The organism is Pseudomonas helmanticensis (assembly GCF_900182985.1).
Taxonomy (GTDB): Bacteria; Pseudomonadota; Gammaproteobacteria; order Pseudomonadales; family Pseudomonadaceae; genus Aquipseudomonas; species Aquipseudomonas helmanticensis.
The window spans coordinates 4,396,394-4,454,064 of sequence record NZ_FXUY01000001.1; the positions used below are offsets into that span (position 1 = coordinate 4,396,394).

A 57,671-nucleotide genomic window follows, 5' to 3' on the forward strand; every position below is an offset into this window, starting at 1 on the left:
TTCATCGAGCATCTGCCTGTCGATAAAGTCCGCCAGTTGCACCTCGCCGGGCACAGCGACTATGGCGACTACGTGATCGACACCCATGACCATCCGGTGAGCGATCCGGTCTGGGCGCTGTATCGACGCACCTTAGAACACTTCGGCCCGGTGGCCACGTTGCTCGAGCGCGATGATCATTTTCCGCCCTTCGAAGAATTGCTCGATGAATTGCACACCGCGCGTGAACTGGGCGACCAGGTCCTGGCCAGGAGGCAACAATGCGCCTGAAAGAATGGCAACTGGCGTTCGAAGCGTTTCTGCTCGATGACGGTGCCAATGCCAATATGGCGTTGAGTGACAGCCTGATCGGTGGCCCGACACTGGATATCGACACTGGGCTGGCGATCTATCACAACGCCTACAAGGCGCGGTTGCTGGAAGTGCTGCGTGATGACTTTCCGAGCATCCTGCACTGGATGGGCGATGAAGAATTCGAGCGGCTCGCCACCGCGTACATCCGCGAAAACCCTTCAACTCATTACAGCCTGCGCTGGCTGGGTAGAGGCTTCGAAAGTTTTATCCGCGAGCATTTGATCCCGCAGCAGAGTGCCCCCTTGGCCGAATTGGCAGCGATGGAATGGGCATTCACCCTGGCCTTTGATGCGCCCGCCGGTGAACCGCTGACGATTGCAACAATGGCGACACTCGCCCCTGAAGAGTGGCCCGAGCTACAAGTCAAACCGAGCCCATCGTTGCAGTGGCAGATGTGCCGCTTCAATAGCCTTTCTCTGTGGCGGTCGCTGAAAGAGCAATCTGAATTTCCTGGCAGTACCACGCTGGAAATCCCTCAGGTCTGCCTGATCTGGCGTAACAACCTGATCTGCAACTACCGAAGCCTTGAACCTGCGGAAGCCGACGCGCTGAGTGGCTTGTTGCACGACGGCTGGAAATTCTCCGAACTGTGCGCTGCGCTGGCAGTCATTTATGGTGAGGGCGCACCACTTCAAGCTGTTACCTGGCTGAAACAGTGGGTTGAGGAAGGCTTGCTGGAGCGTCTGCAACGATAGATTTGGCTAATTAAATCGATAGCCTGCTATTTTTCAAGGATGGTCTACCCTCAGATCTGACGGTCTGAAACAAGGGGGATTTTCCATGCTCGCGCAACTTCCACCGGCCTTACAGAATCTGCAGCTACCGCTTCGACTGCGGCTCTGGGACGGCCATGAGTTCAATCTGGGGCCGGCGCCCAGCGTCACCATCGTGGTCAAGGACCCGCTGATGGTTACCCAGTTCACCCACCCAAGCCTTGATGCGCTGGGAGCGGCATTCGTTGAAGGCAAGCTCGAACTGGAGGGCTCGATCAGCGAGGTCATCCGGGTCTGCGACGAATTGAGTAATGCGTTGCTCGGCGACGATGACGACAGTCATCCTGTGCGCACCTTGCACGACAAGGAAACCGACGCCAAAGCCATCTCCTACCACTACGACCTGTCCAACGCGTTTTACCAGCTCTGGCTGGACAGCGACATGGCGTATTCCTGCGCGTATTTCGAAACGGGTAGCGAAACCCTGGAGCAGGCGCAGCAAGCCAAATTCCGCCATTTATGCCGCAAGCTGCGTTTGCAGCCGGGCGAATACTTGCTGGATGTCGGCTGCGGCTGGGGTGGTCTGGCACGTTTTGCCGCACGCGAATTCGGCGCGAAAGTCTTTGGCATCACGCTGAGCAAAGAACAACTGGAACTGGCGCGCGAGCGCGTGAAGGCCGAGGGCTTGGAGCATCAGATCGAACTGCAACTGCTCGACTACCGCGATCTGCCCCAGGACGGGCGTTTCGACAAAGTGGTCAGCGTTGGCATGTTCGAGCACGTCGGCCACGCCAATCTGGCCGAGTACTGCAAAACCCTGTTCGGCGCGGTGAAGGAGGGCGGTCTGGTGATGAACCACGGCATCACCGCCAAACACACCGATGGCCGTCCGGTGGGACGCGGTGCTGGCGACTTTATCGAAAAGTACGTGTTCCCCAATGGCGAGTTGCCGCACCTGGCGATGATCTCCGCCGAGATCAGCGAAGCAGGGCTGGAGGTTGTCGACGTCGAAAGCCTGCGCCTGCATTACGCTCGCACGCTCGATCACTGGAGCGAGCGGCTTGAGGACAACCTTGAGGCGGCGGGCAAGCTGGTCCCGGATCAAGCGCTGCGTATCTGGCGTCTGTATCTGGCCGGTTGTGCTTATGCGTTTGCGCGCGGCTGGATCAATCTGCACCAGATTCTTGCTGTGAAAACGCATCCGGATGGCAGTCATGAACTGCCATGGACGCGCGACGACATCTATAACCCTTGAACCTATTCCCTCTCCTTTGAGAGAGGGATTCATAGGATCGGCGAAATCAGCCGGGCGATCCGCATGCCGACTTGTTGCAGGCGGTGGATCTCCCGGCTTTCTTCTTTGGCGACTTCGTCGGCCAGCGCAAAGTCATCGTTGAGCATCTGTTCCACGGTAGCGGCAAAGGCACTGTCGACGGTCAGCAACATCACTTCGAAATTCAGCCGGAACGAGCGGTTGTCCAGATTGGCGCTGCCGATCGCGCTGATCTCGCTGTCGATCAACACGACTTTCTGATGCAGGAAACCGGGCCGGTAGCGGAACACCCGCACGCCGGCGCGGACGGCTTCAAAGGCATACAGGCTGGAAGCGGCGTAGACGATGCGGTGATCGGGGCGCGAAGGCAGCAGCAAACGCACATCGACACCGCGCAACACCGCTAGTCTTAACGCTGCGAAAACCGCTTCATCGGGAATGAAATACGGACTGGTGATCCACACCCGTTCGGTCGCCGCATGGATCGCTTCGACGAAGAACAGCGAGCAGGTTTCGTAGGCATCGGCCGGGCCGCTGGCGAGCAGTTGGCAGAGCACGCCGTCTTCGGGGTATTCATCCGGCAGGATCAGCGGCGGCAGGGTGCGTGCGGCCCAGAACCAGTCTTCGGCAAAGGATTCCTGCATGCACGCCACCACCGGGCCGCGTACTTTGACGTGGGTATCGCGCCACGGCGCCAGGGGTGGTTTTTCGCCCATGTATTCATCGCCAACGTTGTGCCCGCCGACGAACCCGACCACGCCATCGACAACAACGATTTTGCGGTGGTTACGGAAGTTGACCTGAAAGCGATTGAGCCAGCCGCTGCGCGTGGCGAAGGCTTTGACCTCGACACCAGCATCGCGCAGCGCCTGTACGTAACTATGGGGCAGGGCGTGGCTACCAATGCGATCGTAAAGCAGGTGAATCGCCACGCCTTCGGCGGCTTTCTTTAGCAGCAGATCGCGCAGGCGCTGGCCGAGCCGGTCATCGTGGATGATGAAAAACTGGATCAGCACGGCCTCTTTGGCCTGATCGATAGCATCAAAGATCGAGTCGAAAGTGGCTGTACCGTTTACCAGCAACTGCACTTCATTGTTCGCCAGGCACGGCATGCGACCGAGTTTGGGCATCGCCCGCAATGACGCGTAGGCGTTCGACGCCCGTGCCGTCAGTGCTTCTTCCACCCATGGGCGCCAGTTCAGTTCGGAGATCGCCTGGCGCATCTGTTCGTTGGCCTGACGCCGCGCCTTGATGTAACCATCGAAGGTGCTGCGGCCGAACACCAGATACGGAATAAGCGTGAGGTAGGGAATGAAGATCAGCGACAATGCCCAGGCGATCGAGCCTTGAGCCGTGCGCACGGTGAGCACCGCGTGAATCGCGGCGATCAAACCGAGGGTGTGTATCAAGGCGATCAGATAACCGAAAATGTGCGGTCCAAAATAATCCATGGGGCAGCCTTGCTCCGGAAGATTCAATGCTTAAAAGACCATGTTCTGTGGTGAATGTCGCTATTTAATTGGTGCATGAACCGAAGCAATCGGCCGACGTCTAACGGCCACTACTGATCAGGAGTTTTTCGATGAACGTTCGTCTGCTGGGTTTGGCGCTGGGCCTGGGTTTGGCATTGCCGGTGGTTGCGCAGGCGCAGATGCTGCAGCCGGGGCTGTGGGAAATGACATCGAGCAACGTCAAGGTCGATGACCAGCCGATGGATGTGCAATCGATCCTCGGCCAGCTGCAAGGGCAGATGACGCCGCAACAGCGCGCAGCGCTGGAGAAGAACGGGATCAACATCGGCGGCAAAGGCATTCGTGCCTGCCTGACCCCGGAGCAGGTCGCGACCAATGATATTCCGCTGGCTGACCCGCAGTCGGGCTGCAAGCAGCAGATCACCGACCGCACTGGCAACCAGTGGAAATTCCGCTTCAGTTGCCCGAAAGCGCAGGGCACCGGTGTGGCGACGTTCCTCAGTGATCGCGAGTTCACCACGGTGGCCAACGGCACATTCAACGCGATCGGGATCAACCAGAAGGGCAGCCTGGAAACCCGCGCGGTGTGGCTGGGCCAGGATTGCGGCGCTGTGAAACCCCGCGCTTAATGCGACCCCTGTAGGAGCTGCGGCACGCTGCGATCCTTTGATCTTGATTGTCAAAAACAAGATCAAAAGATCGCAGCCTCGTTTCACTCGTCGGCTCCTACAGGGTTTTTGAATCAGCGCATGAATCGTAGCGCCAGACCCCGACATCCCTCGTTCACCCGTCCCTCGCGCCAGGCAATCTGCCCCGAGACAATCGTCGTACTCACTTGATGGCGAAAGCTGCGCCCGGCAAACGGCGTCCATCCGCACTGCGACAGAATCGGTTGCCGATTTACTGCCAGTGCCTGCGGCTTAACCAATACCAGATCCGCCCAATACCCCTCTCGTAAATACCCACGATCCGGAATCGCGAACAGATCCGCGACGCGATGGCTGGTCTTCGCCACCAGCGTGGATATCGGCAGAACGCCATCCGCGACCAGTTCCATCAATGCCGGAAACGCATGCTGCACCAATGGCAATCCCGAAGGAGCCCGCGCGTAAGGCTGCTGTTTTTCTGCCCACGTGTGCGGCGCGTGATCGCTGCCGATCACGTCGAGCCGATTGCTGTTCACTGCTTCGCGTAACGCATCGCGATCGGCCTGGGTCTTGATCGCCGGGTTGCACTTGATCAGGTTGCCGAGGCTTGGGTAATCCTGATCATCGAACAACAAATGATGCAGACAGACTTCAGCGGTGATGCGTTTCTGCGCTAACAGTTTGTCCTCGAACAACGCCAGTTCACGCGCCGTGGTCAGGTGCAAAACATGCAGACGTGTACCGTGACGTTTCGCCAGTTCCACCGCCAGTGAAGAGGATCGATAACACGCCTCGGCATTGCGAATAAGGGGGTGAGCGGCGGGCGGGATTTGCTCCCCGAACAGTTCACGCAAGTTGGCCGCATTGGCGTCGATACTTGGCGTGTGTTCGCAGTGGGCCAACAGGATCGTCGGCACCTCGGCGAACAGTCGCTCGAGGATCAGCGGATCATCGACCAGCATGTTGCCGGTGGACGCGCCCATGAACACTTTCACTCCTGCCACTTCAGACGGATTGAGTGCGGCGACCGTGTCGAGATTGTCCCGGCTCACGCCAAAGTGAAAACCATAATTGGCCACCGAGGTGAGCGCCGCCCGACGCTTTTTATCTGCCAGCGCTTCGAGGGTGAGGGTGGCCGGATTGGTGTTGGGCATGTCCATGAAGCTGGTGATGCCGCCGGCGACAGCCGCGCGAGACTCGGTATAGAGACTGCCCTTGGTCGGCGCACCGGGTTCACGGAAGTGCACCTGATCATCGATCATTCCCGGTAGCAGCCACTGGCCGTTCGCGTCGATTTCTACCGTGGCGTTTTCGTCGTCGATGCTGCGCGCAATCTTGACGATGCGGCCGTTGCCGACCAACAGATCAGCATCAAACTCACGTCCCTCGTTAACCAGTCTGGCGTTGCGAATCAGCACGCTGCTCATGGTTCAGAACTCGTTCTGCAAGGCTTTGTAGCCGCGCACCAGATCGACGTTGGTGCGCGCCACATCCTCGGAAAACTCCGAGGCGCTGACGCTCACTGGCGGAAATAACGAGAGGTCGGTATTCGGGCCGATGCGCGTGGTGGAGGGCACGTAGAAGGCGTCGGGCAAATCCCGCCCATCGACCACCGAGTTGTGCCGCACCACGCAGCCGTTGCCGACCACGCAGTTAAACAACACGCTGTTGAAACCGATGAATACGCGGTCGCCAACCATGCACGGGCCATGCACGATCGAGCGGTGGGCGATGGAACTGAATTCGCCGATGGTCACCGCCGCGCCGGATTTCGAGTGGATCACCACGCCGTCCTGGATGTTCGAATTGGCGCCGATGGTGATCGGCTCCATCTCACCCGAGGCGTCCACTTCGTCGGCACGGATCACCGCATAAGGACCAACGAAGACGTTCTCGCCGATCACCACTTTGCCGCAGATGATTGCCGTTTTATCGACGTAGGCCGACTCGGCGATCTGCGGTAAATCACCTGAAGGATTTTTGCGGATCATGGTCGGCTCAGCGCGTCGTAAAGGGTGTTGAGGTTGTATTCGAACAGGCCGGTGAAAGTGCTGGCCGGGCCGCTCGCAGCGAGGGCATCGGAGTACAACGTGCCACCGATGTGCGCGCCGCTTTCGTCGGCGATCTGCTTGAGCAAGCGCGCATCCTTGATGTTTTCCATGAACACCGCTTTGACCTTGGCCTGACGGATCTGGGTAATCAGCGCGGCAACTTCGGCGGCCGACGGCTCGCGCTCAGTGGACAAACCCTGTGGCGCCATAAAGTCGATGCCGTAGGCCTGACCGAGATAACCGAAAGCATCGTGGCTGGTAACGATCTTGCGATTGCCCGGTGGCAGTGAACCGAGTTTGGTTTTGGCTTCGGTGAGCAGGGCGTAGATCTGCTTCAAATAGGTTTTGCTGTTGCGTTCGTAGTCGGTTTTGTTCGCCGGGTCGGCAGCGATCAACGCCTTGGTGATGTTGGCGATGTACAACTCGGTGTTCGCCAGATTGTGCCAGGCGTGCGGATCGGGAACGGTTTCGCCGTCTTCATCCAGCGAGCGCGGAATCACGCCGTGACTGGCACTGATGACGGTCGCTTTGGTCTCGGTGCTGGTCACCAGTCGATCCAGCCACGGCTCGAAACCGAGGCCGTTCTTGATGATCAACTTGGCGTTGAGTAGCGCTTTGGCGTCATCCGGTGTCGGCTCGTAGGTGTGTGCATCGGCGTCGGGGCCGACCATGTTGGTGATCTGGATATGCTCGCCACCGACCTGATGGACCATGTCGGCGAGGATGCTGAAACTGGTCACCACCGGCAATTTCTCCGCTGCCGATAACGACATCGACAGCAGCAAGCTGAACAACACGAGTAGAGCGCGCATCGGGAGACACCTCATTGGGATGTGAGCAAAGGCGGGCGGCGTAGCAGACCGTGAACCGGCCCGAACACCACCGACAACAGGTAACCGACGCCTGCGACCAGCACGATGGCCGGGCCGCTTGGCAGCGAGTAATAGAACGACAGCAACAAACCGAACCACACCGAGAGGCAGCCGATCACGGCGGCGGTGGCAATCAGGATCGGCAGACGGCGACTCCAGAATCGCGACGCTGCGGCGGGGAGCATCATCAGTCCGACCACCATCAGCGCACCGATGGCCTGAAAGCCGATCACCAGGTTGAGCACCACCAGGGTCAGGAATACGCCGTGGGCGAGTGGTCCGAGACGACTGACGGTTCTCAGGAACAGCGGGTCGAGGGTGTCGAGCAACAGCGGTTGGTAGATCAACGCCATGGCGATCAGGCTGAATCCAGAGACCCACAACATGCCGGTGAGGGTCGGGCCGTCGACCGCCAAAGCCGAGCCGAACAACAGGTGAAGCAAATCGAGGCGTTTGCCGGCGACGCCGAGAATCAGCACGCCACTGGCGAGCGAGATTGGATAAATCGCGGCGAGGCTGGCGTCCTCGCGCAGGCCGGTACGACGGGTAATCCAGGCCGCGAGGCCGGCCATGCTCAGACCCGCGCCCAAACCTCCCAGTGTCAGTGCGGGCAAACTCAGCCCAGCAAACCAGAAGCCTAAAGCCGCGCCGGGGAGGATGCCGTGGGCCACCGCGTCACCGATCAGACTCATCCGTCGCAGGATCAAAAACACACCGAGTGGTGCTGTGCTGCAGGCCAATACCAGACCGCCGAGCAAGGCCCTGCGCATGAACACGAACTCATTGAACGGTTGCCATAAGTGGGCGACGGTGAGCATCAGGCCACCTGTGTATGAGGTGTTTGCTGGATCAGCTCAGCGCTGGTGCCGAATACGCACTGGCTGTTTTTGATCAGCAAAGTCTGCGGGATGTGCTGGCGTACGGCGGCGAGGTCATGGCAAACCACGACCAGCGTTCGACCTTCGCCATGCCAGGCATGCAGGTGTTGCCAAAGTAGCTGTTGACCCAGTTCATCGAGCGCGGCGTGGGGTTCGTCGAGGAGTAGGACGGGGGCGTCGGTCAGGCTCAATCGGGCGAGTAGGGCGCGCTGTAATTCACCGCCAGAGAGGGCCATGAGTGGACGCTTTTCCAGTCCGCTCAGGTGCCAGTTTTCCAGTGCATCTTTGAGGCGTTGCGCGCGCAGCTGGGTTGAAAGTCGGCGGCCCCAAAATCCTGCCGCGATCAGTTCTTCCAGGCTGATGGGGAACTGACGGTCGAGGTGCTGTTGTTGGGGGAGGAAGGACAGTCCGCTTTGACGTGGAACACTGAGGGCGACGTTACCCGCCAAAGGCTTCTGCAATCCGGCAATGACTTTTAGCAGGCTGCTCTTGCCACAGCCGTTGGCACCGATGATCGCTGTCAGGCTGCCGTTATCAAGTTCTAGATTCAGCGGTGCGGTCAGCGGTTGGCCGGGAGCGCCCCAACTCAGGGATTGGCAGCGGATCATGCTTGCTCACGCTGCCAGTGGCTTTCGGCGACGGCGTCATGGGCATGCAAACTTTCAGCGTGAATCACGCGGAGGTGGAACTGGTTAACGCCAGGTGTTCGGCGAAGAGCGAGATTCAGTCGGCGCGCGGCGTCTTCACAAAACATCAGGTTTTGGCCGTTGGCGAGGGCAAAGGCTTGTTCGTCTGCACGTTTTACTGCGGTTTGCACGGCGGTACCGAGGGCGGTTTCGGCGTCGTTGATGATGACACTAAGGGGCAATTCATCAACGAACTCGTCGAGGTGAAGATGCAGTTGTGCCGTGCTGCGTTGGCTGTGCGGTGTGGCGACGATGCCTTGGCTGGAGCCGAGCCATGCCAAAACGTCTGCGTGCTGGAGGGCTTTGTTGGCGAAGTCGTCGATGAATTGTTGCTGGATCAACTGTCGTGCTAACGCTGCGGAGCAGGGGCATGTTGAGGAGTAGGGCACTTCAATTTTAAGTTCCACGTGGAACATCTTGTTCTTCAGGCTTGCTGAAATCGTTGCCGGATAGGACTTCCAACCGGCCAATGGACTGATCAGCGCGGGACGTTTCAACAGCAAATCGGTGTGGATATTCAGATAGGCCCGGTTGGACAACCCTTCGTGGCTTTGCAGAAAACGCGTTAGAACCTGGTGCATCAGGGCAGGAGAAAGGCTCTCTTGTTCGAGCGCTTCCAGAGCCAGATAGAGCCGCGACATATGAATCCCACGAGCCTCGCCGTCATCAAGACTCACCCCGGCATCCGCCTTCGCACTCAAGCGTTGACCTTCCAACAAGATTGGTAAAGCGATGCCGCGCATCCCCACCCATTCGAGTGGCAAGGCTTGGCGAGCCGACTGCGCGGCGATATCCGGAAGTGTCAGCGAATTCATGTTCGGAACCATCGTGTTGATTAAATTAGATGTTACATTATAACAATACAAATCACGACGCCTTTTTCATGAACAGGCTTTCATATGCACAGACGCCATCTGCTTAATCTGATTCTGGCCAGCGCGGCCTTCGCCCTTCCTTTCAGTGCTTCGGCCACGCAGATTCGCAGCGCGCGACTCTGGCGGTCTGATGAGAAGCTGCGATTGGTCTTCGATTTAAGTGGGCCGGTGCGCTACAAAACCTTCGCTCTCAGTGCTCCAGATCGACTGATTATTGATGTGGCGGGTGCAGATTTGAGCGGTGACTTCAGCCAATTGGCGTTGAGTGGAACGGTGATCCGTTCGATTCGATCCGGACTTTTTGGTCGAGGTGATACGCGTATCGTTCTCGATCTGAACGGCCCGGTACTGCTGAACAGCTTTCTTTTAGCGCCTCAAGATGGCCAGAGTCATCGTCTGGTGATGGATTTGGTCAGTGCGAAAACGGCGTCAATGGTGCCAATGGTTCCACGTGAAACACCCAAAATTAGCACGCATCCGAAACGCGACATCATCGTAGTAGTGGATCCAGGGCATGGTGGAAAGGATCCCGGAGCAGTCGGCGCCAAGGGTGAGCGTGAAAAAGATGTGGTGCTGTCCATCGCTCAATTACTCGCCAAACGCCTGAAAAAAGAGAACGGCTTTGATGTGAAGCTGGTGCGTAACGACGATTTTTTCGTTCCATTACGCAAGCGCGTAGAGATCGCCCGTCAGCACAAAGCCGACATGTTTATCTCGGTGCATGCCGATGCGGCACCACGGCTGACGGCTTCTGGCGCCTCGGTGTATTGCCTGTCTGAAGGTGGTGCAACCTCGGCGACGGCTCGTTTCATGGCGCAGCGAGAGAATGGTGCGGATCTGCTCGGCGCCACCAGTCTGCTTAATCTGAAGGATAAGGATCCGATGCTCGCCGGGGTGATTCTCGACATGTCGATGAATGCGACGATTGCCGCCAGTTTGCAGCTCGGCAGCACGGTGCTGGGCAGCCTTGCCGGCATCACCACGCTGCATCAGAAGCGCGTGGAACAGGCGGGTTTTGCAGTGCTGAAATCGCCAGATGTGCCCTCGATCCTGGTGGAAACAGGCTTCATTTCCAATGCGCGCGACAGTCAGCGGCTAGTGACGGCGCGACATCAACAAGCGGTAGCGAACGGTTTATTCGAAGGTTTACAGCGCTACTTTGAAAAGAATCCGCCGATCGACAGCTACCTTGCCTGGCAGCAAGAACAGCGCAAAGCGCAGGTCTAGCAGCCAGTAATCCGGCTGCAAGTGAACTTTGCACTGCTTCCACCAGAGCTGGAGAAGCGATTGATGGTCGTCCAGCCGACACGCCGGGTGTATCCCACCCAGGCTTCTCCATCAGAAGCGATGCCAGTGAAAAACGTCAGCTGCCCGAAACGGCTGTTGGTCTGTGCCCAATAACGCTGGCCATTTCTTTCAAATCCACGCAGATACAGCGTGCTGCCGACAGTGTTGACGCTGTAAGCGTTGCCATCGGCATCGACGCACGCCAGCAGATTCGCACTACGAGTGCAGCTCGCGAGCGCTGGTAACTGCGCTGAGGCATGCCCGACGACCAAAAAACCAAGGCTCAACAACGTGCATTTCAACGCGTTTCTCATGGGGTTTTCCAAGTATTGCAGAAAGTCAGCTTCCTGCTCTTTGTCGCTCAGGACAAGAGTGGGGCTGGTCTATTTATATTGTTATACTATAACATAAATAGAAACTGAGCCTAAGCGGGCCGATTTCAAGCGTTTATCTTCAGCGAACCCCTCGCATGAAGCACCAAAACGCCATGCGCTGACAAAAGCGTCAATCGGCTGCGTTCCATGAGGATTATCCAATGTCAGCCGAATTGCCCGTCACCGTACTTTCAGGATTTCTTGGTGCTGGAAAAAGTACGCTTTTAAATTACGTACTACGTAATCGCAAGGGTTTGCGCGTAGCAGTCATCATCAATGATATGAGCGAGATCAACATCGATGGCAGCGAAGTCCAGCGTGATGTCAGCCTTAATCGCGCAGAAGAAAAAATTGTCGAGATGAGCAACGGCTGTATCTGCTGTACGTTACGTGAAGACTTGCTTGAGGAAGTCAGCAAACTCGCTCGAGAGGGCCGCTTCGATTATTTGCTGATCGAGTCCACCGGAATCTCCGAGCCGCTACCGGTCGCAGAAACCTTCACCTTCCGCGATGAGCACGGGCAGAGTCTCTCTGACATCGCTCGGCTCGACACCATGGTCACTGTGGTCGACGGGGTGAATTTTCTACCGGACTACCAGGCGGCCGAAAGCCTCGCGTCCCGTGGCGAAATCCTCGGCGAGGAAGACGAACGTTCGATCACCGATCTGTTGATCGAACAAATCGAGTTCGCTGACGTACTGTTGATCAGCAAGATCGACCTGATTAGCCAGCCCGAACGTGAGGAGTTGATCGCCATCCTCAAACGCCTTAATGCCCACGCCGAAATCATCCCGATGGTGATGGGCGAGGTGCCATTGGAGAAGATCCTTAACACCGGGCGATTCGACTTCGATAAAGCCGCCCAGGCACCGGGCTGGCTGCAAGAGTTACGCGGTGAACATGTGCCGGAAACCGACGAATACGGCATCGCATCGACGGCCTATCGCGCGCGCCGACCGTTTCACCCGCAACGCTTCTTCAACTTCATCGACCGTCCGTGGCTGAACGGCAAATTGCTCCGCTCCAAAGGTTTTTTCTGGTTGGCGAGCAAACCTACAGACGCCGGTAGCTGGTCGCAGGCCGGCGGTTTGATGCGTCACGGTTTTGCTGGTCGCTGGTGGCGTTTCGTGCCGAAAAACCAGTGGCCAGAGGATCAGGAAAGCACCGCGGCCATCATGGAAAACTGGGCGCCGAGCGTAGGAGATTGTCGTCAGGAGTTGGTATTCATCGGGCAGAACATCGATTTCCTACAACTTTCCAATGAACTCGATGCCTGCCTGCTCACCGATGACGAAATGACCCAGGGTGTCGAGGGCTGGCGATCGCTGCCGGATCCGTTCGGCCCTTGGCATGAAGAGGCTGCCTGATGCTCGCCCTCAAACTGCAGCAAAACCGCACCCGTCATCAGCATCAAGGCCCTACGCCGAAAGCGCTGACACGAATTCTGCATGACGACACCAACCTGGCTGTCTGGCAGCGTCAACTGCCATTGCACATCAGCGATTTCGCCAAGTTGCTGCTGTCGCTGAACGAGCCTTTGGCAGAATCATTGTGTCTGGAGTTGCCGGAGGAAGACGCCGAGCCTGATCTGACCGGGTTGGCTTGCGGGTTCAGAGATCTCGCGGGTTATGAAGGTTTTATCGCCGACTTGAAATGGCTGGTCAGCGCCTTCGCCTGCTTACTCGGAGCCAAGCAAATCGGCCTGCGTCTGCGAGTGCTCGATAAGGCCATGTGCCCGCGTTTTCACGTCGATCATGTGCCGGTGCGGCTGATCACCACGTACGCCGGCGTCGGCAGCCAATGGCTCAAGGAAGGTGCGATGGACCGCCAGCAATTGGGGCAGGCCAACGCCGAGCCGTATGCGAAAATCGAGCAACTCGACAGTGGCGACGTCGCTCTATTGAAAGGCGAGAAATGGCATGGTAATGAAGGCTTCGGTCTGATCCATCGCTCGCCGCAACCGGCGGCAGGCGAACGTCGACTGATACTCACCCTGGACTGGCTCGGCTAACGCCTATAGACGTCTCAAGGCTTGAGCCACGAACCCTGGCTCTGGCCTTCGCAATACGGCTTCAAATACGCCGCGTCGGTGGCGACGCCGTAATAGTGGATGTCCTGGCGATAAGGCATATTGGCGACTTGCGCGTTGCTGCACACGCCAAATGCACCGCTCGGGCACTGATCGACGTACTGCACCTCAACTTTTTGTCCGGCCAGGGTCGGCTGGCAGAAACCGTCGCTGAACAGTTTCTGCGGGATATTGCGGTTCTGCTGGCAGACTTTTACGTCGAGCCGTTCACCCTGACTGTGCACCACGCAGGCCTGAGCCCACACTTCACTCGACAGCGAAGCCAACAGCAACGACCATCCCAACCAACGCATCTTTGAATCTCCCAAGAAAGCTCCTGGCCATGTTGCAGAACATTCCTACCCATGTCATTGCTGGCCCTTTGGGCGCCGGCAAGACCAGCCTGATTCGCCAGCTCATGGCGCAGCGACCGGACGGCGAGCGCTGGGCGGTGCTGATCAACGAGTTCGGTCAGATCGGCCTCGACGCCGCGCTGCTGACCAGCGATGCCGATGGTATCGCACTGGGCGAAGTGGCCGGCGGCTGTTTGTGCTGCGTCAATGGCGCACCGTTTCAGATTGGCCTCGGGCGTTTGTTGCGCAAGGCCAGGCCTGATCGGCTGTTCATCGAGCCGTCCGGGCTTGGGCACCCGGCGCAATTGCTGAAACAGTTGAATGAGGCGCCGTGGTTGGGTGTGTTAGCAGTGCAGCCGTGTGTGCTGGTGCTGGATGCTCAGGCTCTTGCAGCGGGGAAAGCGTTGCCGGCAGCGCAGCAGGAAGCGTTGCTCAGTGCAGGTTTGCTGCTGCTGAACAAGGCGGAACACCTTGACGAAGAGGCTCGACAAAACATCACCAGTCGGTTGCCTCCAGTCCGACTGATCTGGACGCAGCAGGCGCAACTACCCCTGAGCGAACTCCCGGGTCTGGCTGCCAAAGCGCTCAACGGTGTGGATAACCTGGTTGTGCCCAAAGGGTTGGGACAAATGCCAGCCGTCTGGAGTGATCCGACGTTGCCGATTTGCTTGAATCAGGCGCAGGAGGGTGGCTGGAGCATTGGTTGGCGTTGGCATCCGGGGCAAAGGTTCGACAAGCAGCGCATTGCTGACTGGCTGAGCAGCCTCACTTGGCAGCGGGCGAAGCTGGTTATACACAGCGTGGATGGCTGGGTTTCGGCGAATGCGCTGGATAGTGCGGAGTTGGTTTGGCTGGCCAGTGAATGGCGAAAGGATTCTCGGATCGAGCTGATCTTTGTCGATGCGCAAAACATCGATGAGTTGCAGCGGGGGTTGTCGGGGTGTCGGGAGGATTAGATCAAAAGATCGCAGCCTGCGGCAGCTCCTACATGGGATTCCCTGTGGGAGCTGCCGAAGGCTGCGATCTTTTGCTTTTTCAGGGCTTCCACTTCGTATGTTCCTGCCGCCACTGACTCAACTCGATGACTTCCGCCCGTGGCCTGTGCACCTCAACCACCGGTGGCGTATCGTCGAACGGCGCCGGGTAGGGCGCCAGCTCGATCTGCGCACTGTGTGCGCCGAACTGGGTGATGGTGCCGTTATGCCGGGTTTCGCCGGTCACGGTGAATTCGAAGTTGTACACCCGTGCCAGTCGTCGGCGCCCGTTGGCGTCCTTGATGAAACCGATCTTCTTCAGTGCAACGTTGCCATCGAGCAGCTCGACACGCACGTTCAGGCAATGCTGTTTGACCCGCTCCAGCGCTCGCTCGCGCAAGCCGTGGTTGTGCCATAGCCACGCCCCGGCAGCGGCGAACAGCATCAGCACGAAGATGTTTTCGAGGGTCAGCATCAACATCAAACTCCAAAAGATAGTGCCAGCTTAACTGCGTCGCCGGTCTGTCGTACAGGCTGCGTTTCGTCGCATACTGCGCGGCTTGAATTTCAATCGTTTTACGGAATGTCCCGAATGAAACGTACGCCTCATCTGCTCGCCATTCAGTCCCACGTCGTGTTCGGCCACGCCGGCAACAGCGCTGCGGTTTTTCCGATGCAGCGGGTCGGGGTCAACGTCTGGCCGCTGAACACCGTGCAGTTTTCCAATCACACGCAGTACGGTCAGTGGGCCGGCGAAGTGTTGGCGCCCCAGCAGATTCCCGAACTGGTCGAAGGCATCGCGGCGATTGGCGAGCTGGGCAACTGCGATGCGGTGCTGTCCGGTTACCTCGGCAGCGCGGCGCAGGGCCGGGCGATTCTCAGTGGCGTCGCGCGCATCAAGTCGGTCAATCCGAAAGCCTTGTATCTGTGTGATCCGGTGATGGGCCATCCGGAGAAGGGTTGCAGCGTGCCGACCGAGGTCAGCGATTTCCTCCTGGAAGAGGCAGCAGCCGTGGCGGACATCATGTGTCCGAACCAGTTGGAGCTGGACAGCTTTTCCGGGCGCAAGCCGCAGTCGTTGTTCGATTGCCTGGCCATGGCGCGGGCGTTACTGGCGCGTGGGCCGAAAGCGGTGTTGGTCAAACATCTGGATTACCCGGGCAAACCGGCGGATGGCTTCGAGATGTTGTTGGTGACGGCTGAAGGCAGCTGGCATCTGCGCCGTCCGCTGCTGGCATTTCCGCGTCAGCCGGTGGGCGTGGGCGATCTGACGTCCGGCCTGTTCCTGGCGCGGGTGTTGCTGGGCGATAGCCTGGTGGCGGCGTTCGAATTCACCGCGGCGGCGGTGCATGAAGTGCTGCTGGAGACTCAGGCGTGCGCCAGTTATGAGTTGCAGCTGGTGCGCGCGCAGGACCGGATTGCGCATCCGCGGGTGAAGTTCGAGGCTACAGCGATAAGTCTGTAATCGCGTTATCGTTCAAAAAAGATCGCAGCCTGCGGCAGCTCCTGCATGGGAATGCAAAATCCTGTAGGAGCTGCCGAAGGCTGCGATCTTTCGCTTTTGATCTCAGGCGTCGCCCTTGATCTCCTGATAGCGCTTCTCCAGCTCTTGGCGAATCTGCCGACGTTGCTGCGCCTGCATATAGCGACGCTTGTCCTCACTGTTCTGCGGCTGCAGCGGCGGCACGGCGGCCGGCTTGCGCTGGTCATCTACCGCCACCATCGTGAAGAAACAGCTGTTGGTGTGGCGCACCGAGCGTTCGCGGATATTTTCGGTGACGACTTTGATGCCGACTTCCATTGAGGTATTGCCGGTGTAGTTGACCGACGCGAGGAAAGTCACCAGTTCGCCGACATGGATCGGCTCGCGGAAAATCACCTGATCCACCGACAGGGTTACCACGTAACGGCCGGCATAACGGCTCGCGCAGGCGTAGGCCACTTCGTCGAGGTATTTGAGCAGGGTGCCGCCGTGGACATTGCCAGAGAAGTTGGCCATGTCGGGGGTCATCAGTACCGTCATCGACAGCTGGGCGTTTCCGGGTTCCATAACGTTCTCACGGATCAAGGCTGATTTCTGGAAGCACCTCTGCGGGTGCCTGGTCACTTTTCAAAAGTACCGTTATCGGGACGCCGGGCGACTGGCCGCCGTCACGCCTCGATCGATCTGTTTCCATATATTGCACCGCCTTCCAGCCACAAGTCGCGGTGTTAACCTGCAAAAGCCCCTCCCAAGGGCAATTCCCACACGAAAAGCGGATTTTTACTTCGCTCGCTCAGACTTTTCTGACGTCTGACTGCGAGCCTCGTCATTCAAGGAGCCCACGCCATGCATGCCATCAGTTTTATTCAGGACCTGGCAGTGATCATGTTGGTCGCAGGCGTGGTGACCGTGTTGTTTCACCGTTTCAAGCAGCCAGTAGTGCTCGGCTATATCGTCGCCGGCTTCATCATCGGCCCGCACACACCGCCGTTCGGCTTGATCCACGACGAAGAAACCATCAAGACCCTCGCCGAGCTGGGGGTGATTTTCCTGATGTTCTGCCTGGGCCTTGAGTTCAGCCTGCGCAAGCTGTTCAAAGTCGGCGCCACGGCGTTTATCGCGGCGTTCCTCGAGATCGTCCTGATGATCTGGATCGGCTACGAAATTGGCCGCTGGTTCGACTGGAACACCATGGACTCGCTGTTCCTCGGCGCGATTCTGGCGATCTCCTCGACCACCATCATCGTCAAAGCACTCAATGACCTGAAGATGAAAAATGAGCGCTTTGCGCAGTTGATCTTCGGCGTGCTGATCGTCGAAGACATCCTCGGCATCGGCATCATCGCGCTACTCTCGAGCATCGCCGTCAGCGGCACGGTCAGCTCCGGCGAGGTATTTTCCACGGTCGGCAAGCTGTCGCTGTTCATGATCGTCGCGCTGGTCATCGGCATTCTGCTGGTGCCGCGCTTGTTGGCTTACGTGGCCAAATTCGAAAGTAACGAAATGCTGCTGATCACCGTGCTCGGCCTGTGTTTCGGCTTCTGCCTGCTGGTGGTCAAACTCGAATACAGCATGGTTCTCGGTGCCTTCCTGATCGGCGCGATCATGGCCGAGTCGCGGCAGTTGCTGAAAATCGAGCGGCTGATCGAGCCGGTTCGCGACCTGTTCAGTGCGATCTTCTTCGTGGCCATCGGCCTGATGCTCGACCCGATGATTCTTCTTGAATACGCGTGGCCGATCGCGGTGATCACCGTCGCCGTGGTGCTCGGCAAGATGTTGTCCTGCGGCCTCGGGGCCTTTATCGCCGGCAATGACGGACGCACCTCACTGCGCGTGGGGATGGGGCTGTCACAGATTGGCGAATTTTCCTTCATCATCGCCGCGTTGGGCATGACCCTGCAGGTCACCAGCAACTTTCTTTATCCGGTCGCCGTGGCCGTGTCGGTGATCACCACGCTGCTGACGCCGTACCTGATTCGCGCGGCGGATCCGCTGTCGATCAGGTTGTCAGCGGCCGTGCCCAAGCCTCTCGGTCGCGTGTTCGGCATGTATGGCGAATGGCTGCGCAGCATTCAGCCGCAAGGCGAGGGTGCGATGCTCGCGTCGATCATCCGCAAGATCTTGTTGCAGGTCGGGGTCAACCTGGCGCTGGTGATCGCGATCTTCTTCGCCGGGGCCTATTTCGCTGAACGCATCTCGCTGTGGCTGCAGGACTGGATCAGCGATCCGAGCTGGCAGAAGGCGTTGATCTGGGGCGGGGCGTTGCTGTTGTCGTTGCCGTTCCTGATTGCCGCTTATCGAAAGCTCAAGGCGCTGTCGATGCTCTTGGCAGAGATGGGCGTGAAGCCGGAGATGGCCGGGCGGCACACGCAGCGAGTGCGTCGGGTGATCTCCGAAGTGATCCCGATTCTCTCGCTGCTGGTGATTTTCCTGCTGCTGGCAGCCTTGTCGGCCAGTATTCTGCCGACCAACAAGTTGCTGGTGCTGATCGCCGTGGTGGCGGCCGCCGTGGCGGCGCTGCTCTGGCGCTGGTTCATCCGCGTGCACACGCGGATGCAGGTGGCGCTGCTGGAAACCCTCGACAACCACAAGGAGTCGTCGGGGCATTGACCGGCCGGGGCGGCTGGCTGATCAGCTTTCCAGCCAGACGTCCCGCGCCCAGTGCCAGACCGATTCCCAGGATTCTTCGGTGATCAGCTCTTCTTCGCCCGACCACAGCACCACGGTGCCGTCTTCTTCGACGCAGTAGTAATTCTCGCCGTCCTGACAGATCGGAATCAGATCACGCGGTACACCGATGTCCCAGGCATTGGCCGCGACATCGGGCAGATAGGTGTGCGATTGCGGGTCGGTGACGGTCACCGGCTCCAGGCTGCCGTAAACCACGTCGCTGACGGTCAGCAAAAACTCTTTGAAGACGAACGGGATGTTGATGAAGAGTTCTTCTTCGACTTCCACCAGTTGGTCTTCGTCAGGCAATTCCAAAGGAACCGGCACGGGTTCGTTGGCTTCACGCAGTTGTTCGATGATTTCTTCCACGTCCGGGATCCTCTTGCTTGAATGGCGCGGTTTATATGGGCCGGTTTATACAGTAGCTCGCTATAGATGCAACCGCGAAATAGAAAACCCCAGCCGAGGCTGGGGTTTTTATTACAGCAAGTTAAGCGCGCGAGGGGATCAGCCGTTCTGGCGGATACCGGCGACCAGCCAAGGCTGGTTCTCGCCCTGCGGACGTTCCATGTTCCAGCTTTCGCTGAACGCTTCGCCCTGGTCGAAGCGCGAGGACTTCGACACACCGTTGAAGGTCAGGGTGGCAATGGTCTTGTCGGCACGGTCATCGACGCCATCCAGTTGCACCTGGAGGTTGTCGATGTAGGTCGATTGGAACGCGTCGCCCAGATCCGCACGCTCACGCTTGAGGAACTCGAGCATTTGCGGGGTGACGAACTCGGCGATCTTGTCCATTTCGTTGGCGTCCCAGTGCTGCTGCAGCGACTGGAAGTGGCTGCGTGCGGCTTCAAGGAAGCTCTGCTCGTTGAACCAGGCCGGTGCGTTGATCACCGGACGGGCGGCAACAGGTGCCGCCGAACCACCGAAGATCGAACCCATGGCCGCAGGCTTCTGCTCGAACACTTCACGCTGCATCGGCGCGCCGGCCGGAGCGAACTGCTCCTGCTGCTTGCGTCGACGAGCGGCGATGAAGCGGAAGATCACGAACGCGATCACGGCCATGATCAGGATGTCGAAGATCTGCATGCCCTGGAAGCCGCCGCCCATGAACATTGAAGCAAGCAGGCCACCAGCGGCGATGCCGGCCAGAGGGCCGAGCCATTTCGAAGCACCGCCGGCCTTGGCCGCAGCGCCTGCGGCACCGGCAGCACCAGCGGTCGCAGCAGCGCCGCCCATGCCTGGAGAAGAAGGAGCCATCTGGCTGGTCTGGTGCGTCGGCGCAGCGCCGGCGCTTTTGCCACCACCAAAGCGCTTGGCGTTGGCGTCGAGGCTCATCGTCAGGCCGATGCACAACGCCATGGCGATGCTAAGAAAACGTTTCATAAAGGGAATTCCCGTTTGTGGAGACACGCGCGCCATGTTGCACAGCTGAAGTGTTACTGGCTAGCGAGAGAGTGTTTCGGGCTTTTGCCTGACAGGTTGCGTTCAGCTTCGTCGAGGCAATAAGGCTGTGTACTTTTGGCTGTAGGAAAGTGGGACAGGTTCAGTGCGAATTCGCCTTAGCGACGAAACGCCAGCATCACCACACCGGCCGTGATCAGGCCGATGCCGCCCCATTGGCGCAGGTCGAGTTTCTCACCCAGCAGGATCACGCCAAGCACCGCCACCAGCACCACGCTGAGCTTGTCTACCGGTGCGACCAGCGAAGCAGGGCCGACTTTCAGCGCGCGGAAATAGCACAGCCACGACGCGCCCGTGCCCAGTCCGGACAACAACAGGAACAGGTAGCTCTTGGCGGAGATCGATCCCAATGACTGATATTGGCCCGTGGCGTACAAAATCAAGGCCAGGCTGACCAGTACCACGATGGTGCGCAACAGCGTGGCGAAGTCGGAATTGACGTTTTCGATGCCGACTTTGGCGAAGATCGCCGTCAATGCGGCGAAAGTGGCCGAGAGCAAGGCCCAGAATGTCCAGGAGGAAAAGAAGCCTGAGCCCATTTGCACTGCCCTGTTCCGGGTGGGTTTAGATCAAGAGATCGCGGCCTTCGGCAGCTCCTGCAGATACACACAATCCCCTGTAGGAGTTGCCGAAGGCTGCGATCTTTTTTCGCTTTTAGATAGCTTCCAGCTTGGCGTAACCGAGCATCAGCCACTTGCTGCCTTCGCTGAAATTCACCTGCACCCGCGCCTGCGCACCCGCACCCTCGAAGTTGAGGATCACGCCATCACCAAAGATCGAATGGCGTACCGCCTGACCAAGACTGAAACCCGTTTCCGGAATTTCGCTGCCGCTGAACAGGTTGCTGCCGCTCATCGACTGGTTACCGCCGAACGGACGGCTGACGCTGTTCGACAAACGCACTTCCTGAATCAGGCCTTTCGGTACCTCGCGTACGAAACGCGAGACCTTGTTGTAGGTTTCGCTGCCATAAAGGCGACGGGTTTCAGCGTAGGTCATCACCAGATTCTGCATCGCCCGGGTGATGCCGACGTAGGCCAGACGCCGCTCTTCCTCAAGACGGCCCGGTTCTTCCAGGCTCATCTTGTGCGGGAACAAGCCTTCTTCCATGCCCACGAGGAACACGTAAGGGAATTCCAGACCTTTGGCGCTGTGCAGGGTCATCAACTGAATGCTGTCTTCGTGCTCGTCGGCCTGGGTGTCGCCGGCCTCCAGTGAAGCGTGGCCGAGGAATGCCGCCAGTGGCGTCAGCTCTTCGTCTTCTTCGTTGTTCTCGAAGTTGCGCGCAGCGCTGACCAGTTCCTCAAGGTTTTCTACCCGAGCCTGGCCTTTCTCGCCTTTTTCCGCTTCGTGATAAGCAATGAGGCCGGATTGCTCGATGACGGTCTGCGTCATCAAGTGCAGCGGCATCTCCATGCACTTGGCTGCGAGGTTCTCGATCAGCTCGATAAACGCGCCCAACGCACCCGCTGCACGACCGGTCAGGCCTTTATTGGCGACCAGCAGGCGCATCGCTTCCCACATCGACACATCGCTGTGGCGCGCGTGCTCGCGAATCGCCTCGACGGTTTTCTCGCCGATGCCACGGGCCGGGACGTTGATCACTCGCTCCAGCGCCGCATCGTTGCCGCGACCTTCGAGCAAACGCAGGTACGCCATGGCGTTCTTGATTTCCGCGCGTTCGAAGAAGCGCTGACCACCATAGATGCGGTACGGAATGCGTTCACGCAGCAAGGCTTCTTCCAGAACGCGTGATTGGGCATTGGAGCGGTACAGAATCGCGATATCGCTGCGAGCCAAGCCGGTTTTCAGTGCGCTTTCGATGGTTTCGACAACGTAGCGTGCTTCGTCGTGTTCGTTGAACGCGGCGTACAGATTGATTGCTTCGCCATCACCGCCGTCGGTCCACAGCTCTTTGCCGAGGCGTCCGGTGTTGTTGGCGATCAGGGCGTTGGCTGCCTTGAGGATGCCGGCGGTGGAGCGGTAATTCTGCTCCAGACGAATGGTCACCGAATCGGCGAAGTCCGACGAGTACTGATGAATGTTCTCGATCTTCGCGCCGCGCCAGCCGTAAATCGACTGATCGTCGTCGCCAACCACCATCAGGCTGTCGCCGCCCTTGCCGAGCAGACGCAACCAGGCGTACTGCACGGCGTTGGTGTCCTGGAACTCGTCCACCAGAATATGGCGGAAGCGCTTTTGATAATGCGCCAGCAAGCCCGGGTGATCGCGCCACAGGTCGAGGGCGCGCAGCAGCAATTCGGAGAAATCGATAACGCCGGCACGCAGACACGCAGCCTCGTAGGCTTCGTAGATGCCGCGCATGGTCGCCAGGTACAGATCGCCGCTGGCCTGAATGTGTTGCGGACGCAGACCTTCGTCTTTCTGCCCGTTGATGAACCATTGCGCCTGGCGCGCCGGCCAGCGTTGCTCGTCGAGACCGAGCTCGCGGATCACCCGCTTGACCAGGCGTTGCTGGTCGTCGCTGTCGAGAATCTGGAATGTCTGGCTCAAGCCCGCTTCCTGCCAGTGCGCCCGCAACAAGCGGTGTGCGAGGCCGTGGAAGGTGCCGACCCACATGCCGGCCGGGTTGATCCCCAGCAACTGCTCGATGCGATGACGCATCTCGGCAGCGGCCTTGTTGGTGAAGGTCACCGACAGAATGGAGTGGGGCGAGGCGTTTTCGACCTGGATCAACCAGGCGATACGGTGCACCAGCACTCGGGTTTTACCGGAGCCAGCACCGGCCAGGACCAACTGACGGCCAACGGGGGCTGCTACGGCCTGGCGTTGGGCATCGTTGAGGGAGTTCAGCAGAAGGGAGAGATCATCGCGCATCGGGGCATTCTAGGGTGCGCCGCGGGCCCGGGCAAACCGAGCTTTGCATTAGCCGATGAAACTCCCGTCGATGACGACCGGTCGGTCACCGGCGACAGGCGTTGGCCCGCTTGGCTCTGCGGGTTTCAGCGGTGCCTGAGGGGGGAAAAGTTTTGCGCAAATTATGATCTGGAGCAGTTTGGCAACGGGATCGGCTTGTGTATGCTCCGTCCACGTTTCGGGCGCACGCCCTCCTTATAAGAACAAGAACGTTGCCCATGACCCTCAGCTCCGAACTGTCGGGCCCCTCTGTGGAACCCCGGGTTGTCCGCAAGCGCTACGCCACCGAAATGGCGGTCGAGCGCACGCGCCTGCTGTATCAGGGCTCGTTGTTGCCCACACTTTTCATGTTGATCAATGGTCTGGTCTGCGCCGCTCTGCTCTGGAGCCCGCAGCGCTACTTCGTGGTCAGCGTCTGGCTGGTGTGGTTGCTGTCGCTGGTCGCATTGCGTGTGATCCAGGTCGCAGCGTTCGATTCGGCAATCCCCGATCGCCAGGCCCAGCCGATCTGGTTTCGCATGTTCCTGCTCGGCTCGACCATGACCGGCCTGACCCTCGCTGGCGCCGGTATCGCGCTGGTGCCTGCCGACAACTTCATGCAACAAGCCTGGGTGTTCGGTCTGATCGGCGCCGCAACGCTGTCGGCCAGTGTTGCCTATGCGGTGAGCCTGCCGGCGTTTCTGTCGTTTACCTTGCCGTGCCTGTTGCCGGCGATCGGCTTTCTCTTTTGGGGCGGCGACGAACAGGCACGCGGTTGGGGCTGGCTCGGGCTGATTTTGCTCGGCTCGCTGAGCGTGGTGGCGTGGCAGGTCAATCGCCTGATTGATCGCGGCTTGCTGCGGCGCTTTCAGAATCAGCACCTGATCGAACACTTGCAGCACACCCAGTCGCGCAGCGAGCAGCTCAATCAGGAACTGGCGAAGGAAATCGAACATCGACGTTGCGCCGAGGGCAAGCTGCGCGAAGCGCAGGTCGAACTCGAACACCGCGTCGCCCAGCGCAGTCGCGAACTGGACGCGGCCAATCAGGCCCTGAGCAAAAGCGAGGCGCGCCTGGCGCTGGCATTGAAAGCCAGCGAACTGGGCTTGTGGGACTGGAACCTGCAAACCGACGAAGTTCACCACACGCAGATTCAGGAGTTGTTCGGTCTTGCGCCGGAATATGTCACGGCGCTGCTGCGCGACCTCAAACCGCGACTGCACCCGGAGGACGTGCCAACCCTCAAACACGCACTGATCGAGCATTTGAAGGGCCGCACCGAGGATTATCAGATCGAGTACCGCGTGCGTCATGGCGATGGCCATTGGGTGTGGATCGAAGACCGTGGTCGTGCGGTAGAGCGCAGCGACAACGGACGGGTGATCCGCATGGTGGGCACCCGGCGCGACATCAGTGCCAGCAAAAGCCTCGAAGAACAGCAGCGCCTGGCGGCGACGGTGTTTGAAGCGGCCAGCGAAGGCATCGTCATTCTCGACCCGAACTATGCGTTGATCGCGATCAATCAGGCGTTCAGCCGCGTCACCGGTTACGACATCGACGACATGCTCGGGCGCAATGTTGTGGAGTTGCCGTGCAGCCGCGATGCACGCCGTCATTACGTCGCCATTCGCCACGCGCTGGAACAGCACGGCAGTTGGCAGGGCGAACTGGTGGAAACCCGCAAAAACGGCGAGCTCTATCCGCAGTGGCTGCAACTGAATGCAGTGCGCGATAGTCGCGGCAATGTCAGTCACATCGTCGGCTTCTTCGCCGATCTGTCGGCGCGGCGCGAATCCGAAGAGCGCATGCGTTACCTGACCCATTACGACGAACTCACCGGGCTCGCCAACCGTTCGTTGTTCCGCGAACGTCTGCACGAAGCACATCAGCGTTCGCGTCAGGGCCGGCGCAGCCTGGCGTTGCTGCACATCAATCTCGATCGCTTCAAGTTGCTCAACGACAGCCTCGGTCACGAAGTTGCTGACCAGTTACTGCAGAAAATGGCGCGCCGACTGGTTAACGCCTTGCCGGAGGCCGACACCATCGCGCGCTTGTCCGGTGATGAGTTCGCAGTGTTGTTCGATGCCTACGGCAACCTGTCGAGTCTGGCCCGGGTCGCTACGCGCTTGTCGAGCAAGCTGCGCTTGCCGCTGACCGTCGAAGGACATGAATTGGTGGTCAGCGCCTCAATGGGCATCAGCATGCTGCCGGACAACGCCCGGGAAATTTCCGCGCTGGTCAGCCAGTCGAACATGGCCATGCAACATGCCAAGCACCTCGGCGGCAACAACTTCCAGTTCTACACAGAGAGTTTGCAGGCTAGCACCCTTGAACGCTTGCAGCTGGAAAACCAGCTGCGCAAAGCCATCGAAGACAAGCAGCTTAAAGTGTTCTATCAACCGAAGCTGTGCCTGGAGAGCGGGCGCTTGAATGCGGCGGAAGCGCTGGTGCGCTGGGATCATCCGACCATGGGCCGGGTGCCGCCGGGGGATTTCATCGGGCTGGCCGAGGAAACCGGTCTGATCGGGCCGATCGGCGAATTCGTCTTGCGTCAGGCGTGCTGGCAGGCGTGCGAATGGCAGCGCCAAGGCCTGGCGCCGATCCGCGTTTCGGTGAACCTGTCGGTGCACCAGTTGCGTCAGGGCAAACTCGTCAGTCTGGTGCGGCAAGTGCTGGAAGAAACCGGGCTGGCGCCGCACTACCTGGAACTGGAATTGACCGAAAGCCAGTTGCTCGACAGCGTCGAGCACATCATCGCGACGTTCCAGCAATTGCGCGATCTTGGCGTGAAACTGGCCATCGACGACTTCGGTACCGGCTATTCGTCATTGAGTTACCTCAAGCGGATTCCGGTGGATTACGTGAAGATCGATCAGGCGTTCATTCGCGGGCTGGGTGAAGGCAGTGAAGACGCGGCGATCACTCGCGCGATCATTGCCATGGCTCACGGACTGTCGCTGAAAGTGGTGGCTGAAGGCGTCGAGCGGCAGGATCAGCTGGAATTCCTGCGTGCCGAACGTTGCGATGAAGTGCAGGGTTATCTGATCAGTCGGCCGGTGGAGGCGACTGCTCTGGCCGGGCTTTTGCGTAATCAGGAAAAACCGCTTTAAGGGCTACATGCACCTCATCGCGCCTGATATGGGGACATCGAGTTACGCATTGAGCAGGCAAAAAGCCAATTCATGTAGTATAACTACAAGCGTGCTACATCCTTGCCCATAAGAAGAGTCCAGCCCCTTGAATCTGCTGCAACACATCGCCCAGTCACGTCACCTGTTACGCAAGTCGGAGCTCAAGGTCGCCGACCACGTGCTGCTTGACCCTGCGGCGGTGATGCACAGTTCCATGGCCGACCTGGCCCATAGCGTCGGCATCAGCGAGCCGACCATCGTGCGCTTCTGTCGCGCCATCGGTTGCTCCGGTTTTCAGGATCTCAAGCTCAAACTGGCGCAAAGCCTGGCCGCCGGTGCCAGCTTCGGCCAGTTCGCGATCCATGAGGACGACTCGGTCGCCGACTACAGCCTGAAGATTTTCGACACCACGTTGCACACGTTGATGGAGGTTCGCGAGAAGCTCGATCCGGTTGAGTTGCAGCGCGCGGTGACGTTGATGTCGCAAGCGCAGCGTGTCGAGTTCTACGGCTTCGGCGCATCCGGCGCGGTGGCGGCGGATGCCCAGCACAAGTTCTTTCGTTTGCTGCTGACGGCGGCGGCGTATTCCGATCCGCACATGCAGGCGATGTCGGCGGTGACGTTGAAGCCGACCGATGTGGCGATCTGCATTTCGCAGTCGGGGCGTTCCAAGGATTTGCTGATCACCGCCAATCTGGTGCGCGAGAGCGGCGCTTCGCTGATTACCCTGTGCCCGAGCCAGACGCCATTGGCCGAACTGTCGACCGTGAATCTGGCGATCGATGTGCATGAAGACACCGAAATCTATACACCGCTGACTTCGCGTATCGCCCACCTGGTGGTGATCGATGTGCTGGCGATGGGCGTGGCGATGGCGCGTGGGCCGAGTCTGGTTAATCACCTCAAGAGCGTGAAGCGCAGCCTGCGCAGCTTGCGCTTGTCCCCAAAGGCCGCCAAAGCTCTGGATGATTAAGATCAAAAGATCGCAGCCTTCGGCAGCTCCTACACGGTCAATGTAGGAGCTGCCGAAGGCTGCGATCTTTTGCTTCACGACGGTTACTTTCATCAAACCGTCATCCCTCGCGCCTATCGTGAAACTCCCGTCATCGCCTTGGGAGACTCGAAATGGCTCAGCCCTACGAAGAACGCAACAGCGCCGCGAAAACCCGTCGTCAGCAAGAAGACCAGCGCCGCATGGAATTCCGTCGCGCTATCGAAGATCGCTTCGAACTTCGCCAGCTTCAGGCCGAAATCGGCGACTTTCCCGAGATCAATCACTGGCAGGCAGCACCGGCAGCTTCCCGTCGAAGCGCTCAACCAACGCGCTGATCTGCACACGTTCGCTGCGAATAAACGCCAGGAAGGCGTGCGCCACCGGTGACAGGCGTTTCGCCTTGGCTTGCACCAGGCACCAGCTACGCAGCAGCGGCAGTTCTTCGATCGGCAGCTCCACCAGTCCGCCGGTCGCCAGCTCTAGGTTCAGGGCGTGGCGCGTCAACAGCGCCAGGCCCAGACCCGCCGCCACGCATTCGCGCTGAGCTTCGGCCGAGGCCACTTCCTGGGTCTGGGTGAAGTGCACGCGCTTCTCTTTGAAATACTCTTCGCAAGCCAGTCGCGTACCCGAGCCGGGCTCGCGGATCAGCAGCGTGTAGGGTTCCAGATCCTGCAAGCGCAGCGGGCCCATGTGTGCCAATGGATGATCCGGGCGCGCCACGGCAACAATCGGGTTGTTGAGGAACGGCAGGAATTCCAGGCCCATGTCCTGCGGCACCATCGACATGATCACCAGATCGTCGCGATTGTCCGAAAGCCGTCGAATCACTTGGCCGCGGTTGACCACGGTCAGTTGCAGATTGACTTCCGGGTGCTGGCGCTTGAACGCTGCGAACAAATGCGGGACGAAATATTTGGCACTGGATTCCACCGCCAGTTTCAGCTGACCTTGCAGTGATCCCTGCATGTCCGACAGCTGCATATCGAGGTTTTCCAGACGGCCGAAAATGTCTCGGCTGGCACGCTGAAGTGCTTCAGCGGCTTCGGTCATGTAGAGTTTTTTGCCGACATAATCGAATAATGGCTGCCCGATCAGCTCTTCGAGCTGGCGAATCTGCAGGCTTACGGCCGGTTGCGTGAGAGACATTTCCTCGGCTGCGCGGCTGTAAGAGCGTAAATCACACACTTCGTTGAAGATCTGCAATTGACGCAATGTCATACGCATCAAGGACTTACGCATTTTTTATAGGCTCTGACGGCTGGCTGATGTTTCAACTATAAGTCTTTACTTATGCCTGACCCAATTTTTATTCATTTTTGTTAATCCCTCATGAGCGCTAGTGTGGACCTGCGACTAAATTGAAACATTTGGTCACGCGTCGACCTGGGTCTAGCAGGTCGTGGTGCCACCGGCTCAAGGGAACCTCCAAGTGATAACAAAGATCCTGATCGCCAACCGTGGTGAGATTGCCGTACGAATCGTGCGAGCCTGCGCCGAAATGGGCATTCGCTCGGTTGCGATTTTTTCCGACGCCGACCGTCATGCGTTGCATGTGAAGCGTGCGGACGAGGCCCACAGCATCGGTGCCGAGCCACTGGCCGGTTACCTCAACCCGCGCAAGCTGGTGAACCTGGCGGTAGAAACCGGCTGCGATGCCCTGCACCCGGGCTACGGTTTTCTCTCGGAAAACGCTGAGCTGGCAGACATCTGCGCCGAACGCGGAATCAAATTCATTGGCCCGTCGGCGGAAGTCATTCGCCGCATGGGCGACAAGACCGAAGCGCGCCGCAGCATGATCAAGGCCGGCGTACCGGTGACGCCGGGCACCGAAGGCAACGTGGCCGACATCGAAGAAGCCTTGGTCGAGGGCGACCGCATCGGTTACCCGGTCATGCTCAAGGCCACCTCCGGTGGTGGCGGTCGTGGCATCCGTCGCTGCAACAGCCGTGAAGAACTCGAACAGAATTTCCCTCGGGTGATTTCCGAAGCGACCAAGGCCTTCGGTTCTGCCGAAGTGTTCCTGGAAAAATGCATCGTCAATCCCAAGCACATCGAAGCGCAGATTCTCGGCGACAGCTTCGGCAACGTCGTGCACCTGTTCGAGCGTGATTGCTCGATCCAGCGTCGCAACCAGAAGCTCATCGAAATCGCCCCGAGCCCGCAACTGACCCCGGAACAGCGCGCCTACATCGGCGACCTGTCGGTGCGTGCGGCCAAGGCGGTGGGTTACGAGAATGCCGGCACCGTGGAGTTCCTGCTCGCCGAGGGCGAGGTGTACTTCATGGAGATGAACACCCGGGTGCAGGTGGAACACACCATCACCGAAGAGATCACCGGGATCGACATCGTCCGCGAACAGATTCGCATCGCCTCCGGCCTGCCGTTGTCGGTGAAACAGGAAGACATTCAGCACCGTGGTTTCGCCTTGCAGTTCCGCATCAACGCCGAAGACCCGAAGAACAACTTCCTGCCGAGCTTCGGCAAGATCACCCGTTACTACGCCCCCGGCGGTCCGGGCGTGCGCACCGATACTGCGATCTACACCGGCTACACCATTCCGCCGTTCTACGACTCGATGTGCCTGAAACTGGTGGTCTGGGCACTGACTTGGGAAGAGGCGATGGACCGTGGCCTGCGAGCGCTGGATGACATGCGTCTGCAGGGCGTGAAGACCACCGCCGCGTACTACCAGGAAATCCTGCGCAATCCGGAATTCCGTAGCGGCCAGTTCAATACCAGCTTCGTTGAAAGCCACCCGGAACTGACCAACTACTCGATCAAGCGCAAACCCGAAGAGCTGGCCCTGGCCATCGCCGCCGCCATCGCCGCCCACGCAGGCCTATGAATGAAACAGCTGCGAGCTTTTAGCTGCAAGCGGCAAGTTAAAGCAGATTGGCTTTTTCTTGCAGCTTTTAGCTTGAAGCTTGCCGCTATGAGGAGATACCAATGACTAAAAAGATCTTCGTTACCGACACCATCCTGCGCGACGCTCACCAATCGCTGCTCGCCACCCGCATGCGCACCGAAGACATGCTGCCGATCTGCGACAAGCTCGACAAAGTCGGCTACTGGTCGCTGGAATGCTGGGGCGGCGCGACCTTCGACGCCTGCGTCCGCTTCCTCAAAGAAGACCCGTGGGAGCGTCTGCGCCAACTGCGCGCGGCGCTGCCTAACACGCGTCTGCAAATGCTCCTGCGCGGGCAGAACCTGCTGGGCTATCGCCATTACAGCGACGATGTGGTCAAAGCCTTCGTCGCCAAAGCTGCGGTGAATGGCATCGACGTGTTCCGCATCTTCGACGCGATGAACGACGTGCGTAACCTGCGCGTGGCCATCGAAGCGGTGAAAGCGGCTGGCAAACATGCCCAAGGCACCATCGCTTACACCACCAGCCCGGTGCACACCATCGATGCGTTCGTGGCGCAAGCCAAGCAGATGGAAGCCATGGGTTGCGACTCCGTGGCGATCAAGGACATGGCCGGTCTGCTGACCCCGTACGCTACTGGTGAACTGGTACGTGCGCTGAAAGCCGAGCAGTCGCTGCCAGTGTTTATCCACTCGCACGACACGGCCGGTCTGGCGACCATGTGCCAGCTCAAGGCAATCGAAAACGGTGCCGATCACATCGACACCGCGATCTCCAGCTTCGCTTCCGGTACCAGCCACCCAGGCACCGAGTCGATGGTTGCTGCGCTCAAGGGCACCGAGTACGACACCGGTCTGAACCTCGAACTGCTGCAAGAGATCGGCCTGTACTTCTACGCCGTGCGCAAGAAGTACCACCAGTTCGAAAGCGAGTTCACCGCCGTCGACACCCGCGTGCAAGTCAACCAGGTGCCGGGCGGGATGATCTCCAACCTTGCCAACCAGTTGAAAGAGCAGGGCGCGCTGAACCGCATGGGCGAAGTGCTCGCGGAAATCCCGCGCGTGCGTGAAGACCTCGGCTTCCCACCGCTGGTGACACCGACTTCGCAGATCGTCGGCACTCAGGCGTTCTTCAACGTGCTGGCCGGTGAGCGCTACAAAACCATCACCAACGAAGTGAAGCTCTACCTTCAAGGCGGCTACGGCAAGGCGCCGGGCGTGGTCAACGAGAAGCTGCGTCGCCAGGCCATCGGCAGCGAAGAAGTCATCGACGTGCGCCCGGCCGACCTGCTCAAGCCGGAAATGACCAAGCTGCGCGCCGATATCGGCGCACTGGCCAAATCGGAAGAAGACGTGCTGACCTTCGCCATGTTCCCGGACATCGGCCGCAAGTTCCTCGAAGAGCGTGCCGCCGGCACCCTGACGCCTGAAGTGCTGCTGCCGATTCCAGAGGCTGGCGGTGTGACGAAAGCGGGCGGTGAAGGCGTACCGACCGAGTTCGTCATCGATGTCCATGGTGAAACCTACCGCGTCGACATCACCGGTGTTGGCGTCAAGGCGGAAGGCAAACGTCACTTCTACCTGTCCATCGACGGCATGCCGGAAGAAGTGGTGTTCGAACCGCTCAACGAATTCGTCAGTGGCGGCAGCAGCAAGCGCAAGCAAGCCTCGGCACCGGGCCACGTCAGCACCACCATGCCGGGCAACATCGTTGATGTGCTGGTCAAGGAGGGCGACACCGTCAAGGCCGGCCAGGCGGTGCTGATCACCGAAGCGATGAAGATGGAAACCGAAGTCCAGGCCGCCATCGCCGGCAAGGTCACCGCGATTCATGTGGCCAAGGGTGATCGAGTCAACCCGGGCGAAATCCTGATCGAGATCGAAGGCTGAGATAACGGCCGCGATCCAACGTTTTAAACCTCGGGGGGGCATGTGCTCCCCTTTTTTTACTGTGTTTTTTACCCTGTAGGAGCTGCCGCAGGCTGCGATCTTTTGATCTTGGTTGTTATTAATCCAAAACAAGATCAAAAGATCGCAGCCTGCGGCAGCTCCTACAGCGATTGCGTTGGTTAGAACGCCATGCGCCATTGGCCTGTCATTCCGTGAGTTCGGCTTTCAGTGCCCATCTCGCCAGTGAGACCAACGCCTATCGTATGATTTGCCGATAGCCCGAGGTCGAGGCCGGCGTCCACCGACAGGCTGTTTCGATCCAGAGCAGCGCCGGCGATGTCAAAGCGTTTGCCACCTTTTACCAGTTGCTGACGGGTGTCGTTTTCAATCTCGCCAAAGGTGTGTTTCCAGCCGGCACTGAATCGCGGGGTCAGACTCATGCCGTTATCCAGTCTGCCGATTTTCGCCGTGCGAAAGCCCAAGGTGCTGCTGAGGTTGTCACGGGTTTGACCGAAGATTTTCAGTGCGGCATCGCCACCTTTTTCGGTATGGCTGTCGCGTTGATAACGTTGGTAGCCGAGGCCGGCGAACGGTTCGAACACGACGTTGTTGCGCCCCAGGTTGAGCCCCAGTTCGGCGAAGGCTTGTTGGGTGTTGGCGTCGTAATGGCCCTTGAGTCGATCAGTGAAACCGTTGAATGCCACGCGCCGTTTGCTCTCGCCGTCATGGCTGGCATAGGTAGCGCCGAGGCGCAGCGCCAACGGTCCATCCTGGCGCACGGCATAAGCGCCGAGGTGCCAGCTGTCGAGGTCGCCGTCATATTGCCGGGCGTCGAATTGCGTTTGTGATTTCGCGCCGGCCAGACCGACATGCCATTGCTCATTGATACGCCAGTCCGCGCCCATGACCACTCCTTGAGTGGCGTGCGTGAGTGCGCTGTCTGTGTCGCGATCGACCTTGCCGTCCTGGCCCAGCGCCTGAATCCATACGCGTCCGGAGTCTGCAGCAGCTGAGGCGCGACGAGGCGAGTTGCCGGCGCCGTACCGTGCCTCCGGGCGATTATCCAGTTGGCGCATGGCCGAGAGCATGCTGCTGCTCACCGGTGTAACGCTGCTCAATGTGGCTTTGGCGAGGTTGGCGTTGCTGCCGGCCGCGAGTTGTTCGAGTGCCACAGCCGGCGTTGCGTGGTTGCTGTCGAGCAGAGCCGTGATCGCGGAGTTTGCGGGTGCTGCAGGAGGGACCGTTTTCGTCAGTGCGGCGGCTGTCTCGGGTTTCTGAGGTTGTTGAGGTGTTAGTGGTGCAGCGCGCTTTTCCTCAATGCTGTCGGCGAGTTTCTGCGCGTTCTCGCTGATTGGTGTTTCTGTGCGCGACATCCGATCCGGCGCAGGATTACCAGGCGATTGAGGAGCGGCGTGGGTTGTGCCCTGGTCGACTACCTGTTCCTGCGGCGACGATTCGGCAGGAGGTTTGGGTGTTTTTTTACGAGGCTTTTTGGGCTGGTTTTCAACAGCGTTCTCGACGACCTGTGTGTCGGGCTGTTGGGCGCGGGAGACTTCGGTCCATCCCACGGTCAGCGCAAGCGCCAATGCAAGATGGTGAGGGCGAAATGTAGGTTGAGCGAGCATCGAGTCGAGCCTCTTTAGACAGAAGACTCGACTCTATGAGCTTGGCAAAAAATCCGATGTCGGCCGCTTCCCTGAGCATTGCAGGCGATGTCGGATCGTTCTGTGGAAATCTCCCACCAGATCCACAGTGGACGCTTTTAATTGATGTCGGCGTCGCCTTTTCCTACAACCGATCCAGACCGCGCCAACTGTTCAGCTCTCAAAAACTCATCTGCCATTGCCCGATCAATCCGTGATTGCGGCTGTTGCTGCCAATTTCGCCGCTGTAGCCCACGCCCAGGGACTGTCGCGCAGAGATGCCTACGTCCAGCCCCGCTTCCAGCACCAGACTGTCACGATCCAGTGAACTGCCGTCGACGGTGAATGCCGTGCCACCCGTGACAAACGCCTGGCGTGTCGAGCTGCCGAGGTCGCCATAAGTGTGTTTCCAGCCGGCGGTCATGCGCGGTGTCACGCTCATGCCGTTGTCCAGGCTGCTCAGGTGCGCCAGGCGCAGGCCGAAGGTGCTGCTGAAGTTGTCCTGGGTCTGGCTGTCGACGTGCAGAGCCGCGGCGCCGCCTTTTTCCTGATAGCTGTCGCGGTGGTAGCGCTGATAACCGACGCTGGCAAACGGCTCGGCGCTGAGGCGGCCGCTGCCCATGGCGTAGCCGAGTTCGGCGAAGGCTTGCTGGCTGTCGGCGTCGTAGTCGCCTTTGGGCCGATCACTGAAGCCGTTGAAGGCGATGGTGCGTTTGCTTTCACCTTGATGACCGCTGTACGCCGCGCCGAGGCGCAGAGAGATTGGGCCATTCTGACGCAGTGCGTAGACGCCGGCGTGCCAGCTCTCGACGTTGCCATCGACGCCGGTCGCGTCCAGATCGGTTTTCGAATAACCACCGAGAATGCCCAGGCGCCATGCTGAATTCAGCGACCAGTCCGCGCCGAGCACGCTGCCTTTGCTGCGTTGTTCCAGACCACTGCTGCCGTGTTCGCCGTCGAGCTTGCCGTAGCCGCCAATAGCTTGCAGCCAGACCCGGCCGCGAGCATTTGGATCATTCAGATTGCGCGCCTCGGTTGGTACACCATTGGCTGCCAGCACCGGTGTGTCCCGCTGATCGAGGCCAACCATCAGGCCCGGGCTGCCGCCCATTTGTTGCATGGCCGAGAGCATGCTGTTGCCGACCTGGTTGCTGGTGCCAAGTGTGGCGCTGGTCAGGTCTGCGTTGCTCGCGCCGGCCAACTGCTCGATCGCCGCGCCGGCCGTGCTTTGGGTGGTGTTGAGCAAGGCATTGTACAGCGCATTGTTCTTGCTCATGGAGGCGAGACTGTTGGCGGCGTTGCTGGCGTTGCCGGTCGCCGCGAATTGATTGAAGGCGACGTCGTTGCGGGTGTACGTGAGATCGACCTGGGTTGGTGTGTAGGCAAGCGTCGGCGTGAGAAACGCGTAATCGCTGGTGACCTTGCCGAACGTGCCGTTGACCTGCGCGGCCTGCAACACGGTGTATTGGCTCTGCCACGGATAAGTACCGGCGCCGGGATTCACCGCGAGGGTCGCACCGTTCAGATTGGCGATGCCGCCGACCTGCAGCGGCGCGCTGCTGCCATCGGCATTGACGCCGTAGGCGAGCGTGGACGAGTTGCCCATGTTCAAGTCGTGAATGATGGACGCGCGGCCAAGGCCGGTATCGGTGCGCAAGGTGCCGTTGACGTTGAGGCTGCCCACTGAACCGCCACCGGCATACACGCCGCCCGCGTCGACGGTCAGGCTGCCGGCGATGCCGCCCTGGTTGATCAGCGTTGCGCCATTGCGCACGGCGCCGCCGTCGCTGAAATCACCGCTGCCGGTGAGTGTCCACGCACCTTGCCTGACTTCCAGCCATTCGAAGTTGCGACTGGCGCCGAAGCTGCCGCCGGCCACGTCGTCCATCACCACGCGGTCGTAACCGCTGCCGCCATCGACCACGCCGATGAAGCGGCTGCCATTGCGCAAGGTCAGATTGTCGTTGCCGCCGCCCAGGTCCAGCGCCAGGCCGTTGCTGCCGCTGATGGTGCCGCCGTTGATCACGCTGTCGGCGAACTCGCCGACCAGTTTCACGCCGAAACCGTTGAGGCCTTGAATGGTGCCGAAGTTCTCCAGTGTGGTCGCCGCCAGCCCTGAACCGCCGCTGCCATCATCCACCAGAATGGCGCTGTCGGCGCCGCTGATCAGTGCCTTGCTGGCGTTGAGAATGTAACCGCCGCCGAGGGCGATACCTTCACTGCCATTGGCGAAACCGCCCTTGTCCACGCCACCCGCGCCGACACCCTGAATGGTGCCGTAGTTCTCGATGTGAGCGATCTTGTCGATGTCCACGCCATCGCCGTCACCGTTCGCCTGCAAGCCTGAGTAAGCACCGGTGATGGTGCCGTGGTTAATCACGGTGCCATCGCCGTCGGAGCCGAATCCGGAACCATTGCGACCGGTGATCTGCCCGTAGTTGACCAGCGTCGCGCCGAGGTCGGTAGTAATGCCGTGACGGCCGCCGGAAATCACTCCGTAATTGGTCACGCTGACGCCGCTGGCGCTGTCGATATCGATGCCGTCGAACTTCTCGTCGGCGTTGTGCGAGTCACCGGTGGAGATTTCCCCGTAGTTGGTAATGGTCGCGTTGGCGCCGGTCTTCATGCCATCGCTGGCATCGCCGCGAATCAGTCCGCCTGCGCGGTTGATGATGGAGGTCTGCACCCCGTCGCTGCGCACGGCATCCAGGTCCAGACCTTGACCAGTGGTCTAGCGAATCACGCCACTGTTGTCGATCAACAGGCTGCCGCTGACGAAGTTGCTGTCGATGCGCAAAGCATCGTTGGCGCCAAGAATCTGCCCACCGCTGCGATTGTAGATCTTGTAGTTGCGCGCTTGCGTCAGATCCCCGCTGCTGTCGATCGCCCGACCACCACTGGAAACGATTTTGCCAGCGTTATCGATCACCACACCGGCACCGCTGGTTTTGTCTTTCAGGCTGACGGTCTTGCCACTGTTGGTGATGCTGCCCGGCGCAGAAATCGTCAGCGTGTCACTGCCGCCGAGGGTTTGCGCGGTAGTGGTGGCAGTATCGATCTGCACGGTTTTCGCGTGGACGGCGGTCGCTGAGATCAGCAGGGCGATGGCGAGGGACAGACGCTGCGGCGGGAAGGGCACGTGTTGGCGGCCTTTTTGTTATAAGCGGGCCGACCTGTATAGCGAAGGGTTTTTACAGAATGATGTCGATGCTTTATCTGCATTATTTTGCGTTCGGTAGTGCTGAGGAGAACTATATCTGCATTTTGTTGCAGATTTAGTCCTCCTACTGTTGTAAGAGATGCACTATATTGCATCCATGGTTAACAAAATCCATGTTGGAATGCATTTAAATGCAGGTGCAAAGTCATGTACAACCTGACATTACAGATATTCACCGAAGGAAAATGGCGCGACGCCATGATTCTGAGTTTCGACGATCCTGAAAAAGGGTTCGAAAGTCGCTGCAGTTTTGGCTACGAGACGGCATACCTTGTCGAAAATATTGAAGCCGTAAAATCCCCGTTTTCAAATGCTGTGAGTGCGCTGTATCCGTTGGATTGGGAAGGGCGACGTTCCAACACGCCCGCATTTTTATATGACATTGCTCCTGCAGGAGCAGCTAAAAAATTTCTGCTTGCAAGACTGGGGCAAGAGAAACCGGCTGATATTAGCGCTGATCTTTATTTGCTCGGTCGTAGCACCCCGGCCCCCATCGGCAATATGCGCATAAAAGAGTCGGCCGAGGTTGTCGATGAGCGTGAGCCACTTGGATTTAAGCGTGAGGATGTTGTCCTCCGCGACAGCCGTTTTCTTGAATATGCCTATGAGCTGGGCGCGGCGATTGGTGGCGCTACAGGGGCAGGTGGTGAAGCACCGAAGCTGTTGTTGGCTGAGAGCAAGGCCGGTCTTCTGTATCCCGACGCGGTATTGGACGATGAAGAGGTCAGGCAGCACTGGTTTGTAAAGTTTTCCAGAAACAAAGGCGGTGTCATTGATCAAGACATCCTGCGAAGCGAATTCCATTACTACAAGGCGCTGCAGGCACTCGGCATTGAAACGATCGCAGTAGAAGGTTTGGCATTGGAGGAGGCGAGCAAACCGAGTCTGTGGATGCATCGCTTTGATCGCAAAGTCACTAACGGCGAAGTTAGCCGCATTGCTGTTGAATCAATTTACTCAATGGCTGAAGTGACAATACCGGGAAGTGCGATGAACCATATGGATGTCATCCGTATGCTTGCCGGACTCTGGCGCGATGCGGGGCAAGCAGCGCAAATTCCCGAGCTCGTGGCAGATTATTTACGACGAGACCTGATAAACAAAATTCTCGGCAACAATGATAACCACGGTCGAAACATCGCGATCCTGCGTCAGGCCGAATCGTTCCGATTGGCGCCGATTTATGACTTGGCCCCCATGGTTATGGATCCCGAAGGCCTGACGCGCACGACCAAATGGTCGAAAGATCTGGAGCGAGCCGGCGAAGTCGATTGGCGTGGAGTTTGCCGCGCACTGGCTGACATTTCCGATCCAGAAGACCCGTTGGCAGCCTTGGCTGACGCGCCGAACTCTTTTGAGCGCTTGCGTGAAGATGCCCAGCGTCTGGCGGCGCTTCCCGACATATTGATGGCCAGTGGGTTGCCCGACAGAACGATGAACCACCCTGGCATCCACCTGAAAAATCTGGAGCAACGTTTGAAAGAGTGGGATCTGAAATGAGCATGACGGTAGCCGAGCGCACTGTGCTCATCGAAAACATTCAAGAGTCGCTGGCCCAAGGAGCGCTGGAGATTGGCGAAGCCGTTCGCCGTTTACGTGTGGAAGTGACCGGTCTGCATCAGACCCAGTTTGCGAAGATGTGCAAAATTTCAGTTCGTACGCTGGTGCATATCGAACACGGCGAGGGCAATCAGACACTGAAATCGCTCAATGCCGTCTTTCGCCCGTTTGGGTTGGAAATGGGTGTTGTGCGGGTTCGCCAGAGCAATAGGTGGACCCGCACCGCTGTTTGATCAGCTCTTGTTACGGCACTCGACCAACCCTTTCAGCTGGCCGGTCGGGGTCTGGTTTTCATCGCTCAACCAGCGTTCGAAGCCTGCGCCGATTACCGGCCATTCCGAATCCAGAATCGAATACCACGCAGTATCGCGGTTCTGGCCTTTGACCACCATGTGCTGGCGGAACACGCCTTCAAAGCTGAAGCCCAAGCGCTCGGCGGCGTATTTGGAGCGGGCGTTGCCGTTGTTGCATTTCCATTCGAGACGGCGGTAGCCGAGTTCGAAGGCGTATTTGCCCAGCAGGTACACCGCCTCGGTGCTTTTCGGCGAGCGCTGCATCGGCGCACCGAAGGTGACGTGGCCGATTTCGATGCGGCCTTGGGCCGGGACGATTGACATCAGGCTGAGGATACCTTGCACCTGGTTAGTCGCGCGATCGATGACGCTGAAGAAATACGGGTCGCTCGCGGCCGCGTGGTTGTTCAGCCAGTCGTTGAACGCGCTGCGTTGCGGGAACGGGCCATAGGGCAAGTAATCCCAGAGTTTCGGATCGGCACCGGGGCCTTCGAGTGCGGCGAACAGTTCGTCGCCGTGACGCGCCGGGTCGAGTCGTTCCAGACGGATGAAGCGTCCTTCAAGCAGGGTGGCGGTGGGGGCGGGGACGCCTTTCCAGTCGGCCGGTGAAATGCTCATGCGTGCGTCTCCTTAAATGGCTTTGCGAAACTGGATGAAACCCGGGCGCTCGGCGATGCGCTCGTAGAGCTGGATCGCGGTGGCGTTGGTTTCGTGGGTCAGCCAGTGCACTTTGCAGCAGCCGTCAGCCTTGGCCGTGGCGTAGACGTGTTCGATCAGCAGGCGGCCGACGCCGGTGCCACGGGTTTGCTCAGCCACCAGCAAATCCTGCAAGTAGCAGGAGTTTTCGATGCTCCAGTTCGAGCGATGATAGATGTAATGCACCATGCCCACCGCTTTGCCGTCGGCCCAGGCCAATGCCGCGTGGGTCGGTTCGCTCGGGTCGAGAAAACGTTGCCAGGTGCTGTCGGTCACGGCGTCCGGCAGTTCGCCCTTGTAAAAACCCAGGTAGGCCTGCCACAGCGGTAGCCATGCGGCGCGGTCGGCGGCGCTGACCTGGCGAATGTCGATCTGACTCATGGTGATTTCCTTAGCGCATCAATTGGGCGAGGGTTTGGTCGTTGATTTCGGGGCTGACGGCCAGGCCTGCGCGCACGCCGGCAATGTCTGCGGCGCTGCGGTTCTGGCTGAGCTTGCGCTTGCCTTCGAGACGGTCGATGGGAATGGCGAAACCGACGATGGCTTTGAGCATGCCGTCGATGTAATCGGCGGGCGCATCGGCGACTGACCACGGCTGGGCGCGGCCGGCCTCGTGGCGGTCGGTAAGGGTGCTGACGATGTCGAGCAAGCGCCCGCCATCGCTGAAGGTTTCGGCGTGGCCGTAGGCGTGCACGGCGATGTAGTTCCAGGTCGGTACGACTTTGCCGTGTTCGGCTTTGCTCGGGTAGAAACCCGGGCTGACGTAGGCATCGGCACCGGCAAAAATCAGCATGGCCTCGGCGCCATCGCGCAGGTCTTTCCACTGCGGGTTGGCGCGGGCCAGGTGTCCGTACAGCGTGCCGTACTCGCCTTGCTCGCAATGCAGCAGCACCGGCACATGGCTGGCTTGCAGGCCGTTTTCGCCGTGGGTGACGAGAATGGCGAGACGGGTGGCGAGGATCAGTTCGTGCAGTTGGGACAGTTCTTCGATGGCGAAGGCGCGCGGCGTGTACATGGACAGATTTTCCTTGGCGAATGCCTGCATCCTAGGCAGGCTATTGGTCTGTTGTAAGAGCCATTGATGAGTAATTTCATAGGTCCATTGCCATGCTTGAGCAAACTCCTCTTTCGATGCCATTCAATCCGGCCGGAATCGAGCTTGATCGCCGTCAGGGCTTGAGTCGTCAGCTCTATCAGGCTTTGCGCCTGCGCGTGCTGGATGGGCGTCTGGCCAGCGGCACGCGATTACCGGCCAGTCGCGATCTGGCGAAGGCATTGGCCATCTCTCGCAATAGCGTGGTGCGCGCCTACGATCAGCTGTATGCCGAGGGGTTCATCGAAGGGCGAGTAGGGGACGGCACTTACGTTGCGCAATTACCCCAAGCGCCAAGCTCGTCGAAAAAACTATCCACAAAAGTATCCACAGGGTTTTCAACAGGCTTACCCACAGCCTTATCCACAAATTGGCTGGATTTACCTGTTGTTTCATCCAGTAAAGTTATCCACAGCGATACATTTGCGCGCATCGAAAAGAACCATTTGGCCCTGCCGCCGAGTGGTCCCCCGCGTGCTTTTCGGGTCGGTGTGCCAGCCTTTGACCTGTTTCCTTTTGAGGTCTGGGCCAAGCTCAACGCGGCTTTCTGGCGTAAACCGGATTTACAGCAACTGTGTTATGGCGATCCGGCTGGCGACGCGCGATTGCGCGGCATGATCGCGGCCTATTTGCGCAGTTCGCGCGGCATGCAGTGCTCTGCTGAGCAAATTCTGATCACCAGTGGTGCGCAACAGGGCATTAGCCTTTGTGCACAGCTGCTGGTATCGCCGGGCGATGCGGTCGGAATCGAAAATCCGGGGTACCGGGCCGCCGGTCACGCCTTCGCGGTAGCGGGCGGTCGCTTGCACGGTGTACCGGTGGATGAAGAGGGCATCGATTGTCGTGCATTGGCTGAAGTTGCCGATTGTCGGCTGGCCTATGTCACCCCGTCTCACCAGTACCCGACCGGAGTTGTGATGAGCCTGGCGCGCAGGCTGGAGCTGCTCGCCTGGGCTGAGCGCAGCCAAGGCTGGATCATCGAAGACGATTACGACGGCGAGTATCGTTACAGCGGCGCACCACTGGCCCCACTGGCGGCGCTGGATCGTCAGGGCCGTGTGATTTACGTCGGGACATTCGGCAAGGTGGCATTTCCGGCATTGCGTCTGGGGTATCTGGTGTTGCCGGTCGGGCTGGTCGAAGCTTTCGCCAGGCGGCGAGCGGTGGATGTGCGCCATTCCGAGGTGAGCACGCAGGCGGTGATGGCCGAGTTCATGGCCGCTGGGCACTTTCAACGGCACATCCGGCGCATGCGTCGTGCTGCCCTTAGCCGGCGCAACTGCTTGCTGGCGCATTGGCCGGGAAATATCGCCGGCGTTGGCAGCTTGCCGGCGGTAGCCGCAGGCTTGCACCTGACGGTACCGGTGGCGAGCGTTGCCCGCGAACGCGAGCTGATCGCCCTGGCCGAACAGGTGGGTGTCGAGGTCAATGGCCTGAGTAGCTATTGGTTACCCGACTCACCTCGGCCGGCGCAGCAGTGCGCCGGGTTGGTACTGGGTTTCGCCGCGGTGCCGGAGACGCAAATTGAAGCGGCTCTGGCACGCTTGCGCAGTGTCTGGTGGGAGTGACCGCATCTGGGTTTTACGCTTCGGCGGGGCCCGCCTGTTGTGGATGAAGAAACAGATCCCGCACCGCCGGAGTGACGATCCGGCGCAGCAGATTGTCCACCGCATCGAAGTGCTCCAGGTCCTGACGCGATTTGCTCGGCAGACTTTGCAGATAACTGTCGGCAAACTTCAGGTGCGCGGCAGTGAACCGCTCAGCCGGATCAGCCAGATTATCGTAATGAAAGTGCGCGACCCAAAGGGGTTTGTTCTGTCGCCTGATATCGAGGATTCGATACTCCTGGAAAAAGTCCTTGCGTTGTTTCGTGCGAATGCGACCACGCTCGTCTCTGACGATCTGCACCAGATCGTGTTCGTGCAACCATTGCAGATAGCTTTCTCGCGGCCTGCGTCCGGTAAGCATACCGCTGTAGACGCTGATGCCTTCACCGCGCAAACGTGTCGCGGCCGTGCGCAGTTCGGCAGCCAGGGTTGCAATCGGAAAATCGGCACGCCTGCGCGCGAATAGGTCATCAACACTCACCGCCGCCTGATCGAGGCGAGTGGCCTGTTGATCGAACAGATCTTTCATGTCATCCGGAATTCGCGACGGTCGTTGCGCATCGATGCGCAGGCGTTTGATGAACGCATCGAGTCCGGCGATCATCGACATGGCGTTGTCCACCAGCGGTTCGTCGCCCAGAGCCGCTACAGGTAAAATGCGCCTGGCCGGAGCGCGCACGATAGGCATTTGCTCGACCACCGGCGCGGGTTCTGGAACAGCCCTGCGAGGTTCAATGACCTGTGGCCGTGCCCGGTTGACCCGACCTGCCGCGCGCGAAGACGACGGGACCGGTTCGAGTCTGGCCATCGCCGCAACCGGAAGTTCTTCCGGCTCCGGCAATGCCTTGAGCAGGCGCTCACGGGCTAACTCATGAAACGCGTTCACCAACTGCTGAACCCGTTGGAAACGTTGGGTTTCCAGACGGGCGGCGGAGCTGTCGAAGACGTCTTGCAGGCGCCGCCCGGCATCTGCCAGGCGGTCGACCAAAGCACTGAGCCTCACCACTGCCAGTTCTTGTGTTTCGGCGGGTTGTGGCGTGTTGCGCCTCTCGACCAAGGCATGCCCGGCTTCGGCCGCACCCTCGAAAACCGGCACAATCAACTGTCGCAGCGGATCCAGAGTGCTGTCTGGTGCCTCGCGCAATGACAGTTCGATGGACATGCCGATTTCATTGGCGTGCAGATCCCGACGCGAGAATGACGGCAGCAGCCTCCGGAGGTCGTCAGCGATTTTCTGAGCGACGCCGGAGTGATGGTTCAACCTTTCGAGCGAGGCGTGCAGTAGATCGAGACGCTCGACCATCTCATCGCTCACGGCGATGGCGTTTCGAGCCGCTGTCATCTGGGTCTTGCGTGAATGAGGTTGCGCTGGCTCTGCGGTGTTGAGCTGTGGCGCAACGATTTTCGCGTATTCGCGCAGCTTCATGCGCATCCAGCCGCTGAGGAAACGATGCTGTTCAACGGTCATGCGCATCAGTTGCGACTGATAAAACACTCCGGCGCCGCCCGCTTCACGCCATTGCTCCAGTGTTGCCAGCGCCCCGGTGTAGGAATTGGCGAGTTCATCGGCCTTGGTGATGTAGAGCGTGATTTCAGCCTCGGACATCGGTGCTTGCTCGTCAGCCTCGTCCAGGGGTTTCAAGGCTTCGCTCAGGTCGGCCTTGCGTCCGGCTTCCTGTTCGATGAACCGATGCAGTTCCTGCCACGTGTCAGCCTTGCGCTTGGCCTTTTCGCGGCGTAGCGCCTCGATCCTCCCGGTCGGTCCACCGCCGCGCAAGCGCAACCTCAGTTCCCAGTGCCAGCGAGCAGCTTGCGTGTCGAAACGGATGCTCAAACCCGGATGAGCAGGGTCGGCCGGATCAAGGGCGAATACAGGCTCGTCGACTTGTGCGCTGACTTGAAACCAGCGCTCGCCAACCTGGGCATAGAGCTTGCCTTCGGACGCATAGAGATGATCGGCGTTGGGACGCGCTCCTTCGGGCAGGGAAGGCTTGGTCACCTTCATATGATCGATGGTTTTCAAAAAAGCGCTTTGCGAGTCGATGCGCGTCATTTTCGCCGGCGCCAACAGGGAAAGATGAGCCGCGGGCAGTGGGGTCGTGAGGGGCGTGTTGTCATGCGTTATCTTCGGTTCCTTGCGCAGCAGCGGCGCAGGCGGGGGCAATTCTGTGCCCGACGCATGCTTGAGCGCTGTTTTTTCACTCACCGGGCTGGAAAGCCGAAGCCGGCGAACAGCGATGCGTTGCCCAAGCAGAATGCCCAGCGTCAGCAGAACATCACCGATCGATGACCATTGAGCAGACGTATCACCCTGCTCGTGGGCATCCTGCGCCTGCTGGATCTGGGCGATGGTTTGCCAGACCCAGACAGCGGTGCCTGCCGGGCCGCTGAGAAAATTGGCAGCGACGCCAAAAATCGCCCAACTGCTGTCTGCCAGGATCGCCCAGCGGCGCTCGGCATTGGAGGTAGACTGGCGATCGGCAAGATCAGCCAGCGCCTGGCTGTGGCTGGTGAACAGGCTCGTGTAAATGTCAGCGCTCAGCGGCGTGTCCGCGAGGTTTACGGCGGCCGTCAGATCGAGATGGATGAAGGGTTCGAAAGCCAGCTCGGTAAGGGTCCACGGCGAGGGCAGGCCGCTCGAAAAAACGTATTGGGCGTAGTCGAAACTCAAGGATCGGTTGGGCAGCCAGGCCAATACCGAGTCACGCAGTTCGCCGGATTGGTAGAACGCATACAGCATGTTTTGCGCGGAGGGAAACTGCCGCAACGGTTGATCCAGCAGTGGCCGATAAAGCAGGCAGGGGCCGTCCTTACCCGCAGGTGGGCCGATGATGTACATGTTCGCGACGGTGTCGGGGGTGCTGCCCAAACGAAAGCGCGGCATGAACGCCAAGGGGCGGATCTGCACGGGCCAGTCAGCGACGGCGCTGTTATCGGCAATCGATTTGACCAGCTGGCGAACCTGGCGGTAGCCCTGCTCGTCGACATCGCCCTGGCGCTTGAGTTTGCACTCCAGCGCCAGCAGCGGCAGCAACAGGGGTAACTGCCGGCAATAGCGGGCCTTGTAGAGTCGCGCCTGAGGCGCATCGTCGATCAAGCTGGTTTTGATCAGCTTCGGATAGTTTTCGCCGATGTTGACCTTGCCTGCCAGACGCACCAGCAGATCCACGGTCAGCCAGCCCGGTGTGGGCGTCGCATCAGCGTAGGCGATCTTGGCGAGGTAGGGCCGGATGTTATGCAGAGCGAATTCGCCAAGTGTCTGCACGCGAGTGCTGAAGGGATCGGGCAGGGTCAATCCGCCGGCCTCAAAGCTCTGGGTGACGGTGATCCGTACTTGATCCGGACGCAGTAGTGCTGTTTCTTTGGCGGGCCTGGCGGCAGTAATGGCTTCGCGCATCTGCTGTTGGGCATAGTCGGCGATAAGTGCAATCTTGTTGACGTCGAATGCATCGCTATCGGCGTCTCTGAGCCTGCCCAATTCCGTCAGGTATCCGCTGTAGGTCTGGATATCGTCCAGTGATCCGGCAATCAGCCAGTCGGGGATGGCTTCGTCGAGAAGTCCAACGCGTACATCGCCGGCTATCTCCTCACGGCCACTGTGCTCTTGAGGCGAAATGAACCTGACCAGCGGCGAGCGGCTCATCGGGTCAAGCGCGTCGATCGAATCGATCTGGCAGCTCACCAGTGCCCGAACCAAGGCATCAAAGATATTGCCATCGGGTTCATACAGTCGCCATTTCAGGGTCTGACCGCTCAGCTCCATGTCGATTCGCTCAGGCAGGGTGGCGCCCAGCTCCGCCAGCGAGCTGAACGATTCAAAGCCTTCATCGATGGTGTACATCGTGACCAGTTCCCGGCTGCCGAGCTTCGCCGTCAACACCAGCGCGCCGGCGACCATCAGATGCCGGGTCTGATTGGCTTCTGCCAGCTCGAAGGCGAGGTCGAGATCGATCAGACTGGCACGCACATCCGACAGGCCTGCGTGGGTTGTTGCGCGCGAAGCCTTGTCCGGGAATGCCGAGACATGGCGTGCAAGCCTGCATTCGTTGGTATCCCAGCCTTTGATCGACTGCACATCAAGGGTTTCTTTCAGGGTGTCAGCCAACTGTTGCCAGCGCGGTATTTCTTCTTCGGTGGCGTTCCAGTAATCCAACTGGTTTTGGGCGAAAGCAAGAAACAATGCCGGCGCATTTTCGTTGAGCATTGCACTGATCGCATCCATACCGACGGGTAAATGGACCGGGTCTTCCATCTCGGGCGCCAACGTCAGAAAGTGTTCACCTTCTATGTAGTTGGCGGTCTCACCGGTAAACGCCAAGCGCGCCAATACGTGTGGCAGGGATTCGAATCGGCTGCTGTGACTGAGCATTTTCTGCCCTTGCTGGTGCCAGACAGGCGTCATCAACATGATGTCGTCCGGAGCGACCAGCAATTGCGCAAAGTTTTTCTTCAGGGCTTTGCGCAGCATCTCTACAGCCGCTTCTTGCAAGGTCGGTCCGCCACTGGTTTGTTCCACCAGTCGGCTTTTTTTGAGCAGGGGCGGGGTGATGATCGTTCGGGTTGTTTCACTCATTGGTAGTTACCGGTCAGAAGGTGGACGGTGCGGCAACTGCCGCTGCACCGAACATTAACGAGGCGTCCAACCGCTCTGGTGGTAGATATATATATATAGGATGAAAAAAGCCCGCACAGGGCGGGCCACTGATTCGTGTGCGAGGTCAGGAAAAGAACAATGTCGAGGCTTGGGTGTGGCTGATGGCGCTGCGGTGGATGGCGATCAGTTCCTGATTGCTGTGGCCTTCGCGCTCGACATAGGCACCGCCCAGCCGGCGCTGTTCGACGGTTTTCAAATGCGCGGCGGTGAATGACGGCAACGGATCGTCAGGGTTGGCATAGTGGAAGTGGGCGTACCACAGGACTTTACCGCTCTGTTTGTCGAGAATCGGGTATTCGAGCAGATAGTCTTTGCGCGGGCCTTTGAGCCGGCGGCGTTCAGTGGATCGAGTAATCGTCACTTCTTGCTTGCTGTACAACCATTCGACTCGCGCCGCAGTCGGGGGCTGTTGTTTGGTGATTTCGATCCGGGCCGTTCGACCTCTGGCATAAAGTGCCGTGGCTTCTCTTTCGAGTTGCTGACGCACTTCGGTAGCGGAAGCGGTTTTGCTTTCGACGTGATTGCCAGAGGTGAGTGCTTTGTCGATCTTGTCCATGGCATCGCGCAGACGCGTGGCGTGCAGGTAATAGATCTCCTCGATCTCCGTAGGATTGCGTTGCGCCCGTGCGATGTGTGACTGGGTGCGCTGCCTGAAGGCTGGCAGTTCGTCGAGCAATTCCCTGGCGCTCTGCAGGCTCTTCGAGAGCCCAGGCCCAAGCCTTGGCAATCCGACCGGTTTGGCAGGAACCCTCTCGACCCAGTTGCCCGGGGTTTTCTCGTGAAAGGTGGCAATCACTTTACCGGTCAATGGCGCCACTACATCGACCAGATCGCCGTCCTGCCCACCACCACTGCGCCTGGGCTGACCAACCAGTGTGCCCTTGTAGCGGGTCTTGATGATTTTACGCATTGGCGGCGTCGACGATTTTGACGGCCCGGCAACTGGCTCTACCAAGCGCTGTTCGCGCAACAGGTTGGACAGCTGCTGCACAGCATTCTGTTGAAATTCGCCAACGTGGCGTTTCACCTGCTCAAGGCGTTCGCTGACCAGATATTGCGGATATTCACTGACAAGGTCGCCAAACCGCTGGTCGATGACTTCGAACTGTTCCACCAGATTGTTCATCGCCTCCACGCGCTCACCGAGCTGGTTGAAACCTTCTTCCGCGCTCAGGTCGAGCACGCTCTGAATGTTCAGAGAGGCATCCTCGACGAGATTCTCCAGGGCGGCACGTGCACCCTCACGAGACTCTCCCGTTTCGGCCGACAGACACAGTTCCTGACCCAAAGTGATTTGCAACAGCTTCAGGTCCTCCAGCGAGAACTTTGGCAGCCTGGCCTTGTACTCGCGGATGACGTCGACGGCTTCTTTGCCAAGCAGGTTCAGCTCGGCGAAACGGTTGTGGGCAAATTCGATTTTCTCGATGATGCCCTTCGTCAGGTCAGACATCTTTTCGAAAGGTTCGGAGCGCTCTGCAGCAGCTTCGCTGGCGTCCTCATCAAGAAGCACGAGTGTCTGTGCAAGACTTTCGCGAAATGCTGTGTAAGTCTCGTCGATCCAGCTCTGCATGAGGAACAATTGCAGGGAAAGCCGCTCGATCATTGCACCGCGATAGTTGGGTATCGCCTCAAGAAGATTCAGCGCTTTCAGGCTGTCGATGTTAGCGCTGTACTCCTTTGCTTGAGCGTCGAGCGTATCGAGAAACGTCTGCCGGGCGCTTTCAGCATTTTGTTCGGTGGCCTCCAGCATGGCGCGTCGAACGTTGACCAACTCGCTGCGCTTGCCAGCCAGACCGGCGTCGAATACAGCAATGTCGCGTTTTTTCTGCTCTAACTTCTTCGCATTCTGTTTCAGCAATTTTTTGCGCTGACTGTTGAGGCCGCCGGCGCGCAGGCGCAAGCGCAAGTCGACAAACCATTGCCCCCGGGCATTGACGATCAACAGCGGCCCGGTGCGGGTTGGCTGCTGGCGCGTATCGATGATCTGCACATCATCATTGTCATTGAGACCGACTTCGAACCAGCGTTCGCCGACCTCGGCATACCACTTTTGCCCGGCGCTGCAAAGGTGCCGGTACGCGCCTTCGGTCGCGGCTGTTGCCAGTAGTTCCGGCCGGTTCACCTTCAGACTGTCGAGTACCGTGCCCAGGTTCGAAGACGATTGTTCCAGGGCTCCGAGCACGTGCAGCGACAGCTCGTGATCGCCCGGCAGTTCAGCGCCGCTGATATCCGCAAGACGACTGAAGCGAATGCTCGCGGGCGCTGCGGGTTTGCTGGCTGGAGGGGGTTTCTCGGGGAGAACGCCGGATCGCGCTCGCTGCGGTTGCTTGCGTGTCGCCGCTCGATGCGCGAGCGCCATGCCCAGCGACAGCAGGATGTCGGTCAGCGCGGTCCAGGGCACGGGTTGCTGCTGGTTTTGTGCATCGGTGACCTCTTGCAGGTCGTCCATTATTTGCCAGATCCACGCCGCAGTACCGACGCTACGCCCCAGAAACGGCAGCGCCGCATTGAACAGTGCCCAGCCACCGCGCTTGAGTGTGGCCCAGCGGGCTTCGACATTCGACACCGACACGCGATCGGCCAAAGTGATCAGTGCCTCGGCGTTGGTTTTGAACAGGCTTGCCAATACTTCCGGCTCGATCACCTGGCCAGACATAGTCACGTTTGCACGGTCATCTGTCGCCGAGCCTGGGTCGATCAACAGTTGCGGAATGGTCCACACCGAAGGCAGCGTTCCGGGAAAAACGTATTGCGAATAATCGAAGCGTACCTTGTCCGGCAACCAGGCCAGTACCGACTGGCGCAGTGTGGTCGAATGCTTGATCGCATACAGCAGATTTGTCCTTGACGGGTATTGCAGCAGCGGTACATCGAACAACGGGCGATAGAGCAGGCAAGGGCCCTTGTGCGCATCGCGTGGGCCGATCACGAACATGTTGAGCACTTCGTCTGCGCTATCGCTGGCCTTATCGCTTTTGACGAACGCCAGAGGACGCACGACGATATCCTCGCCATCGACACGCCTGTCCGTCGGTTCTACGGCCAGCGCCGCCACGACGTAGCGATAACCTTGTTCATCAATACCTGCTTCGCCGCGGATCTTGTGTTGCAGCGCCAGCAACGACAATTCAACGGGCAATTGACGACTGTAGAGCTGCTGCAGGCGTGCAGCCTGGGTTTTGTTTTCGACCAGGCGCTGCTCGAGCAACTGCGGATAGGTCTTGCCGATATCGACCGACGTGACCAGGTTTTTCAGGTAGATGGCGGTCATCCATGTCGGCACCGGTGTCGAACTGTTGCGGTAGCGCACCGACAGATCGCCCAGTGGCAGACCGGCGAGATTCTGCAGCGCCAGATCGACCAGCGACAAGGTCAGGGTCTGCGGCTGTTCTGGTGCGACAAACGTGCCCCAGACCACAACGCTGGTATCGGTTATTTCCACGTCTTGCAGCTTGAAGTCCTGGGTCGGTGTGCGATCGATCGCCTTTTGCAGCTTGTCGAGGGTAAAGGCCTGGATGTCGGGGATTTCGCTCTGAAAACTCTTGCCCGAATTCTGCTGCTGCACGGCGACCAGATCCAGCAGGTGCCGGCTATAGCGGGTCTGGTCTGCGGGCGAGGCATTGTCCAGCCAGGACGGCAGGGCGTGTTCGGTGTGGGTGAAGCGGCGGGACAGGTTTGACTCGGCGCCCGGACTGGCGCCGCTGCCCAGATGGGCGAGAGCAATCGAGTCATTTCGAATTTGGAAAAAGTCGACCTCGCCGATCGCCTGGGCTTCCAGCGCAATCAGCGCGCAGGCTTGCTGATCGAAAAAATTGCCTGTTGGCTCGAATAGCCGCCATTGCACTTGAAGCGCATCGGCGCCGGGCTGCAGAGGCCACTGCAAGGACTTTTCCAGTTCGGTGAAGCTGTCGAAGCACTGGAATCCCTGAGGAACCGAATGCGTGAGGATGATGGTCCGTTCGCCTTTGCTGCCGAGCAGAACGGCCGTGTCGAGGACATTGAGATGGCTACGGTCGGTGGTATCGCCCAGATCAAGATCGATCAGACAGGTACGAGTCTGATAGGTGTCCTCGAGCGCTCGTTCGGTTTTGTCCGGGTTCTTGAAAACGCCTAGCGCCATTGCCCGTTGATCGGCATCCCAACCGTTGTCGGCGCTGACGTTCCAGACCTGCTGCAAGGTCTCTGAAAGTTGGTGCCAGCGCGGTACGGAAGGGCTGATGGTTTCGTTCCAGTAGTCGATCTGCTGTTCTTCCAGCGCCGTGAGCAGCAGCGGGGCGAGTTCGTTGAGCAAGGCGCCAACCGCTTCGATGTCTACGGGTAACTGGACACAAGGCATGACGTCCGGTTGTTCGGTAAGAAAATGTTCGCCGTCGATGAGCGTGATCGCGGTGCCAGACAGGGCCAGCCGTACCAGTGCATCGGTGAGCGACTCGAAATGGTAGGGCCCCGCGACGATTTTCCGGCCATCGAAGTGCCAGGACGGCGTGGCAACAATGGCCAATGTCGGATCGATGACCTGTTGCGGGTAGGACTTTACAAGGGCAGGAAGCAAGGCGTTCGCCGCCACTTCACTGAGCGACGGGCCACTCACCAGTTGGCTGAGTACATCGATGGCGCTGGGCGCCGGTTTCTCTGACATGACCATATCCTTGGCTGACGTTTGCGGCCGCTGCGATGCGCAGCGCCGGACGACAGCACGTTAGGTCAGTGGCCATGGCGGCAGGTGGTACATAGTTATCGCAGGCAAAAAAAGACCCGCAGGTGCGCGGGTCTTTTCTGGCGGAGCTCTCAAGTCCCTGATTTGATTTTGGTCCAGGCCCGCGTGCGTGCCCGCTCGGCATCACGAGGCAACGGTTGCAGGGTGTACAGCGTGCTCATCGCCGCATCCGTCGGGTACAGGTTGGGATTGTTGCGGATCGCCGGATCGACCCGTTCGGTGGCGTCCTTGTTCGGGTTCGGATAGCCGACAAAGTCGCTGACCGGTGCGATTACCGCTGGTTGCAAGAGGTAATTGATGAAGGTGTAGGCGTCCTCGGTGTTCTTCGCGCCCTTGGGAATCGCGAGCATGTCGAACCAGATAGGTGCACCTTCCTTGGGCAGGCGCATATCGACCACCACACCATTTTTGGCTTCCTTGGCGCGGTTGGCGGCTTGCGAGAAGCTGCCGGAATAGCCGACCGCCACGCAGATGTCGCCGTTGGCGATATCGGCCATGTACTTGGACGAATGGAAATAAGTCACGTACGGACGGATCTTCATCAACAGCGCTTCAGCCTTGGCGTAATCCGCCGGGTTCTTGCTGTTCGGATCGAGACCCAAGTGTTGCAGGGCCAGCGGCAGAATTTCCGACGGCGAATCGAGCAGGGCGACGCCGCACTGCTTGAGCTTGCTGATGTTTTCTTCCTTGAAGATCAGATCCCAGCTGTCCACCGGCGCATTGTCGCCCAGCGCAGCTTTTACCTTGGCCGGGTTGAAGCCGATCAGGATGGTGCCGTACATGTACGGCACGGCGAATTTGTTGCCCGGATCGTTGGCTTCGATCAGCTTCATCAGTTTCGGATCGAGGTGGTTCCAGTTCGGCAGCTTGCTGCGATCCAGCGGCTGGAACACCCCGGCTTCGATCTGCTTGGCGAGGAACACGTTGGACGGTACTACCACGTCGTACCCGGAATTGCCGGTGAGCAGCTTGGCTTCCAGCGCTTCGTTGGTGTCGAAGATGTCGTAGACCAGTTTGGTCTGGGTGTTCTGTGCCTTGAAGTCTTCAAGGGCCTTGGGCGTGATGTAGTCGAACCAGTTGTAGACGCGCAACGTGCGTTCTTCAGCGTGGACGACCCCGCTCAGCAGCGCGGCGCACAAGGCCGGCACGATGACCTGCTTGAGGGTTTTCATTGTTCGAAACCTTCCAGCACGTTCACCGCGTTGATGCCGATTTCTTCGACGGCATAGCCACCTTCCATGACGAACAGCGTCGGCTTGCCGAGGGCGGCAATACGCTTGCCCATCGCCAGGTAGTCCGGGCTGTCGAGCTTGAACTGCGAGATGGGATCGTCCTTGAACGTATCGACACCCAGCGACACGACAATGATGTCGGCACCGTAACGGTCGATCTCGGCGCAAGCCTGCTCGAGTGCCGCGCTCCAGGCAGCCCAGCCGGAGCCGGCCGGCAATGGGTAGTTGAAGTTGAAACCTTCACCGGCACCTTCGCCGTGCTCATCGTCGTAGCCGAGGAAGAACGGGAATTCCGCTTCCGGGTGGCCGTGGATCGAGGTGAACAGCACATCGCTACGCTCGTAGAAAATCGACTGTGTGCCGTTGCCGTGGTGATAGTCGACGTCGAGGATCGCGACTTTCTTGTGGCCCGCATTGAGGAATGCCTGAGCGGCGATGGCGGCGTTGTTGAGGTAGCAATAACCGCCCATCAAATCGCTGGCGGCGTGGTGTCCCGGTGGACGGCACAGGGCGAAGGCACTGCGCGCGCCAGCCTGGATGTGCGCTTGCGCAGTCAGGGCAACTTGCGCTGCGCTGTACGCCGCTTGCCAGGTGCCGGCGGTGATCGGTGCGCCGCCGTCGAAACTGTAATAACCGAGTTGGCCATGCAGGCTGGTCGGTTTGATTGCGCGCAGGGTGCGTGCCGGCCAGGTGTAGGGCAGCAGATCACCGTCGGTGTTGAATTCGGTCCAGCGATCCCAGGCACCTTTGAAGAAGTCGAGGTAGTCGCGGCTGTGAATGCGCGCGATGGGTTCGAGACCGAAATCCTTCGGCGCCTCGACCGGGCCGAGGTTCTGGTTTTGCACCCGTTGCAGTACGTGGTCGGCGCGCGACGGCATTTCGAAGCACGGTTTGAGCTGGCCATCGATGAGTTCGCAGCGGCCATGGTGCAGGTGGTGATCGTCTGAGTAGATCGTCAGCATTTGTTGTTCTCCGCAGGGCTGATTCGGTTGCCCCCAGTGTTGCGGTGCGAGGCGAATCGGAGAACGGCAGGAAAGGCCAAAAAGGGATCGATATGGCCAAAAATCCTGACCGAAATTCGCCCCCTGAGGATCAAAGGATCGCAGCCTTCGGCAGCTCCTGCACCGATCCCTGTGGGAGCTGCCGAAGGCTGCGATCTTTTGACTTTCAAGCCCTGAATTGGCTGGGGGCGACACCGCTCCAGCGCACGAATGCGTGGCGAAAACTCGCGGTTTCGCTGAAGCCAAGGGTTTCGGCGATACGGTAAATCGGCAGTTGATCCTCACACAGCATCTGCTTGGCCCGTTCAAAGCGCAGTTCATCGAGCAGTTCCTGGTAACTGCTGCCCATGTCCTTCAGATGCCGGCGCAGGGTGCGCGGCGAACAGTTCATTTGCTGCGCCAGACCTTCCAGGCCCGGCGCGGGGTTCAACTGGGCACAGAGCAACTGACGGATGCGTCCGAGCCAGGCCTGACGCCCGGTAAACTCCAGGTTTTGCTTGCGACAGCGCTCGGCCATCGCCTGGTGGGTGATGGCATCGGCCAGTGGCAACGGCTGATCGAGCCAGCGCCGGTCGAAGGCAAAGGCGTTGTCCTTGGCAGCGAAGTGCAACGGGCTGTCGAAGTGTTCGGCGTAGCTGTGGCGGTAATCCGGTGCAGCGTGTTCGAATCGTGTCGCGAGCAGCGGCAGTGGATGGCCGAGCAAGTCGTCACAGATCAGTTTCAGCGAAACCAGGCAGAACTCGGCATTGAATACCGCCATAGCGGGACTTTCGCGGTAGTCGGCTGCCACGAACCAGACGCGCTGGCCGTCGTCTTCCAGGCTCAGTTCGAAAAGTGTTCCCAGCAGCGCCGGATATTTGATTGCCAAGTGCAATGCGTCACCGAAGGTGGCACAGGTCAGCAGTGCGTAACCGAGAATGCCGTAACAGGAAACGTGCATGCGCCGACCCAATTCAAGGCCGATGTCGTGTTTGAGAGCGACCGCGTTGGCGCAGACCTGCATCTCCTGATTGGTGGTGATGCGCGTGTCGGCCCGGTTCAAATCTGCCGCACTGATGCCGCTGCCGGCCAGTAGCGCGTCGCTCGACAAGCCTTCGGCCTTGAAGGTGTTGAGGATCAGAGAAACCGCGTTGAGGGTGGTGAGATGGGAGTGCAGCATGGTCGCCTCCGTTCGGGTTCGCAGGAATCGAGCAAGTAGCGTGCCGCGCGAGACGCCCGCGCGTTGGCGGGCGTTCGCGAGGTTCGTCTGCGCGACTCAATCGCTGTTGAAAAACAACGTTTGCGCCTGATCCAGGCCGATCATGCTGCGATAGTAGGCCAGCCGCTGTGTGCCACTCAGTCCGCGGATGCTATTGGACTCCTGCGCCTGTTGCTGCTCCAGCGGGGTTTTGAGGCGTGCATAAAGGAACGACTTGTTCGGCACCCACGAAGTCGAATAAAGGAAGTGCGCATACCAGAGCACTTTGCGTGTGGTCCGGTCGGTGACGGTGTATTCGTCCAGATAGAGTGCCTTGGCACCTTTGAGGCGTCGCCGGGTGACGGTTTTGGCGATATTGATTGCGTTGTTTTTCTGTAGTCGCGAAACCGCCATCAGCGTGGGTGGTTGCTCTTTGGTCATTTTCAGCAGGGCTGTGCTGGCCTTCAGGTAGAGATCGTCGACGGCATCGCTGAGCTTTTTGTTGATGACTGCGGCCGAGCGCAGGTTGCTCTCGGTGGCGTTGCTGTCTGTCAGTGCCTGGTCGATGGCACTACTGATGTGTTCCAGTTGCAGGGCCTGTTGATGAAACAGAAACTCGACACCGAGCGGCGAGCGCCCCGGCTGTTTGATGAGTTCATCCATGCGGGTAGTAAACGCTGCCAGCGTATCGAGCAAGGTCTGTCCTTTGTTCAGGCTGGTTTCAAGTGCGGGGGTCGGGATCTTGGGTGACGTATTGCTTACACGTTCAACCCAGACTCCGGGTGTCTTCTGATGGAACGTGGCAATCACCTTGTTGGTAAGAGGTGACTTGATGTCGACCAGATCGGTTTCCAGTCCCTGTCCAGTCAGGCGTGGCTCACCGATCAGCATGCCGTTGTAGCGTGTATGGATGAATTTCTTCTTTGGCCGCGGCGGTTGTGGAGGTGGCACTGGCTGGCTTCTCAAGGTATCCCGTTCTTCAAGTACCAGTACCAGATTGCGTTTTGCGTTGCGGTTGAGCTGATCGAGTTGTCCGCGTAACCGCGCAAAGGGCTCTTCAAGCACCTGTTCGGCGTAGGTGGTGTTGAAGTCCCCAAGACGTTCATCGAGCACGTTGAACTGCTCGATCAGGTCGTTGAGGCTATCAATGCGCTCGTCGAGCCGGGCGACGCTGCGCTCCTCCAGTGTGTCGCGCAATGCCTGCACGGCAATGTCGGCGGTGTCGACAATCTGGTCAAGGATGCGCCAGGCTTCGGCGGCCGTTGCCACTGAGTGTTCGGCCAGGCAAGTGTTGCGCGCCAGCGTCACCTGCAACGCTTTGAGGTCGTCGATCGAATACGCCGGAAGTGTTCTGCGGGTGTGTTGAATCAGGTGCAACCCATCCCTTTTGAACGTTTTCAGCTCTTGCATTCGCGCTTGAATATTCTCAAGTCGGGTAATCATGTCCTGATTGAGCGTGATCATCTGTCGCGCCTCGGCAATTTGTCGATCCTCCCGGGCTTCGGCCTGCCGTTCGAGATGATTCAGTACGCTGCGCAATTTTGGCGTGAAGACGGTCAATGCTTCACGAATGCCGGCATGCGTGAGTTCAAGTTGAGCCTTGAGGTAGCCGAGGGATTTCTGCTGATAGTCGGCCGTTGGCGAAAACACATGCAATGCCTTGAGATCGCTCAAGGCTTCGCCATAGGCGGCTCGTTGTGTTTCCAGCGTCTTGAGGAATTGTTCTCGGTGAGTCGCAACCGTTTCGGTGGTGGCCGTGCTCATCGCCTGATGGGCTTTTTCAAGTTCTTGCTGCGCAGTCGCTTTGCGGTTTTCAAATGCCTCCAGCCGGGTGCGCAGTTTGTCCGCCTCCAATTTACCTTCGGCTCCAGCCGCACGCGTCATGCTGGTTGAGCCGCCGCCGCGCAAGCGCAATCGGGTATCGACGAACCATTCTCCACGCAGATTGCTGAACAGCGCAGGACCCGAGCGCGTCGCTGTTTGCGCATCGATGATGTTCACCGTGCCGTTCTCATCTACCGTGACTTCGTACCAGTCCTTGCCTACCGGCGCGTAGCATTTTTTACCCTGGCGATAGAGATGAAGATAGCGGCCTTTTTCTGTACTGGCGGCTCCCAGTCCTTCCGGCCGCTTGATCTTGAAGCGGTTCAGCACAAGGCTAAGACTGGTCGGCGTTTGATTCACCGCTCCGCTGATGTTCAGCGTCTGCTGCAAGTCTGTCACTTCGTGGGGAGCGCCCTTGTCGAGTTGCTTGAGGGTGCGTACCGGTACTGAAGGCAGTGGATCTTTAGCCGGCTTTGAGGTGACTGATTCCTGACGGGATCGTGGGGTTTGCGGACTGCGGGCGGCAATATGCAGAGTGATCGCCATGGCCAGATTGAGCAGCGCATCGGTGAGCGCTGCCCATTGCTCGGGTTTGTCGCCTTGTTCATGGGCGTCTTGAAGTGCTTGCAGTTGATCCATGATCTGCCAGATCCACGTGGCGACGCCAGCGACGCGTCCAAGAAACGGCAGGACGCCGTTGAACAGTATCCAGCCTGCACGCTTGAAA

General features: G+C 59.2%; 44 protein-coding genes and 1 pseudogene (2 of these 45 running past the window's edge). 18 read left to right on the forward strand and 27 right to left on the reverse strand.

Going from position 1 to position 57,671, the window contains the following annotated elements; translation table 11 throughout:
* The 3 genes from bufB to cfaB all read left to right on the forward strand — a co-directional run.
* On the forward strand, positions 1-270 hold the end of the coding sequence (gene bufB, locus QOL84_RS19575; protein ID WP_283438255.1) for an MNIO family bufferin maturase. 576 nt of this gene lie to the left of the window's left edge; only the last 270 of its 846 coding nucleotides appear in the window; its start codon lies beyond the left edge, outside the window; its stop codon occupies positions 268-270.
* Complete coding sequence (locus QOL84_RS19580) at positions 261-1,049, forward strand: HvfC/BufC N-terminal domain-containing protein (RefSeq protein ID WP_283438256.1); 789 nt, start codon at positions 261-263, stop codon at positions 1,047-1,049. The genes bufB and QOL84_RS19580 overlap by 10 nt, the downstream gene beginning before the upstream one ends.
* A gap of 85 nt (positions 1,050-1,134) precedes the next feature.
* Entirely contained in the window at positions 1,135-2,322 is a 1,188-nt protein-coding gene (cfaB, locus tag QOL84_RS19585) for a C17 cyclopropane fatty acid synthase CfaB (protein WP_283438257.1), read from the forward strand.
* A gap of 29 nt (positions 2,323-2,351) precedes the next feature.
* Here the strand turns inward: cfaB and cls are convergent, their stop codons facing one another.
* On the reverse strand, positions 2,352-3,791 hold the full coding sequence (gene cls, locus QOL84_RS19590; protein WP_283438258.1) for a cardiolipin synthase: 1,440 nt from the start codon (positions 3,789-3,791) through the stop codon (positions 2,352-2,354).
* Positions 3,792-3,922: 131 nt separating this feature from the next.
* Here cls and QOL84_RS19595 point away from each other — a divergent pair, with 131 nt between their 5' ends.
* Complete coding sequence (locus QOL84_RS19595) at positions 3,923-4,441, forward strand: DUF3617 domain-containing protein (RefSeq protein ID WP_034152149.1); 519 nt, start codon at positions 3,923-3,925, stop codon at positions 4,439-4,441.
* 113 nt (positions 4,442-4,554) lie between these two features.
* Here QOL84_RS19595 and QOL84_RS19600 read toward each other — a convergent pair whose 3' ends face one another.
* Genes QOL84_RS19600 through folE2 form a run of 6 tightly spaced genes read right to left on the reverse strand, consistent with a single transcriptional unit; the run spans position 4,555 to position 9,761 of the window.
* On the reverse strand, positions 4,555-5,886 hold the full coding sequence (locus tag QOL84_RS19600) for a dihydroorotase (RefSeq protein ID WP_283438259.1): 1,332 nt from the start codon (positions 5,884-5,886) through the stop codon (positions 4,555-4,557).
* A 3-nt stretch (positions 5,887-5,889) separates the two neighbouring features.
* Positions 5,890-6,450: a gamma carbonic anhydrase family protein gene (locus tag QOL84_RS19605; RefSeq protein ID WP_283438260.1), complete on the reverse strand. Its 561-nt coding sequence runs from the start codon at positions 6,448-6,450 to the stop codon at positions 5,890-5,892.
* Positions 6,447-7,322, reverse strand: coding sequence for a metal ABC transporter substrate-binding protein (locus QOL84_RS19610; protein WP_283438261.1), 876 nt, complete (start codon positions 7,320-7,322; stop codon positions 6,447-6,449). Before QOL84_RS19610 ends, QOL84_RS19605 begins: the two co-directional genes overlap by 4 nt.
* 11 nt (positions 7,323-7,333) lie before the next feature.
* Positions 7,334-8,200: a metal ABC transporter permease gene (locus QOL84_RS19615; RefSeq protein ID WP_129386812.1), complete on the reverse strand. Its 867-nt coding sequence runs from the start codon at positions 8,198-8,200 to the stop codon at positions 7,334-7,336.
* Entirely contained in the window at positions 8,200-8,868 is a 669-nt protein-coding gene (locus QOL84_RS19620; protein ID WP_283438262.1) for a metal ABC transporter ATP-binding protein, read from the reverse strand. The genes QOL84_RS19615 and QOL84_RS19620 overlap by 1 nt, the downstream gene beginning before the upstream one ends.
* Positions 8,865-9,761: a GTP cyclohydrolase FolE2 gene (gene folE2, locus QOL84_RS19625; RefSeq protein ID WP_283438263.1), complete on the reverse strand. Its 897-nt coding sequence runs from the start codon at positions 9,759-9,761 to the stop codon at positions 8,865-8,867. Before folE2 ends, QOL84_RS19620 begins: the two co-directional genes overlap by 4 nt.
* A gap of 84 nt (positions 9,762-9,845) precedes the next feature.
* Here folE2 and QOL84_RS19630 point away from each other — a divergent pair, with 84 nt between their 5' ends.
* Positions 9,846-11,048: an N-acetylmuramoyl-L-alanine amidase gene (locus tag QOL84_RS19630; protein ID WP_283438264.1), complete on the forward strand. Its 1,203-nt coding sequence runs from the start codon at positions 9,846-9,848 to the stop codon at positions 11,046-11,048.
* Here the strand turns inward: QOL84_RS19630 and QOL84_RS19635 are convergent.
* A complete protein-coding gene (locus QOL84_RS19635) occupies positions 11,045-11,422 on the reverse strand; it encodes a glutamine synthetase (protein WP_283438265.1) in 378 nt (125 codons plus the stop codon). The two genes, QOL84_RS19630 and QOL84_RS19635, sit on opposite strands and share 4 nt — an antisense overlap.
* 221 nt (positions 11,423-11,643) lie before the next feature.
* Here QOL84_RS19635 and zigA point away from each other — a divergent pair, with 221 nt between their 5' ends.
* Together zigA and QOL84_RS19645 are read left to right on the forward strand one after the other, a co-directional pair.
* Positions 11,644-12,849 carry a zinc metallochaperone GTPase ZigA gene (zigA, locus tag QOL84_RS19640; RefSeq protein ID WP_283438266.1) on the forward strand — a complete coding sequence of 402 codons (1,206 nt, stop codon included), beginning with the start codon at positions 11,644-11,646 and terminating at the stop codon, positions 12,847-12,849.
* Positions 12,849-13,493, forward strand: coding sequence for a DUF1826 domain-containing protein (locus tag QOL84_RS19645; RefSeq protein ID WP_283438267.1), 645 nt, complete (start codon positions 12,849-12,851; stop codon positions 13,491-13,493). The genes zigA and QOL84_RS19645 overlap by 1 nt, the downstream gene beginning before the upstream one ends.
* 14 nt (positions 13,494-13,507) lie before the next feature.
* Here QOL84_RS19645 and QOL84_RS19650 read toward each other — a convergent pair whose 3' ends face one another.
* Positions 13,508-13,864 carry an NADH:ubiquinone oxidoreductase gene (locus QOL84_RS19650; protein ID WP_129386792.1) on the reverse strand — a complete coding sequence of 119 codons (357 nt, stop codon included), beginning with the start codon at positions 13,862-13,864 and terminating at the stop codon, positions 13,508-13,510.
* A 29-nt stretch (positions 13,865-13,893) separates the two neighbouring features.
* Between QOL84_RS19650 and QOL84_RS19655 the strand changes: the two genes are divergently transcribed.
* Entirely contained in the window at positions 13,894-14,859 is a 966-nt protein-coding gene (locus tag QOL84_RS19655; RefSeq protein ID WP_283438268.1) for a CobW family GTP-binding protein, read from the forward strand.
* Positions 14,860-14,938: 79 nt separating this feature from the next.
* Here the strand turns inward: QOL84_RS19655 and QOL84_RS19660 are convergent, their stop codons facing one another.
* Positions 14,939-15,352, reverse strand: coding sequence for a DUF3301 domain-containing protein (locus tag QOL84_RS19660; protein WP_129386786.1), 414 nt, complete (start codon positions 15,350-15,352; stop codon positions 14,939-14,941).
* Between the two features lie 117 nt (positions 15,353-15,469).
* On the opposite strand from QOL84_RS19660, the gene pdxY reads away from it, so the two are divergent.
* Positions 15,470-16,342: a pyridoxal kinase PdxY gene (gene pdxY / locus QOL84_RS19665; RefSeq protein ID WP_129386783.1), complete on the forward strand. Its 873-nt coding sequence runs from the start codon at positions 15,470-15,472 to the stop codon at positions 16,340-16,342.
* A gap of 102 nt (positions 16,343-16,444) precedes the next feature.
* On the opposite strand, the gene QOL84_RS19670 is transcribed toward pdxY, so the two are convergent.
* Positions 16,445-16,927, reverse strand: coding sequence for an acyl-CoA thioesterase (locus QOL84_RS19670; RefSeq protein WP_003229693.1), 483 nt, complete (start codon positions 16,925-16,927; stop codon positions 16,445-16,447).
* 279 nt (positions 16,928-17,206) lie between these two features.
* On the opposite strand from QOL84_RS19670, the gene QOL84_RS19675 reads away from it, so the two are divergent.
* Positions 17,207-18,970, forward strand: coding sequence for a cation:proton antiporter (locus QOL84_RS19675; protein ID WP_283438269.1), 1,764 nt, complete (start codon positions 17,207-17,209; stop codon positions 18,968-18,970).
* A gap of 21 nt (positions 18,971-18,991) precedes the next feature.
* Here QOL84_RS19675 and QOL84_RS19680 read toward each other — a convergent pair whose 3' ends face one another.
* The 4 genes from QOL84_RS19680 to uvrD all read right to left on the reverse strand — a co-directional run bounded on the left by QOL84_RS19680 (position 18,992) and on the right by uvrD (position 23,329).
* Positions 18,992-19,399, reverse strand: coding sequence for an SMI1/KNR4 family protein (locus tag QOL84_RS19680; protein WP_008078852.1), 408 nt, complete (start codon positions 19,397-19,399; stop codon positions 18,992-18,994).
* A gap of 138 nt (positions 19,400-19,537) precedes the next feature.
* Entirely contained in the window at positions 19,538-20,413 is an 876-nt protein-coding gene (locus QOL84_RS19685) for a Tim44 domain-containing protein (RefSeq protein ID WP_283438270.1), read from the reverse strand.
* 176 nt (positions 20,414-20,589) lie between these two features.
* Positions 20,590-21,030 carry an EamA family transporter gene (locus QOL84_RS19690; protein WP_016984014.1) on the reverse strand — a complete coding sequence of 147 codons (441 nt, stop codon included), beginning with the start codon at positions 21,028-21,030 and terminating at the stop codon, positions 20,590-20,592.
* 115 nt (positions 21,031-21,145) lie between these two features.
* Entirely contained in the window at positions 21,146-23,329 is a 2,184-nt protein-coding gene (gene uvrD, locus QOL84_RS19695; RefSeq protein ID WP_283438271.1) for a DNA helicase II, read from the reverse strand.
* Positions 23,330-23,586: 257 nt separating this feature from the next.
* Here uvrD and QOL84_RS19700 point away from each other — a divergent pair, with 257 nt between their 5' ends.
* From QOL84_RS19700 to QOL84_RS19710, 3 genes are all read left to right on the forward strand, one after another.
* Complete coding sequence (locus QOL84_RS19700) at positions 23,587-26,457, forward strand: putative bifunctional diguanylate cyclase/phosphodiesterase (protein WP_283438272.1); 2,871 nt, start codon at positions 23,587-23,589, stop codon at positions 26,455-26,457.
* A gap of 127 nt (positions 26,458-26,584) precedes the next feature.
* Positions 26,585-27,451, forward strand: coding sequence for a transcriptional regulator HexR (gene hexR / locus QOL84_RS19705; RefSeq protein WP_007912071.1), 867 nt, complete (start codon positions 26,585-26,587; stop codon positions 27,449-27,451).
* Positions 27,452-27,603: 152 nt separating this feature from the next.
* Positions 27,604-27,807: a PA3496 family putative envelope integrity protein gene (locus QOL84_RS19710; protein WP_093429603.1), complete on the forward strand. Its 204-nt coding sequence runs from the start codon at positions 27,604-27,606 to the stop codon at positions 27,805-27,807.
* On the opposite strand, the gene QOL84_RS19715 is transcribed toward QOL84_RS19710, so the two are convergent.
* Positions 27,749-28,711 (reverse strand): LysR family transcriptional regulator, encoded by a 963-nt coding sequence (locus QOL84_RS19715; RefSeq protein ID WP_283438273.1) that lies wholly within the window; start codon positions 28,709-28,711, stop codon positions 27,749-27,751. The two genes, QOL84_RS19710 and QOL84_RS19715, sit on opposite strands and share 59 nt — an antisense overlap.
* A 190-nt stretch (positions 28,712-28,901) precedes the next feature.
* Here QOL84_RS19715 and QOL84_RS19720 point away from each other — a divergent pair, with 190 nt between their 5' ends.
* Both QOL84_RS19720 and oadA read left to right on the forward strand, forming a co-directional pair.
* Positions 28,902-30,317 carry an acetyl-CoA carboxylase biotin carboxylase subunit gene (locus QOL84_RS19720; RefSeq protein WP_053125176.1) on the forward strand — a complete coding sequence of 472 codons (1,416 nt, stop codon included), beginning with the start codon at positions 28,902-28,904 and terminating at the stop codon, positions 30,315-30,317.
* Between the two features lie 101 nt (positions 30,318-30,418).
* Positions 30,419-32,227: a sodium-extruding oxaloacetate decarboxylase subunit alpha gene (oadA, locus tag QOL84_RS19725; RefSeq protein WP_283438274.1), complete on the forward strand. Its 1,809-nt coding sequence runs from the start codon at positions 30,419-30,421 to the stop codon at positions 32,225-32,227.
* Positions 32,228-32,406: 179 nt separating this feature from the next.
* Here oadA and QOL84_RS19730 read toward each other — a convergent pair whose 3' ends face one another.
* Both QOL84_RS19730 and QOL84_RS19735 read right to left on the reverse strand, forming a co-directional pair.
* Complete coding sequence (locus QOL84_RS19730; protein WP_346772242.1) at positions 32,407-33,852, reverse strand: autotransporter outer membrane beta-barrel domain-containing protein; 1,446 nt, start codon at positions 33,850-33,852, stop codon at positions 32,407-32,409.
* A 199-nt stretch (positions 33,853-34,051) separates the two neighbouring features.
* A pseudogene (locus QOL84_RS19735) lies at positions 34,052-37,009 on the reverse strand (autotransporter outer membrane beta-barrel domain-containing protein).
* Positions 37,010-37,237: 228 nt separating this feature from the next.
* Here QOL84_RS19735 and QOL84_RS19740 point away from each other — a divergent pair.
* Positions 37,238-38,590: a type II toxin-antitoxin system HipA family toxin gene (locus QOL84_RS19740; protein WP_283438276.1), complete on the forward strand. Its 1,353-nt coding sequence runs from the start codon at positions 37,238-37,240 to the stop codon at positions 38,588-38,590.
* Positions 38,587-38,883, forward strand: coding sequence for a helix-turn-helix domain-containing protein (locus QOL84_RS19745; protein WP_283438277.1), 297 nt, complete (start codon positions 38,587-38,589; stop codon positions 38,881-38,883). The genes QOL84_RS19740 and QOL84_RS19745 overlap by 4 nt, the downstream gene beginning before the upstream one ends.
* Here the strand turns inward: QOL84_RS19745 and QOL84_RS19750 are convergent, their stop codons facing one another.
* Genes QOL84_RS19750 through QOL84_RS19760 form a run of 3 tightly spaced genes read right to left on the reverse strand, consistent with a single transcriptional unit; the run spans position 38,884 to position 40,654 of the window.
* Positions 38,884-39,561: a GNAT family N-acetyltransferase gene (locus QOL84_RS19750; RefSeq protein ID WP_283438278.1), complete on the reverse strand. Its 678-nt coding sequence runs from the start codon at positions 39,559-39,561 to the stop codon at positions 38,884-38,886.
* Between the two features lie 12 nt (positions 39,562-39,573).
* Positions 39,574-40,020 (reverse strand): GNAT family N-acetyltransferase, encoded by a 447-nt coding sequence (locus QOL84_RS19755; protein ID WP_283438279.1) that lies wholly within the window; start codon positions 40,018-40,020, stop codon positions 39,574-39,576.
* A gap of 10 nt (positions 40,021-40,030) precedes the next feature.
* Positions 40,031-40,654 carry an FMN-binding negative transcriptional regulator gene (locus QOL84_RS19760; protein ID WP_283438280.1) on the reverse strand — a complete coding sequence of 208 codons (624 nt, stop codon included), beginning with the start codon at positions 40,652-40,654 and terminating at the stop codon, positions 40,031-40,033.
* Between the two features lie 92 nt (positions 40,655-40,746).
* Between QOL84_RS19760 and pdxR the strand changes: the two genes are divergently transcribed.
* The gene (gene pdxR / locus QOL84_RS19765; RefSeq protein WP_283438281.1) at positions 40,747-42,300 is read left to right on the forward strand and encodes a MocR-like pyridoxine biosynthesis transcription factor PdxR; all 1,554 of its coding nucleotides are present in this window, start codon (positions 40,747-40,749) and stop codon (positions 42,298-42,300) included.
* 13 nt (positions 42,301-42,313) lie between these two features.
* Here the strand turns inward: pdxR and QOL84_RS19770 are convergent, their stop codons facing one another.
* The 6 genes from QOL84_RS19770 to QOL84_RS19795 all read right to left on the reverse strand — a co-directional run.
* Entirely contained in the window at positions 42,314-46,912 is a 4,599-nt protein-coding gene (locus tag QOL84_RS19770) for a hypothetical protein (RefSeq protein WP_283438282.1), read from the reverse strand.
* A 145-nt stretch (positions 46,913-47,057) separates the two neighbouring features.
* Complete coding sequence (locus tag QOL84_RS19775; RefSeq protein ID WP_283438283.1) at positions 47,058-51,632, reverse strand: dermonecrotic toxin domain-containing protein; 4,575 nt, start codon at positions 51,630-51,632, stop codon at positions 47,058-47,060.
* Positions 51,633-51,781: 149 nt separating this feature from the next.
* Positions 51,782-52,882, reverse strand: a complete 1,101-nt coding sequence (locus QOL84_RS19780) for a polyamine ABC transporter substrate-binding protein (RefSeq protein WP_283438284.1) — start codon at positions 52,880-52,882, stop codon at positions 51,782-51,784.
* A complete protein-coding gene (locus QOL84_RS19785) occupies positions 52,879-53,904 on the reverse strand; it encodes a histone deacetylase family protein (RefSeq protein WP_283438285.1) in 1,026 nt (341 codons plus the stop codon). The genes QOL84_RS19780 and QOL84_RS19785 overlap by 4 nt, the downstream gene beginning before the upstream one ends.
* 205 nt (positions 53,905-54,109) lie before the next feature.
* A complete protein-coding gene (locus QOL84_RS19790) occupies positions 54,110-55,102 on the reverse strand; it encodes an AraC family transcriptional regulator (RefSeq protein WP_283438286.1) in 993 nt (330 codons plus the stop codon).
* A gap of 96 nt (positions 55,103-55,198) precedes the next feature.
* On the reverse strand, positions 55,199-57,671 hold the 3' portion of the coding sequence (locus QOL84_RS19795; protein WP_283438287.1) for a dermonecrotic toxin domain-containing protein. It continues 2,168 nt past the right edge of the window; 2,473 of the gene's 4,641 nt are visible here — the last part of the coding sequence; its start codon lies beyond the right edge, outside the window; its stop codon occupies positions 55,199-55,201.

What these genes read in the sequence shown, in the direction of transcription:
- QOL84_RS19780 (WP_283438284.1), bottom strand. Translation starts at nt 52,882, where the DNA reads ATGAAAACCCTCAAGCAGGTCATCGTGCCGGCCTTGTGCGCCGCGCTG.
- QOL84_RS19740 (WP_283438276.1), top strand. Translation starts at nt 37,238, where the DNA reads ATGTACAACCTGACATTACAGATATTCACCGAAGGAAAATGGCGCGAC.
- QOL84_RS19605 (WP_283438260.1), bottom strand. Translation starts at nt 6,450, where the DNA reads ATGATCCGCAAAAATCCTTCAGGTGATTTACCGCAGATCGCCGAGTCG.
- QOL84_RS19700 (WP_283438272.1), top strand. Translation starts at nt 23,587, where the DNA reads ATGACCCTCAGCTCCGAACTGTCGGGCCCCTCTGTGGAACCCCGGGTT.
- zigA (WP_283438266.1), top strand. Translation starts at nt 11,644, where the DNA reads ATGTCAGCCGAATTGCCCGTCACCGTACTTTCAGGATTTCTTGGTGCT.
- uvrD (WP_283438271.1), bottom strand. Translation starts at nt 23,329, where the DNA reads ATGCGCGATGATCTCTCCCTTCTGCTGAACTCCCTCAACGATGCCCAA.
- QOL84_RS19745 (WP_283438277.1), top strand. Translation starts at nt 38,587, where the DNA reads ATGAGCATGACGGTAGCCGAGCGCACTGTGCTCATCGAAAACATTCAA.
- QOL84_RS19715 (WP_283438273.1), bottom strand. Translation starts at nt 28,711, where the DNA reads ATGCGTAAGTCCTTGATGCGTATGACATTGCGTCAATTGCAGATCTTC.
- QOL84_RS19770 (WP_283438282.1), bottom strand. Translation starts at nt 46,912, where the DNA reads ATGAGTGAAACAACCCGAACGATCATCACCCCGCCCCTGCTCAAAAAA.
- QOL84_RS19620 (WP_283438262.1), bottom strand. Translation starts at nt 8,868, where the DNA reads ATGATCCGCTGCCAATCCCTGAGTTGGGGCGCTCCCGGCCAACCGCTG.
- QOL84_RS19685 (WP_283438270.1), bottom strand. Translation starts at nt 20,413, where the DNA reads ATGAAACGTTTTCTTAGCATCGCCATGGCGTTGTGCATCGGCCTGACG.
- pdxY (WP_129386783.1), top strand. Translation starts at nt 15,470, where the DNA reads ATGAAACGTACGCCTCATCTGCTCGCCATTCAGTCCCACGTCGTGTTC.
- QOL84_RS19580 (WP_283438256.1), top strand. Translation starts at nt 261, where the DNA reads ATGCGCCTGAAAGAATGGCAACTGGCGTTCGAAGCGTTTCTGCTCGAT.
- folE2 (WP_283438263.1), bottom strand. Translation starts at nt 9,761, where the DNA reads ATGAATTCGCTGACACTTCCGGATATCGCCGCGCAGTCGGCTCGCCAA.
- QOL84_RS19660 (WP_129386786.1), bottom strand. Translation starts at nt 15,352, where the DNA reads ATGCTGACCCTCGAAAACATCTTCGTGCTGATGCTGTTCGCCGCTGCC.
- QOL84_RS19615 (WP_129386812.1), bottom strand. Translation starts at nt 8,200, where the DNA reads ATGCTCACCGTCGCCCACTTATGGCAACCGTTCAATGAGTTCGTGTTC.
- QOL84_RS19645 (WP_283438267.1), top strand. Translation starts at nt 12,849, where the DNA reads ATGCTCGCCCTCAAACTGCAGCAAAACCGCACCCGTCATCAGCATCAA.
- QOL84_RS19710 (WP_093429603.1), top strand. Translation starts at nt 27,604, where the DNA reads ATGGCTCAGCCCTACGAAGAACGCAACAGCGCCGCGAAAACCCGTCGT.
- QOL84_RS19650 (WP_129386792.1), bottom strand. Translation starts at nt 13,864, where the DNA reads ATGCGTTGGTTGGGATGGTCGTTGCTGTTGGCTTCGCTGTCGAGTGAA.
- cls (WP_283438258.1), bottom strand. Translation starts at nt 3,791, where the DNA reads ATGGATTATTTTGGACCGCACATTTTCGGTTATCTGATCGCCTTGATA.
- QOL84_RS19630 (WP_283438264.1), top strand. Translation starts at nt 9,846, where the DNA reads ATGCACAGACGCCATCTGCTTAATCTGATTCTGGCCAGCGCGGCCTTC.
- QOL84_RS19760 (WP_283438280.1), bottom strand. Translation starts at nt 40,654, where the DNA reads ATGTACACGCCGCGCGCCTTCGCCATCGAAGAACTGTCCCAACTGCAC.
- QOL84_RS19635 (WP_283438265.1), bottom strand. Translation starts at nt 11,422, where the DNA reads ATGAGAAACGCGTTGAAATGCACGTTGTTGAGCCTTGGTTTTTTGGTC.
- oadA (WP_283438274.1), top strand. Translation starts at nt 30,419, where the DNA reads ATGACTAAAAAGATCTTCGTTACCGACACCATCCTGCGCGACGCTCAC.
- QOL84_RS19730 (WP_346772242.1), bottom strand. Translation starts at nt 33,852, where the DNA reads ATGCTCGCTCAACCTACATTTCGCCCTCACCATCTTGCATTGGCGCTT.
- QOL84_RS19750 (WP_283438278.1), bottom strand. Translation starts at nt 39,561, where the DNA reads ATGAGCATTTCACCGGCCGACTGGAAAGGCGTCCCCGCCCCCACCGCC.
- QOL84_RS19755 (WP_283438279.1), bottom strand. Translation starts at nt 40,020, where the DNA reads ATGAGTCAGATCGACATTCGCCAGGTCAGCGCCGCCGACCGCGCCGCA.
- cfaB (WP_283438257.1), top strand. Translation starts at nt 1,135, where the DNA reads ATGCTCGCGCAACTTCCACCGGCCTTACAGAATCTGCAGCTACCGCTT.
- QOL84_RS19595 (WP_034152149.1), top strand. Translation starts at nt 3,923, where the DNA reads ATGAACGTTCGTCTGCTGGGTTTGGCGCTGGGCCTGGGTTTGGCATTG.
- QOL84_RS19675 (WP_283438269.1), top strand. Translation starts at nt 17,207, where the DNA reads ATGCATGCCATCAGTTTTATTCAGGACCTGGCAGTGATCATGTTGGTC.
- QOL84_RS19600 (WP_283438259.1), bottom strand. Translation starts at nt 5,886, where the DNA reads ATGAGCAGCGTGCTGATTCGCAACGCCAGACTGGTTAACGAGGGACGT.
- QOL84_RS19790 (WP_283438286.1), bottom strand. Translation starts at nt 55,102, where the DNA reads ATGCTGCACTCCCATCTCACCACCCTCAACGCGGTTTCTCTGATCCTC.
- QOL84_RS19655 (WP_283438268.1), top strand. Translation starts at nt 13,894, where the DNA reads ATGTTGCAGAACATTCCTACCCATGTCATTGCTGGCCCTTTGGGCGCC.
- QOL84_RS19690 (WP_016984014.1), bottom strand. Translation starts at nt 21,030, where the DNA reads ATGGGCTCAGGCTTCTTTTCCTCCTGGACATTCTGGGCCTTGCTCTCG.
- QOL84_RS19775 (WP_283438283.1), bottom strand. Translation starts at nt 51,632, where the DNA reads ATGTCAGAGAAACCGGCGCCCAGCGCCATCGATGTACTCAGCCAACTG.
- pdxR (WP_283438281.1), top strand. Translation starts at nt 40,747, where the DNA reads ATGCTTGAGCAAACTCCTCTTTCGATGCCATTCAATCCGGCCGGAATC.
- QOL84_RS19610 (WP_283438261.1), bottom strand. Translation starts at nt 7,322, where the DNA reads ATGCGCGCTCTACTCGTGTTGTTCAGCTTGCTGCTGTCGATGTCGTTA.
- QOL84_RS19670 (WP_003229693.1), bottom strand. Translation starts at nt 16,927, where the DNA reads ATGGAACCCGGAAACGCCCAGCTGTCGATGACGGTACTGATGACCCCC.
- QOL84_RS19785 (WP_283438285.1), bottom strand. Translation starts at nt 53,904, where the DNA reads ATGCTGACGATCTACTCAGACGATCACCACCTGCACCATGGCCGCTGC.